Origin of the sequence: Microbacterium sp. Root553 (assembly GCF_001426995.1) — a bacterium.
Classification (GTDB): Bacteria; Actinomycetota; Actinomycetes; order Actinomycetales; family Microbacteriaceae; genus Microbacterium.
Map to the genome: position 1 here is coordinate 911,513 of NZ_LMFY01000001.1, position 56,339 is coordinate 967,851.

Here is a 56,339-nt window from a genome sequence, read left to right on the forward strand (position 1 = left end):
CCCGTCACCCACGCGCGGCCGGTGATCGTCGGGATGACGGCGGGGATGCCGGCGACCTCGGTTGTCTCGACGAGGCGGCCGGTGAAGCTCGTGCCGATGAACGACTCGTTGACGAAGTCCTGATCGAGCGGCAGCTCGCCCCGCGCGTGCAGCTGAGCCATGCGCGCGCTCGTGCCGGTGCCGCAGGGCGAACGGTCGAACCACCCGGGGTGGATGGCCATCGCGTGCCGCGAGTGCACCGCGGTCGACCCCGGCGCCTTCAGGTAGACGTGGTGGCAGCCGCGGATGGTGGGGTCGACCGGGTGCACGGGTTCGCCCGTCGCCTCGATCGCGTCCATGATGGCGAGTCCCGCCGCGAGCAGCTCGTCCTTGTGCGCGCGGTCGAACGGCAGCCCGATCTGCTCGAGCGAGACGATCGCATAGAAGTTGCCGCCGAAGGCGAGGTCGTACTCGACGGCGCCGAGCCCCGGCACGTCGACGACCTGGTCGAGCGCGACGACGAACGACGGCACGTTGCGCAGGGTGACGCTGTCGGCGTGCCCGTCGGACACGTGCACGTCGGCGATCACGAGACCTGCCGGGGTGTCGAGCCGGATCGTGGTGACCGGCTCGATGACCGGCACCATGCCCGTCTCGACGAGCACGGTCGCCACGCCGATCGTGCCGTGCCCGCACATGGGCAGGCAGCCCGACACCTCGATGTAGAGCACGCCGACGTCGGCATCGGGTCGCGTCGGCGGCTGCAGGATCGCGCCGCTCATCGCACTGTGGCCGCGGGGCTCGTTCATCAGCAGCAGGCGCAGGTCATCGCTGTTCGCCATGAACCACTGCCGGCGCTCCTCCATGGTCGACCCCGGCATCGCTCCGACGCCGCCGACGATCACCCGCGTCGGCATCCCCTCGGTGTGGGAGTCGACGGCGTGGAAGAGGCGTTGTGCTCGCATGTGTCGTCTCTCCGGATCAGCGGTAGCCCTTGGCCAGAACGGCCTCGGTGTCGGCGATGATACGCGTGCGCACCTCGTCGGGAAGCGGCAGGCGCGGCGGGCGGGTCGTGATGCCGGCGGGTGCGACTCCGGCGACCTCCTGCGACAGCTTGATCGCCTGCACGAACCAGGTCTTCGAGTCCCAGCGCAGCAGCGGGTGCAGGTCGCGGTACATCTCGTGCGCCTTGGCCCAGCTGGCGGGGTCGCCCGAGGTCGACAGGTTGTAGAGCTCGACGGTGGATGCCGGGATCGCGTTGGGATAGCCGGCGACCCAACCGACGGCGCCGTTGATGCCGAGTTCGAGCACGACGTCGTCGGATCCGATCGAGATGTCGAGGCCCGGCGCGAGCTCGCGGATCGCGTAGGCGTTGCGCACGTCGCCCGAGAACTCCTTGACCGAGACGATGAGTCCCTCGTCGAACAGGCGCGCGAGCAGCTCGGGACGCAGGTCGATCTTCGTGTCGATGGGGTTGTTGTACGCGAGGATCGGCAGTCCGACGGCGGCGACGCGACGGTAGTGGTCGACGACCTCGTCATCGCTCGCGCGGTAGGCGTTCGGGGGCAGCAGCATGACGGCGGGTGCGCCGTGCTCGGCGGCGTGCTCGGTGAAGCGCACGCTCTCCATCGCTCCGTATGCTCCGACGCCGGGGATCACGGCCACGCCCTCGGGCGACGCCTCGACGGCGGTGAGGTAGACGCGCTTGCGCTCCTCCTCCGTGAGGGTCTGGTACTCGCCGAGCGAGCCGTTGGGGATGATCCCCGTCACGCCGTTGTCGGTGGTGAAGCGGATGTGCTCGGCGTAGGCGTCGTAGTTGACGGAGAAGTCCGGATTGATCGGCAGCGTGGTCGCGAGGTTGACACCGTGCCACGGCTTCTTTTCGGTCATGAGTCAGAACTCCTGTGCTGTCGGCGCCCCTCGGCACCAGAGTGATGGATTAGTACAATTGCAATGTTAGTGGGTGGGGACTGCCCTGTCCACGAAACGATCCGATCGGTCACGAGCCGTCGCCCCGTGACGGCAGAATAAGCCTCTGACGGGCCTCTTCGTTGCCCGCGCGGTCGGTCGCCGCGAACTCGACGACCTGCTCCTCGTCGCTGAGCGCGCGAGTGAACGCCTCCTGGAACGTCGCCCAGAAGGTGCCGGGGCCCTCCCACTGGATGCGCTCGACCCCCGACACGTCGTCGGTCGCCGTGAGGGTGATCTCGACGCTGGATCCGAGACGGCGGACCGTGGCGCGGGAGACGGGGGCTCCCGTGTCGACCGCGAAGTCGCGAGCCGCATGTCCCGTCGCACCCGCAGCATCCGTCGCGCGTGCCCTGACCTGATGCACGCCGTCGCCGGGCAGCGGGAAAGGCCCGGTGTAGGGACTCCATGCCCCGTCGGCCAGCGACACCTCGACCTGCAGGCCGCCGGATCCGGCGAGATCGTCGGCCACGACGGTGACCGTCGGCAGCTCGGTGAACCAGCCCGACGGCGCCGGGATGATGTCGGTCGCGATCGCGAGCGACGGCGCGAGAGAAGCCTCGGCGAGCGCGCGCGGAATGCTCCACTCGACCACGGGGATGCCGTCGGCGTCGGCGCTCTCGAGCCACGTCACCCCGGCGGCGTCGGTGTCGCGCACCGCGCCGCGGGGGTGCCCGCCGAGACCGTCGACATCGGCGGCCGCAGCGGCCGCGAGCACCCGGATCAGCTCGGTCTGCGCGAGGAGTCCGTCACGACGCGCGGCGCTCGCGGTCTCGCCGACCCGGTCGAGGAACGCGGCGCGGGTCCGCGGCGCCGGCTCGCGCCAGACGTCGTCGAGCAGCGACGAACCGTCCTGCCGCAGGCGCACCGGCACGTCGGTCCCGGCCCCGACGAACGCGATGTCGGCCCCCGAAGCCCGCACATACATGTGGTACCTGTCGTCGCTGCCGGTCCAGACGGGCTCGAAGCGCACCCCGGCGATGCGCACCGCGCCGTCGGCGCGCAGCGCGGCCTCGACATCGGCGGCGGATTCGGCGTCGTCGGCACGCAGCGACCCGTCGAGGCGCCGTCGCTGCGTGAGCGGAAGATCGAGGGTGGTGGTCGCATCCGACCGCGCGACCAGCACCGACGGGCCGAACTCGATCGACTGCAGCACCGCGTCATCGGGTGTCGGCACGGCCCGCAGCGAGGCGTGCGTCTCGATGCGGAGGACGTCGCCCGACGTCCAGCGGCGGCGCACGACCAGGTGCCCGTCTTCGACAGGAGCCGGGATCTTCTCGTCGCCGACCCTGAGGGTCGGGGCGCCGATCGCCCACTCGGGCACACGGATGCGCAGGGTCAGGGGTGTGCCGTCGACGAACTGGTCGTCGCCGACGATGCGCAGCTCGGTCGTGCCGCCGAAGGGCTGCGTCGTCAGCATCCGCACCGTCACGTGCTGCTCGCGCCAGTCGAGCGCGGCCGACACGAAGAGCGCGACCCAGAGCTCGTCGTCGGCACCCGCATCCGTCTCCGCCGCGGTGAAGAAGACGGTGTCCTGATACTTCACGTGGTTCTCGAGCCCGGTGCCTCCGCAGCAGGTGCCGATGTTGTCGAACTCGGCGACCGCCCCGGGATTCACCGGGAACATGTATGCGACCTCGGGACTCGTGTCGGAGTCGACGTCGCGGCGCGAGGCGAGGATGTGATTCAGCATCCCGCGCTCGTAGTAGGCCAGGAACCGTGCGTCGCGGGTGAGGGCGAACAGCTGTCGCGCGATCTTGAGCAGGTTGTAGGTGGCGCAGGTCTCGGCGTTGCGATGCCCGATGTCGCCCGCGACGGTGTCGGGCGCACCCCACAGCTCGCTCTCGCCCGTGCCGCCGTGCGCGAAGGTGCGACCGGGCACGATCCGATCCCAGAGGCCGAGCACGGCGTCGAGGTAGCGGCGCTCGCCGGTGAGGTCGTATTCGTGGAGGTAGCCCAGCAGCTGCGGCAGGTGCTGGTTCGCGTGCATGTCGGTGAGCACGTCACGGCGGTCGGCGCCGGCCGCGAGCAGGTCGTCCTGGTCGAAGAGCCGTGCGACCTCGAGGAAGAGGGGCTCGTCGGCGACGACGCTCAACCGGGCCATCGTCTCGTTCATGCCCCCGTACTCTCCGGCGATGTACAGCGACCACATGCGCTGGATCCGCTCGTGGTCGAGTCGGGTCAGGCGGTGCGCCACCCAGTGGCCCATCGAGACGGCGATGTCGCGCGCCTCGGTGCTGCCGGTCAGCTCGTAGGCGTCGAGCAGGCCGGCCATGATCTTGTGCGTCGTGTAGTACGGCGCCCAGATCTCGCCGTACGGCGCGTAGTCCTCGAGTCGCGAGAACTGCCATTCGCCGTAGGCGGCGAGAAAGCCGGGGTGCGAGAACCGGCCGGTGGCGGCGAGCGCACGCTGCACCTCGCCGAGCCCTGCGACGAACTCGTCGACCTTGGCACGCAACGTCTCATCGCGCTCCCCCGCGTAGGCGAGCGAGAGCATCGACAGGAAGTGCCCGGCATAGTGCCCGCGCAGCAGATTCGCGGTCTGCGCGCTCTCCCGCCCGGGGTAGTCGTGCTCGCCCCACGCCTGCTCGCGCGGGTGGCCGAAGTCCTCCCAGTTGCCGGGAGCCGGAGCGCCCCGGGTGTCGAGACCCGCGTTCGCGCGGAAGACGGCGAGCAGACGATCCACCGGATACACGCGCGCCAGGTGCAGCATCTGGTCGCGGGCTCGCGCGAAGACGCTGTCGTCGCCGAGGCGCACGCGATCGAGGGGGAAGGGCCGCAGCCGCGCGGACGAGAGGATGCCGGACGACCCCGTCGCTCCCCCGGCGCGGTCGGCCCGCCCTTCGACGCGGTCGGTCGCCGCGCCCCAGGCCATCGCGTTGCCCCGGATCATCGCGACGCCCACTGGCGCCGCGTCCACTCCTCGATGCCGGCGGCGTCGATGGGGAGGGCGTCGGAGAGCACATCGGATCCGGTGGGGGTGACGAGGATGTCGTCTTCGAGGCGCACGCCGATGCCACGCAGCTCGGGCGGCAGCGTCAGGTCGTGCGCGTGGAAGTACAGACCGGGCTCGACCGTCATCACGACGCCAGGCTCGAGGTCGGCGCCCATGTAGTCCTCGTAGTGCGCCTGGCTGCAGTCGTGCACATCGAGCCCGAGGTGGTGGCCGATGCCGCACGCGAGGTAGCGACGGTGCTGCTGGCCCTGCGGCGACAGCGCCTCGTCGACAGAGACCGGAAGAAGACCCCAGTCGTGCAGTCCCTGGGCCACGACCTGCATCGAGGCGAAGTGGAAGTCGAGGTATGCCGTGCCGGGCCGGATCTGCGCGAGACCCGCGCGGTGCGCCTTCTCGACGAGATCGTGCACCTCGCGCTGAGCCCCACTGAAGGTGCCCTGGGCCGGAACCGTGCGGGTGACGTCGGCGGTGTAGAGCGAACGCGCCTCGACCCCCATGTCGAGCAGCAGCGCCTGATCGGGGAGGATCGGACCGTCGCAGCGCACCCAGTGCAGGATCGGCGCGTGGGGCCCCGAGCCGACGATCGTGGAGTATCCGGGACCGTTGCCGTGGGTTCGCGCGTGGCGGTCGAACGTGCCCTGCAGCCAGCGCTCGCCGAGACCCTCGGAGATGGCACGGGGGATCTCGGCGACCACGGCGCCGAAGCCCGAGACGGTCGCATCGATCGCCAGCCGCAGCTGACCGATCTCCCACTCGTCCTTCACCATGCGCAGTCGCGAGAGGGTGCGCTCGAGATCGGCGGAGACCTCGAGGTCGTGCTCCGCGGCGAGCGCGCCGGCCGAGCGGGCGGCGAGCGCGCCGCGCAAGTCGGCGGAACGGGCCGCCAGGGCGCCGAGCGGCTCGACCGTCACCTGCAGCTCGTCCGCCCATTCCGCGAGGCCCGCCGACGGGCCGACCCAGAGCTCGCCGTGCAGCGCATCGCTGAAGAACCCGTCGTCGCCGGGGCGGAAGGGCGCGGGCATGTAGAGCACGGCGTCGTGACCGCCGGGGCGCGCCCACATCACGAGGGTGGCCTCTTCGGTCTGGCATCCCGTCGCCCAGACGAAGCTGCTGTCGGCACGGAATCCGTACGAGGAGTCGTCGTTGCGCACCGGGGCGATTCCCGAGCTCAGCACGAGGGTCGTGCCCGGCATGGCCGCGCTCAGTCGTTCGCGATGCGCGGCCGCGGCCTGCGCGCTCCCCTGCGGCAGGTCGGGACGCGTCGGGACGTCGTCCCACCCCTGCGCGATGAACTCGCGGAAGGCGGGGATCTGCGCCAGCCTCGGATAGCGGGTTCCCGCATAGGGCGGGCGTGCTCCGGTGGTCGTGTCGCTCATGCGCGCTCTCCTCCACGGTCTCTGACGAGTTCTCTCAGGCGCGTCAGCGTGCGGCCCGAGGAGATCCCGTCGTGTTCGTATTCGTTCGTGACCCAGGACTGCGAGGCGCCGACACCCGTCAGGGTCTCGAGCTGCAGACCGGCGTCGACGTACATGTCATCGAAGTAGACGACCGCGGCCACCGGCACCTCGTTGCGCTGCAGAGCGGCACGGTCGTAGAGGGGCGACCAGTCGGTCTTCGCGGCGAGCTGGTCGACCGCGGTGCGGAAGCCGCGCAGCAGTCGCACCTCGTCGAACATCCAGGGGAACGCCATCTCGCCGGTGAACAGCAGCGGCCGACGCGCCTCGTCGAACTGCGGGCGCCGCTCGCGCTCGGCCTGCGCCGCCCACGCGGTCGCACCGCTCTGCTCGTCGCCGTAGATCGATTCCTGCAGGGTCCAGAACAGGGGGTTGCCGGCGCTCGACGACAGCGTCATCACGTCCTGCAGGAACGCCGTCGACAGCTGCCCTGGGCGCACGAAGGCCTTCTCGACCAGCCAGTGCAGCCGCTCGAACCCCGGCTTCATGCCGAAGTCGATGCCCAGTGACTGAAAACGGCGCACCGTCAGCAGGTCGCCGTCGGGCAGGCGCACGTCGCCCTCCGCCAGCCGGTCGGCGATCCGCGCGACGGCGGCCTCGTCGTCGGGGAAACGGCGGTAGAACTCGGCCGTCTTGGTCTCGACCCGCTCGAACGTGCGGCGGTAGACCTCGCTCGCCCGCGGCGGCATGCCGGGCACCCCTCCGCACACGTAGCTCGCCGTCAGCCCCTCGGGGGCGAACGACAGGTAGGTCATGGTGATCCAGCCGCCGAAGCTCTGCGCGAGAGTCGCCCAGCGTCGGCCGTCGTACAGGTCGGTGCGCACGTGCTCGAGATCGCGCACGATCGAATCCGCACGGAAGCAGGCCAGGTACTCGCCCCCCTCATCGCCGCGCTCGGCGACGATCGCGGCATCCAGCGGCGTGCTGAGTCCCGTGCCCCGCTGATCGACGAGCACCACGCGGTAGTCGCGCAGCGCCTCGTCGATCCAGCCGTCACGACCGAGCGGTCGGGGGTTCGCGCCGCCGGGTCCGCCCTGCAGATAGGTGAGCAGCGGACGATCGGCGGTGTCGGCCTCGGGGTCGACGAGCTCGCGCACGAACAGCTCGATGGTCTCGCCGTCGGCGGCGTTCCAGTCGAGGGGCACCGTCGTGCGGTACTCACGGACGCGGATGCCGGGCAGCATGTACTGCGTCGTCGGCGTGCGGGTCATCGGGGGTCCTCCGTGTCGGGCGCGGCGGGTGCGGCGGGCGTGCCATTCGGCGCGGCCTCCGGCACCGCATCCGGCGTCCGGCCCGCACGCGCGGCCTCGGCGGCTCGTCGCCGCGCATCCCACTCCGGGTTGATGCGCGGCACGGCCTTGAGCAGCGTCTTCGTGTACTCGTGCTCCGGACGCTCGAAGATCGCATCGCGCAGGCCCGTCTCGACGATCGCGCCCTGCGACATCACCGCCACCCGGGTGGCGATCTGGCGCACCACCGCCAGGTCGTGCGCGATGAAGAGGTAGCCGAAGCCCTCGTCCGACTGCAGGTCGCGCAGCAGGTTGATGACCTGCGCCTGCACCGACACGTCGAGCGCCGACACCGCCTCGTCGCAGATGACGAGTTTCGGCCGCACGGCCAGGGCCCTGGCGATGCCGATGCGCTGCGCCTGGCCACCCGAGAACTGCGCGGCGTAGCGCTCGGAGTGCATCGGATCGAGACCGACGCGCTCCATCAGCTCGCGGGTGAAGGCGCGCGCGCCGCCGGGGATCTTGCGCCCCTGATAGACGAGCGGCGCCGTCACCAGGCGTTCGACCGTGTGCTTGGGGTTCAGCGACGAGTACGGATCCTGGAAGATCACCTGCACGGCTCCGCGGAACTCCCGCAGCTCGCCGCCCTTGGCGCGGGTCACGTCGGCACCCTCGAACTCGAGCTTTCCGCTGGTGGCGTCCATCAGGCGGGCGACGAGTCGGGCGGTCGTGGACTTGCCCGATCCCGACTCGCCGACCACGGCGAGCGTCTCGCCGCGGTGCACCTCGAGCGAGACCTCGTCGACCGCGCGGAACGTCTTCGCCCTGCCCAGGGGGCCGGCGGATCCCGTCGCGAACTCCTTCACCAGATCGGTGCCGCGGAACAGCGGCGTCTCGGTGGTCATCGTGTGCTCCTCCCGGTGCCCGGCACCGCACTGTCATGGGGCAGCGTGATCTCGGTGGTGCGCAGCACCCCGATCTCGTCGTCGATGCGCGGCACCGCATCGAGCAGCCGCCGGGTGTAGTCGGCCTGCGGGTCGCTGAAGACCTGCTCGACCGACCCTCGTTCGACGGTCTCGCCCGCACGCATCACGACGATCTGGTCGGTGACCTCGCTCACGACGGCGAGGTCGTGGGTGATGAGGATGAGCCCTGCCCCGGTCTCGCCGCGGATCTCGTCGAGCAGATCCAGGATCTGCGCCTGCACCGTCACATCCAGCGCGGTGGTCGGCTCGTCGGCGATGATCAGGTCGGGTTCCATGCTGAGCGCCATGGCGATCATGATGCGCTGGCGCATGCCGCCCGAGAACTGGTGCGGGTAGTGGTCGACGCGGCGGGCGGCGTCGCGGATGTGCACCCGCTCCATGGCCTCGATCGCGACCGCCCGTGCCTGCCGCCGCGAGACGCCGCTGCGGTGCGAGAGGTAGGCCTCGGCGATCTGCGTGCCGACCCGGTAATACGGGTTCAGCGACGACAGCGGATCCTGGAAGATCATCGCAATGCGGTCTCCACGGACCCGACGCTTCTCGCGCTCGGGCATGCCGAGCAGCTCGGCGCCGTCGAAGCGCACCGACCCGGTGGCCGTGCCGCCCTTGGGCAGCAGGCCCATGATCGCAAGGCTCGTCATCGACTTGCCCGATCCCGACTCGCCGACGATGCCGAGCGCGCCGCCCCGCGGCACGTCGAACTCGAGGTTCTTCACGACGCTGACAGGACCCTGCGCGGTGCGGAACGAGACGGTGAGGTCGCGCACCGACAGCAGCGGGCCGCTGCCGGTACCGCTCTCGGGCGCGGTGCCGCTCGACACCGCCGTAGCGTCCGGAGATCCGGTGTTCTCGGTGCCGCTCATGCGGATGCCCCCGTTCTGACGCGCGGATCGATGGCGGTGTACAGCAGGTCGACGACCATGTTGCCGATGATCACGAAGAACGCCGACAGCAGGGTGACGGCCATGATGACCGGCTGGTCGTTGGCCGTGATCGAATCGGCGGTGAGCTTGCCGACGCCGTTGAGGCCGAACACCGTCTCGGTGATCACGGCGCCGCCGAGCAGGCCCGCGACATCCATCCCGAAGATCGTGACGATCGGGGTCAATGCCGGGCGCAGCGCGTGGCGACGCCAGACGAGCCCCGGCTGCAGACCCTTCGCCCGCGCGGTGCGCACGAAGTTCTCCTGCAGGGTGTCGATCACGTTGGCTCGGGTGAGGCGCGTGTAGACCGCCGCGTAGCCGACCGCGAGCACGATCCACGGGAGGATGAAGTTGAGGAACCATTGGCCGGGATCATCCGCGAATGCCACCGCCTGCGGGAACGGCAGCCAGCCGAGCGCCACCACGAAGATGAACTGCAGGGCGAGGGCGAGCACGTAGTTCGGGATCGACATCGAGCCGAGCGTGAGACCGGCGAAGAAGCGGTCGAGGAACTTGCCCTCCTTCACCGCGCTGAGCACACCGGCGGCCACGCCGCCGAGCAGCCAGAGCACCGCCGCACCGATCGCGATCGTCGCGGTGATGGGCAGTCGCTGCACGATCATGTCGCCGACGAGCTGGCTGGTCTGGAACGAGTAGCCCAGGCACGGAGCAGCGCACTCGACGGCCGCGCCGGCGACCTCGAACGTGCGGCCGGTGAAGAGACCGCCGAGGTAGCCCCAGAACTGGGTCCAGAACGGCTGGTCGAGTCCGAGGTTCACCCGGATCTGATCGATGCGCTCGGGGGTGCAGTTCTTGCCGCAGATCTGCACGGCGGGGTCGGCCGAGAGCAGGAAGAAGATCGCGTAGGTGAACAGGGTCACCAGGAACAGCACGATGATCATGCCGAGCAGGCGGGAGCCGACGATGCGGATCATGAGCGGGCCTCCCCACTGGTGGCGATGGTGCGGATGCGGTCGCCCAGCGTCGTGAACGAGAGCACCAGGAGGAAGAGGAACGCCCCGGGGATCACGAAGTACATCGGGTCGACGGCGTACCACGGGGTCGCGGCGGCGATCATCTGGCCCCAACTCGGGGTCGGCGGGACGACGCCGACGCCGAGGAACGACAGCCCGGCCTCGGTGCCGATGTAGCCGGGAACCGCGAGGGTCGCCATCACGATGATGGTGGACTGCAGGTTGGGCAGGATCTCGCGGAAGATGATCCGCACGCTGGTCGCACCCGACGCCTTGGCGGCCTCGACGAACTCGCGCTCCTTGAGAGAGAGGGTCTGCGAGCGCACGATGCGGGCGAGATACGGCCAGCCGAACAGCGAGATGACGACGACGAGAAGGAAGACGCGGTTGTCGGCGGGGAGCGCCGACAGGATCGCGATCATGAAGATGAGGGCGGGGAACGCCATCAGGAACTCCATGACGCGCGAGATGACGAGGTCGATGAGCCCGCCGAAGTAGCCGGCGAGCAGGCCCATCACGACGCCGATCACCGTGGTGAGCAGCGTCGCCGACAGGGCGACGGTCATCGAGACGCGGGCGCCGTAGGCGATACGGGCGAAGATGTCGCGGCCGCTGCCGGGCTCGACGCCGAACCAGTGCTCGGCGCTGATGCCGCCGAAGGGTCCGATCGGGATCGCCCCGAGGTTGGGGTCGATGGCCGACTGGTCGAACTTGTACGGCCCCCATCCGCTCAGCATCGTCAGCAGCGGCGCGAAGATCGCCATCAGGATGATGAGCAGGATGTAGGTGCTGGAGAGCATGGCTCCCCAGTCGGTCAGGAACGCGCGGAGCAGCCGCCGGCCAGAGGCCGGGGGTGACTCCAGTGTCGTGTCGAGACTGGAGTCACCCGCCGGCGTGGCTTCGGACTCGAGCGATGTCGAGCTGAAGGTCATGCTCAGCCCTTCGAGGGGTCCTTGAGACCGATGATCGTCAGGTCCGTCAGGTTGGTGCTCGGGTAGTAGCCGGCGATGTTCTCACCGGGCAGGAAGATGCCCTTGCTGAACACGAGCGGCGCCACGGGCGAGAGCCCCATGATCTGCTCGTCGAGGTCGCCCCAGGCGGTCTTCGCCTCGTCGACGTCGGTCATCGCGGTGATCTCGTCGATGCGGTCGTTGATGGCCGGGTCGTTGATCTGGGCGAGGTTGGAGTTGCCCTTCTCGAAGATGTTCCGTCCGTCGAACAGCGGCGGGATGATCGTGCTGGCGCTCGAGGCCCAGTCCGGGCACCATCCGGTGATCGCGGCGTCGTTCTGCTGCGAGGGGGTGCCGATCGTCTCGTAGTAGATCGAGGTGTCGATGACGTTGAGGTTCACCGTGATGCCGAGCGGCTCGAGAGCCTGCTGGATCGCCTCGGCCTGGCCCTGCATGAGCGGCTGCGAGCGGATGTCGAGGGTGAACTCGAATCCGTCCGAGAGACCCGCCTCGTCGAGCAGCTCCTGCGCCTTCTCGGTGTCGCCCTTGTCGCCCTCGCTCTCCCAGAGGTTGAAGTCCTTGAAGCTCGAGACCACCGGCGGGATGATCGTGTACGCCGGGTCGGCGAGCTGCGTGCCGCCCGAGGCGTTGACGAGTGCCGAGCGGTCGATCGCCCAGTTGATCGCGTTGCGGACGTTGACATCGTCGAACGGCGCCTTGGTGGTGTTCATCGACATGTAGGTGGTGCAGAAGGCGTCGGCGGTGATCGCGCGGTCCTTCAGCTGGGGCGTCTGCAGACGCGGCAGGCTCGCCGCGCTGACCGTGCCGGCGATGGCGTTCTGATCGTCGCTCTGACCGGCGATCATGCGCTCATCGATCGTGGCGGGGTCGATGCCGATCTCGAACTCCCAGGAGTCGGGGTAGGCCTTGCGCACGTCATCCGTCTTGTCGTCCCAGTACTCGTTGCGCTCGAGCACGATCGAGCTGCCGGGGGTGTACTCGGCGAGCGTGTAGGGGCCCGAGGCGATGACGTCCTTGATGAACTCGTCGCCGGCGCCGGTGCCCTCGGGGAAGGGGACGGCGTTGGGCTGCGCGAGCACGTTGTCGAACTCGGGGAACGGCTTCTTCAGGTGGAAGACGATGGTCTTGTCGTCGGGCGTCTCGATCGTGGGCAGGTCGCCCGTGACGTACGGACCCTGGTAGCCCTCGGGGGCGTCGATGACCTGACGCAGGTAGGGCGAGCCGATGCCGACCTGGGGGTCCCACGAGCGCGAGATGCCGAACTTCATCGCCTCGGACGTGATGGGGGTGCCGTCGTCGAAGAAGATGTCGTCCTTGAGCGTGTACGTCCAGGTCAGGCCGTCGTCCGACGCCTCGCCGAGCGATTCGGCCAGGTCGGGGACGATCTTGTTCGGGTCGTCGGCGTCACCGGCGGCCTGCATGGTGAGGCCGCGGTAGATGAGGCGGTAGAACGCGTTGACGCCGCCGTCGAACCCACGGGACGGGTCGAGGTACGAGAAGTCGGCGTTCTGCAGCATGTGCACGGTGCCGCCCTTCTCGGGGGTGCCACCCGTGCCGGGCTGGGAGGCGTCGGAGCCGCCTCCGCCGGCAGAGCAGCCGGTGATGAGCAGAGCGGATGCGGCGGCCACGGCGATGAACCCGGGGAGCCTCTGAGATGCGGTCACGAGACCAGACCTTTCTGTCGTTAGCGCCATTGCGAATGGTTTCCATAGAACCCCATGACAGTGCAATGTACAACTGTACTGGTGAGACTTTCTTAGCCGAGGTTCGAGAGGAGTGGCGATCTTGTAACAGGATCGTCACGCGGGGAGATGCGGATCTGTGTCTGAGTTTCGCCTGCTGACCTGGGGTAGATCAAGCCTCACCGAGGCGCATCGGGCGTGGGCCTGTCACGTTCAGCGAAAGCGCCCACGGCCCGGCTCCTCGTTTGATGATCTCCCGGACGATCCGCTCTTCATGCCGCAGGAACAGAGCAGCCTGCTCGTCCGGTCGCATGTCTCGCTTGGCGCCTATCCACACGGAACGGATTCCATGCTCGCGGTAGGCCGCCAACTCGGCGGGCCGAGTGCGGATGCGTCTGTCACGTGTCACGACGATGAATCCCAGGGCACCGACGATCGGCATCCACTCGAGATCCAGAGAACCGAGCGGCACTTCAGGTAGATCCGGATGCCCGGGAGACAGAAAGTCCTTGCGCCCGGAACGCCGAAGCACCTTCGCCAGGCCCAGCGTGTTCTCGTCCGCGAAGTAGACCGGCGAGAACGGCGTCATCAGGCTGCTCGGTCGCTGCCGACGATCAGTTCGAAGCGCAGTGCTTCGTCGACCTGGTCGAGAGTCAGTTCGTAGAGGTCAGCGAGCTCGTCTCGCGAACTCCCGGCCTTGAAGTCTCCGGCGAGGATCTCTGTGCGCACATTGCGCACAGCGGGCTGCCCGAAAGTGCGCGCAGGATCCATCACCACGAACGGAGTCCGGGGGTCGGGTCGGATGCTGCCTGCGGCGCCGTCGACGTAGTGAACCGCGTCGCTGAATCGTTCGGTCGCCGCGGTGAGCATGCTCTGGCCGTTACGCACCACCACGAGTTGGAGGGACCGGTCCAGTCCGACCTGTTCCTGAACGATCTGCACGAGCTCTCGCCCTTCGACTTCGAGGAACGGCTGCGCGAGCGCGAGTGGGTAACGTCCGAACCGCTCTCGAAGCTGCTCGATCGCCGGACGCAGTTTCTGAACGGTGACGTCGCGGCTTCGGAACTCGGCAAGGAGTCGGGCTTCGACCATCTCGCCCCAGGTGACGACCTCGGTTCCCGTCGAGGCTTCGCGAAGGATCGGCTCGTAGAACTTCCCCGCCCTGGTGTACCCGTCGAGCCAGCGTCGAGCAGTCCCCCCGTGCAGACCGACGAGGCGATCGACATCCGAGTAGGAGTAGATCGCCCTGTCGAGCATCGAAGTGGTCATGGCGTCAATCATGACAGCCCCGGTGGCGAGCGCGCGGATTGCGCGGGTCGGAGAACTGCCGACACCCACCATCAGCTCGGCGCCACCACGAGCATGCCTGTTTCGTCGCGGGCCCAGGTGAGGTTCGAGCTGTCGCGGAAGCGCATGCCGGCGATGGTGCGCTTCTTCGACTTCGTCACAGGCCGAATCTCTTCGTCGAACGAGCGGAGTCTCGACGCGAACTCCCAGGCATACGCCTCGGAACTCTCTTCGAGGTAGTACGCACCCGGCGGCAGGATCGTCAGCTCGATCGGACGCCGCTCGGTCCCGCTCGCACCGGTCACTCTCACCGTGACGTCGTAGATCGCCTGCTCCGAGGAGTTCACGACGACGGCGCCGTATGCCTTCGCCTCGTCGTCGACGATGCGCGACGCAACCCACGCGAAGACCTGGCTGGCCTGGGTCTGCCTCTCTCGAGCGGCAGAGCTCTCGTCGCGCTTTGCTTCGACGGCGAACAGTCGCCCCGCGTGCTTGGCGCCGAGGATCGCTGCGATGAGCGCGCCGATTGCAGTGAGGGCGGTGATGACGTCTGCGAGAGATCCGAGTTGCACGGGACGACGGTATCCACCCTCGAACCCGTCGTGGCAGCGGACGCGCTGTCGCGAGACGCAGTACTCCGGCATACCTCCACCCACGCACGCGGCAGGTGCGGCCCGGAACTGTTCACCTTCACGCGCGCGTCCGTTCACTTTGACGACCTATCTTGAGTGCGGTCGCGCGAACGCGGCCAAGAATCCGACAGATCGTTGTATATGAACCACAAAGTCGGGGTACAGTCATTGCAGGCATACCTCGATGACGAGAAAGGGCGACCATGGTCGACATCCGAAAGAAGCGCTGGTCTCTGCTGGGAATCGCTGCGGTGGCGGCCGTGACCCTGACCGGATGCGCGGGCGGCAGCACCGACGCCGAGGGCGGCTCGGGCGAGGGCGGATCGGATGCGACGCTCATCGTCTACACGAACTCCAACAGCGACGGCCGCGGCGAGTGGATCACCGAGAAGGCCGCGGATGCCGGCATCGACATCGAGATCGTGGGCCTCGGCGGCGCCGACCTCACCAACCGCATCATCGCCGAGAAGAACAACCCCGTCGGCGATGTCGTGTTCGGTCTGAACAACATGTTCTTCGAGCAGCTCAAGTCCGAAGAGGCGATCACCGCCTACGAGCCGAAGTGGAGCGGTGAGGTCCCCGCCGACGCGGGCGACCCGGCCGACGGCGTCTTCTGGCCCCTCGTCGAGCAGGCCATCGTCACCGTCTACGACGAGAACAAGATCACCGACGCCCCCTCCGACGAGGAGGACCTCTGGACCGACGAGAAGTACGCGGGCCGCTACGAGGTCAACCCGGCACTCGGCCAGGCGACCCCGCAGCTCGTGCTCGCCAGCATCCTCTCGCGTCACCTCGACGAAGACGGCGACCTCGGCGTCAGCGACGAGGGCTGGGATCTGGTGAAGTCCTACTACGAGAACGGCTCGCCCGCGGTCGAGGGCACCGACCTCTACGCCCGCATCACGCGTGACGAGATCGACTACGGCGTGATCCCGTCGAGCGGCATCGCGGCCCGCGACGAGGAGTACGGCACGAAGACCGGCATGATCGTTCCCGACTACGGCGTGCCGTACGTCACCGAGCAGATCGCGCAGATCAACGGATCCGGCAACGAGGAGAAGGCTCAGGAGTTCATCGACTGGTTCGGCAGCGCCGAGGTGCAGGGCGAGTTCGCGACCGAGTTCAACTCGATGCCCGTCAACGAGGGCGCGGTCGACAAGGCCAGCCCCGAGGTCGTCGAGCTCATGGGCACCCTCGACCGTCAGGACATCGACTTCGGCTTCGTGAGCGAGAACCTCGGCGCGTGGGTCGAGAAGGTCACGCTCGAGTACATCGGCTGAGCGACAGCCTCCGAGAATCACGAACACGACCGGAAAAGACACATGATCCGTTTCGAAGATGTCGAGGTCGCATTCGGCGATCACCGTGCGGTCTCGCACCTCGATCTGGAGATCCGGGAGGGTGAGTTCTTCACCCTCCTGGGTCCGTCCGGATGCGGCAAGACCACGGCCTTGCGCTCCCTCGCCGGGTTCGTCGAGCCGACCGGCGGACGCATCCTGATCGGCGGGCGCGACGTCACGCGCGTGCCGAGCGAGAAGCGCGGCGTGGGGATGGTGTTCCAGAACTACGCGCTGTTCCCCAGCATGAACGTGCGCGAGAACATCGCGTTCGGCCTCTCGATCCAGAAGACGTCGAAGGCCGAGCAGCGCCGCCGCGTCGACGAGATCGCCGACCGCACCGGCCTTGCGCTCTCGCAGCTCGAGAAGAACGTGTCGGAGCTCTCGGGCGGGCAGCAGCAGCGCGTGGCGATCGCCCGCGCGCTGGCGCTGACCCCCAGCATCCTGCTGCTCGACGAGCCGCTGTCGAACCTCGACGCCAAGCTGCGCGTGCAGCTGCGCGAGCAGCTGAAGGACCTGCAGCACGAGGTCGGCGTGACCACGGTGTACGTCACGCACGACCAGGAGGAGGCGCTCACCCTCAGCGACCGCATCGCCGTGCTGGATGCCGGCACGCTGCAGCAGGTGGGTACGCCCGAGGAGATCTACGACCGCAGCGCGACGCCGTTCGTCTGCCGCTTCATCGGCGAGAACAACCGCCTCAGCCCCGCGCAGATCACGAGCCTCGGCGGCGGACTCGACGCCACGGCCGAGAGCTACGTGCGGCCCGAGAAGCTGCACCTCGCCGAGGCGACCGATGCGTCCGCGGCATCCGCGTCGCTCGATGGGACCATCGTCGACCGCACGTACCACGGCAGCCACAGCGTCTACACGGTCACCGCCGAAGATGCTCCGCTGCGCGTGAGCGTGCCCGCCGCGGCGAGCGCCCGCCAGTGGAACCCGGGCGACGCCGTGCGCGTCGACATCGACCCGCGCTGGATCCTGCAGTACCCGGCGGCGTGACATGTCGGATGCGCAGAAGCCCCAGAACCCCTCGAGCTCTCACCACCACACAGACCCCGCGGTCCCGCCCTCCGCAGCCGTGACCGGAGATGCCGGCTCCCTGACGACCCACGCGGTCGTCGAGGGTCAGACGGCGGGACCGCGGCCCCGCAAGCGCGGACGTCCCGGCAGCGTGACGGCGATGCTGCGCTCCCCGCTCGCGTGGATCACGGGCATCATCGTGATCTGGTTCGCCGCCGCGTTCCTCGTACTGCCGAACGCCGCCCTGCTCGGGGTCACGTTCTTCCCCGACGGGCAGTTCAGCATCCGCGCCGTCGAGAAGCTGTTCGGCAGCGAGCGTGCGCTGAAGACGCTCGGCAACAGCTTCCTGCTCGCGATCACCCTGTCGATCACCGTGAACGTGGTCGGCGTGTTCATCGTGCTGGTGACGAAGTACTTCCAGGTGCGCGGCGCGAAGATCCTCTGGCTTGGCTACGCGACGACTCTCATCTACGGCGGCATCGTGCTGGCCGCCGGCTACAACTTCATCTACGGCCGGTTCGGGTTCTTCACGAACATGATGGTCAACGTCTGGCCCGACCTGGACCGCGACTGGTTCTCGGGGTACTTCGCCGTGGTCTTCGTGATGACGTTCGCGACCACGACGAACCACATGCTGTTCCTCTCCTCGTCGCTCGGCAAGGTCGACTACGCGTCGATCGAGGCCGCCAAGCTCATGGGCGCGTCGACCTGGACGATCCTGCGCCGCATCGTGCTGCCGGTGATGAAGCCGATGCTGTTCGCGGTCACGGTACTCACGTTCCTCATCGGGCTCGGGGCGCTGACCGCGCCGCTCGTGCTCGGCGGGCCCGACTTCCAGACCGTCGCACCGCTGATCATCGACCTCTCGCGCAGCCCCATCACGCGGGACATCGCGGCGCTGCTGGCGATCGTGCTCGGCATCGCGACCATCATCCTGCTCGCGATCATGAACCGCTTCGAGAAGTCGGGAGTGTACTTCTCGGTCGCGAAGGTGGCGACGCCGATCCAGAAGCAGAAGATCCGCAACCCGTTCGCGAACGTCGTCGTGCACGTCGTCGCATACCTGCTGTGGGTGATCTACCTGATCCCGGTCGTCCTGATCGTGATCTTCTCGTTCGTCGACGCGCGCAGCATCCTCGCAGGTTCCATCACCCTCGACAGCTTCACGCTCGACAACTACATCACCGTGTTCTCGAGCGCCGAGGCGATCCGTCCGTTCATCGTCAGCGTCGTCTACAGCGCGCTCGCCTCGCTCATCGTGGTCGGCGGCCTGCTGTTCGTCGCGCGGATGCTGCAGAAGCACCGCAACCTGCTGACCACCGCCATCGAGTACGTGCTGCACATCCCGTGGATCCTGCCGATCGTGCTGATCGCGCTCGCCCTGGTGACCGCCTTCGACGAGCCGCGGGCGATCGTGGGCGGCATCGTGCTCACCGGCACGCCGATCCTGCTGCTCGTCGCGTACATCTGCGTGAAGATCCCGTTCACCCTGCGCCTGCTGAAGGCCGGTTTCGCGTCGGTGCCCGACTCGCTTGAAGACGCCTCGCGCATTCTCGGGGCGAAGTCGCTGACGACGTTCCGCCGAGTGCTGATCCCGCTGGTGCTGCCGACGGCGGCCGCGATCACGGCGCTGAACTTCAACAGCCTGCTCGACGACTACGACGCGGCGATCTTCCTCTACCACCCGCTGTTCAAGCCGCTCGGTGTCGCGATTCAAGAGAGCACGCGCGGCGAGAACAACCTCGACGCGATGCCGATCACGTTCGTCTACACAGTGCTGCTGATGATCATCATGGGTGTCACCATGTATCTCGTGTATGGACGAGGTTCGCGCGCAGGAGCGCCCCGCAAGGTCAAGAAGGCGCGCGCGTGAGTTCGTCGTCTCTGTCTTCGTCTTCGGATGCCGGTGCGCCCGGGCTGCGGGTGACCGTGAGCGATGTGGCCGCGGCCGCCGGGGTCTCCCGGGCCACCGCGACCAGGGCACTGAAGGGTGAGGGCAGGTTCGCTCCCGAGACCCAGGAACGCATCCTCGCCGAGGCCGAGCGCCTCGGATACGTGCGCAACACGATGGCCGCCGAGCTCGCCGCCGGCCGCACCGGCACCGTCGGGCTGATGCTGCGCGATGCGAGCAACCCCGCGTATGGACTGCTGTTCTCGCGGCTGCAGGATGAGGCGCACCGGCGCGGACTCGATCTCGTGACCGTGACGATCGGTGCCGACGAGCAGGGCGCCGAGCAGGTCAATGCGCTGCACCGGCTGCTCGGCATGCGCGTGGCTGGGCTCATCGTCGCGACCGGTGGCATCACGGCCGCGCAGCTCGAGCCGTTCGCCGACCAGGTGCCGATCGTGCGCGCGGGTCGGGTCGAGACGGCGTCGGGAATCCACACCGCGCACTATGACGATCCGGAGCATGGACGGATGCTGGCCTCGCATGTCTTGTCGCTCGGGCACCGGAACGTGGTCGTGCTCTCGGGCGCATCTGATGTGTCGTTTGCGGAGCATCTGCGGGCGTCGGCCATGCGCGAGACGCTGGTCGCCGGCGGGGCGTCGGTCACGTTGCTGTCTGCGGGCGCTGCCCCGACCGAGGGGGTCTACGAGGCGCTGGCCGCCGTGCGCGATGGCGCCACGGCCGTGATGTGCGCGTCGGACTATCGACAGCTCGCGGTCATGCGGGCGTCGCGTGCTGCGGGGCTGTCGGGGCCCGACGATGTGAGCGTGACGGGGTGCGACGGCATCCTTCCCGGCGCCGACCTGCTGGGTCTGACGACGCTGCGGATTCCTGTCGAGGCCGTCGCCGCTGCGGCTGTCGAGACGATGCAACGGCTGCTGAGTCTCGACGCTGACTCCGATTCCGACTCTGATTCCGATTCTGAATCCACCGTCAGGCAGGCGTTCGTCGGAACGCTGGTGCCCGGCACCACGGCCGCGGCCGTCTGACTTTCTGTATCTGTACGCCGTCTCACTGGAAGAGAAATGATCCTCACCGAACACTCTCGCCCATCGCACACCTTTGTGCACATCTCCGATACGCACCTTCCCGGTGAGCGCTCGCCGCTGTACGGCAGCGGGGCGGATGCCGATGCGAACCTCGCTTCCGTGCTGTCGCGTTTGGTGTCTTCGGGGTTGCGGCCGGATGCGTTGCTGTTCACCGGAGATCTCGCGGATCGGGGGGACGCGTCGTCGTATCGGCGGTTGCGGGCGATGGTCGAGCCGGCCGTTGCTGCTCTGGGGTGCGAGGTCGTGTGGGCCATGGGCAACCACGACGAGCGTGGGGCGATGCGGGCGGAATTGGGGCTCGCGGATGAAACGCCGGTTTCCGGTACCGTAGGTCGCTCTTCGGATACTGATGCCTCAGGTGATGGTTCGGCTCCGGATGCCGCGGGTGCCGGTTCGGACCCTGTGGTCGAGGTGCGCTGGTTCGGCGAGATGCGGGTGATCGTGCTGGATTCGACGGTTCCCGGGGAGCACTGGGGCCGGGTCGATGAGCAGCAGCTCTCGTGGTTGAGTGCCGAGCTTTCTGAGCCGGCGCCGGAGGGTTCGCTGTTGATGATCCACCACCCGCCGCTGCCGACGGTGCTCGACCTCGCGGTCACGGTCGAGCTGCGCGAGCAGGCCGCGCTGGCTGCGGTACTGGAGGGCTCGGATGTGCGCGGAATCCTCTCCGGACACGTGCACCACCCGTCATTCGGTACGTTCGCCGGGATCCCGGTGGCGGCCGCATCGTCGAGTGCGTACGGGCAGGATCTTGCTCAGCCGGTCGGTGCCACGCGCGGCCAGGATGCTGCGCAGGGCTACAACCTCGTGCACGTCTACGACGGCACGATCGTCCACTCTGTCGTCGGCCTCGAGGTCGGTGCGGATGTCGGCGAGCCGGTCGCCGCCGACGAGGCCGGGCGACGCATCGCCCGCCGCGGCATCTCCTGGCGCTCCCCCGCCCCCGCCCGTTGAGCACCGCCCTCGCCCTGCCCGTTGACCACCCCCGCCCGTTGAGCGAGCGAAGCGAGACGAAACGCCCCAGCGCCCCGCCCGTTGAGCGCCCCCGCCCGTTGAGCGCCGCCCTCGCCCTGCCCGTTGAGCGAGCGAAGCGAGACGAAACGCGCCCCCACCTACCTGCGCGACAACACCCTCAAAGTTCAAACACCGCGCGCACTTCGGCGATCGACCGCCCATAAACGAGCTCGGCGACGCGCGCCGCCAGGTCGGAGGTGACCTGCACGACGGTCGCCCCCTGAGACGTCCATCTCCCGCCGCGCTGCGTGAGGTCCAACCCCGGAAGCACTTCCGCATCCGGCAGCTCGATGCGGCCGGCAGCGACGCGAGCGGCAGTCCCCAGCATCCCGACGAGCCATGCTTCGCCGAGCGCGTGCGGACGGATCGACGCGCGCGGACCGCCTGGGCCGACGAAGACCTGGAGCATTGTGTCTGCACGGCGCACCGTCCAGGTATCGCCGCGGTACGTGAAAGTGCAGGCGATGTCGGCGTGCAAGGTGACCTGGGCGCCGTAGCTCTCGATGGCCTCGATGCACTCGGAGCTCAGCAGCTTCGCCGCGATCTCACGCTCGCGGCGCCGCAGCTCGGTCGCGTACTTCTCGCGCGCGATCGGTGCGTACTCCGCTTCGAGGTCGTACCGGTGCGCGGGGGCGCCCTGCGCGAGCCGGTCGAACAGCCATGCGGGATCGATCTGCACGAAGTACCGGAAGTAGATGTCGGCGGGCCCGTGATCGAGCTCCCGGTCAGCTACGAGCATCCGCACGCCGTGATCGACAGACCACACGGCGGCCACCTCACCATCGACCACGACCACCCACGACCAGCCTTGCGCTCTGATCTCGGGCGAGCTCGTCTCGATGGCCGCGCTGAGCCTCGTACCGTCGGGAACGGACAACGTCGCGGCGTGCGAGACGGCGTCGTCGCCCATGGCGACGCTGTCGCGGTCGACTCGGAGTTCGATCATGCACCGCTCCCGTCCGCGCCCGCTGGCCACGTCCAGTCGATCTCGACCTCCTGCACCTGCTTCGCCATACGACGCCGTCGTGACGCGGCGCGCTTCGTGTTCGCGTTGGTCTGGTCGGGCCATCGCCAGTCGGCGGGGAACATATGCAGGGAGAGCGTCGTCGCGCCCGCGGCGTGCGGATCGGCGGCACGCACGAGTGTGAAGGCGTAGTCGCTGACCCGCCACACAGCGCGCGGAAGGGAGATCAGCGGGTCGCGGCTCAGCCTCGCGCCATACCCGTCGTCGGGGTCGAGAGGTGATTCGGCGTGGAATCCTCCGCCGCCGAAGTAGTGCACGAAGTCCATCTCGAGTGATCGGTGGAGCGCGGTCATCTTCTCCTGCGCGTCGGCGGAGCCGTCGGAGCGCGCGAGCGGAAAGATGGTCAGCAGGCCGTTCTCCACTGCCCACGGACTGATCTCGCGCCACTCGACGTCGATACGGATCCGTCCGTCTTCTCCGCGCCGTTCTCCACGCCGGAAGCGGCCCACCTCCTCGACGATCGCGAGGCCGTCCCCGAGTTGCACAAAGCTCTCCATGTCTCCAGCATGCCGTGGCCGGCGACGGACCGCCCGTTGGGCGATCCACTCCCCGCCCGTTGAGCGATCCGCTCCCCGCCCGTTGAGCGCGGAGCGCTAACCCCGCCCGTTGAGGGAGCGAAGCGAGACGAAACGCGCCATCCCCGCACTCCGCCCGATGAGCGAGGAGCACTAACCCCGCCCGTTGAGCGCGGAGCGCTAACCCCGCCTGTTGAGCGAGCGGAGCGAGACGAAACGCCTCAGCGGCTGACGGTGATGTCGACGACGTACGCGGCACACGAGCCGGAGTCCTCGTCGCACTCGTCGTATGGGCTCCCGCTGACCACGACGGAGGCTGCTCCGTCAGGAAAAGACTCGGGCACGGTGATCTCGGTCGCGAAACTCCCGTCTCGCTGGACCGGAACGTCGACGTCGTCAGACTGCTCGCCCGATGACGAGACCACGGCGATCGAGTACGAAGCTCCATTCTCGTAACCGAGATCGCACTCGGCCGCCGCGCTCCGGACCGTCAGAGACTCGCCTGGAGCGACATCTGCGGACGAGACATCCAAAAGTGCAGGCAGACACCGGTCGGGTTCGGGCGCGCAGGCGGTCAGTGTGGTCGCGGTCAGCATGGCGATCGACGCCGCCAGGCCGAGCAGGAGCACCCTCGGCCCCGGAGTCCTTGGAGCCTTCACCCGGAGACCTCCTCGTCAACAAAAACGTTCGCCGCCCGCAACGCCGAGCGAAGGCCAGCTACACCGTCGAAAAGGTGAGTCGGCATCCCGAGCCGCTCAGCCCCGGCGAGCTTGCTGGCCGAGTCATCGGTGAAGAGCACCTCGTTCGGGGCGAGCCGCATCGCATCGAGGACGTGCTGGAACGCCCGAGCGTCGGGTTTCGTCCAGCCGATCTCTGCAGAGTTGAAGACAGCTTCGAAGTGGGCGTCGAGGTTCATCGCGGCGGCTTCTGCCTGGATCGTGTCCGTGCCGTTCGTGAGGATGGCGGTGCGGATGCCGTTCGCTCGCAGTTCGTCGGCGAGGTCGAGGGCCTGCTTGTCGACATGAAACGACTGGCTGCCCCACTCCTCGGCGGCTGCGGCGTTGCCGAGCTCCACGCCGATCCGCTCGACCCAGTCACGGCGAGAGATCCTTCCCGTCGTCACCTCTTCGAGATGGTGTGGAGCGAAGGCGATGGCCTCGATCGAACCTGGTTCGAGTTCGTGCGTCCGCTCGATGCTCGCGACGTTCTCGGGGTCGAAGTGACGGACGACTCCGTCGAGGTCGAAGAGAACGGCGCGGATGGGAGGCATCGGTTCACCCTATCGATCAGGACGAACTGGGGTACACACTCCGGCCACGGCGGCCCCTCGATTCGGGCGCCTGTCCCCGGCGATAGAGACGGCCGGCGGACCGCTTCAATCGATTGAAGCGATCCGCCAGCCGGGATCAACGGTCAGCGCAGTGTTTGCACAGCCGGTAGCCGTTGGTGCCCGAACGCTTGTTCTCGGGCGGGATCTGCTTGCCGCTCACACAGTCGTCGTAGACGTGGTGAACATCCGGGTCGTCGGGGTTGATCGAGTAGTAGGCGGGAACCTTCATGGTGCTCCTTTGCATCAGGGCACCAGACTCTCTGGTGCCTCTTGTTCCAGGAGCCGGGTCCCTCGCACTTGATACATCTTGGCCGGGGAAGCCCGTTCGCCGCTCATGCCAGGATGAAGCGATGACGCCCGTCGGTCTAGGATCGCGCCGCATGCGGGTCGCTCGACGCACTTCATATGACAGGCCTCGGAGGGCACATTGGACAAAGAGCTGAAGACTGCCGAGCGCATCCGGGCAGCGCTGGAACATCTCGAACAGGTGGGAGCCGACGGGACTTACGTACCCATCAGCGAAATCTGGGCGCAGTCCGTCGCTCGAGCCCCGCTCACCCCTTTTGAATCCGAACTGAACACCAAGAACCTGCCGCGCGGTCAAACCAACTGGCGGTTCGCGAGTTCTGAACTGGTGGGCGCGGGTTGGCTCGTGAAGAACCCCTCCGGCGTCGGCGAATGGGCCATCACCACGAGAGGAGTAGACGCAGTCAACGAGTATCCGGGCAACGAGCTGTTCGCAGAAGCACAGCGGGCGAGCCGGGAAGCGCGAGCCAACATGCGCGCCTCTGACGCTCGCGCCTTGTCGGAGCGCTGGGTTTCCGGTGACTCTGCGAAACGAAAGATCTTGGCCGCTGCAGACGTCATCATCGAAGAGGGGTTCCGAAAGGGCTTGTCTGGCTTCGCACCCGGAAGGGAAGTCTGGACGCCGGATAACATTCGCGCGCTGAACCAGCTGTGGAACTCGGCCGAGAAGACGGAGGGTAAGAGTTTCTCCGGCAACCTCGCGCTGCAGTTCAAGGACGCGACCGACGACCAGCGTCTGCTGATGGCAGAAGTGATCGCCCTTCAAGTACTGCCGATCGGCTGGATCATCGGTCACGCGAAGAAGCGCGAAAGAGTGCAGTCGCTCCTCAGCGCAATGGCCCATCCCGTCGAGATCCCGCGCGTCTTCGATGAAGCATTCGGGGGTGGGGCTTTCAATCCCGGTCAGGGGATGCAGACGCACGTGAACAAGGCCATCACCATCATCCTCGATCTCCTTCGCGATTGGAGCGAGCTTTCTGAAGCAGAGCAGCAGGCTGCTCTTGAGGACCCGCTGAAGTGGCGCGAGCTGGTTCTCGCAAAGGAATCTGGATTCCACACCCAGCGCTACGCGCTGCTCTACCTCGTGCATCCGGGCTTCTTCGGGCCGATCGTGTCGGCTGAGCATCGCGAGCGCATTCGCCAGGCGTTCATCGGCGAGATCGGAGGCGAGTTCTCCGATGATCCCGATGTCGATCTGCAACGCATCCAGATCGCCCTGCAGGTCAAAGAGCAGGAACCGGTGAATGTGTACGACGAACCGTTCTACAGCCGGTGGCAACGAGGCGACGAAGCAGTTGCGGTCCCCTCGTCGAACAAGGATGACGAGCGTCACGATGATCCCATCGCGGACCCACGCGGGTTTACAGCGGACGATATCGACGTCGATGAACTCGCCGGTGCAACGCACCTCGACACCACCTGGTTGACCAAAGTGGCGCGTGCTCTTCACCGCCGCGGACAGGTGATCCTCTACGGCCCTCCAGGAACAGGAAAGACCTACGTCGCGCGCGCCCTGGCGGAGCAGCTCGGCAAGCCGGGCAGCGTCGTGAAGCGCATCCAGTTCCACCCGTCCTATACGTACGAGGACTTCTTCGCCGGGTATCGACCGGTGACGGATGCCGCGGGCCAGCTGTCGTTCTCTCTCACGCGGGGTCCGCTCCGCGAGATCGCCGACGAGGCACGCAAGAACCCGGATGTGCCGCATGTGTTGATGATCGACGAGATCAATCGCGCGAACATCAGCAAGGTCTTCGGCGAGCTGTACTACTTGCTCGAGTACCGTGACGACGCCATCGACGTGCTGTACGCGGGCTCGGGTGACGACGGCGGCAAGTCCTTCACCCTCCCGGCGAACGTACTCATCATCGGCACGATGAACACGGCGGACCGTTCGATCGCGCTACTCGACTCAGCCATGCGCCGCCGCTTCTCATTCTTCGAGCTGCACCCGGACGTCGCGCCGGTGAAGGACATCCTCGTGCGCTGGGCCGCACACCATCCGCAGTCTCTGCCTGTCGCTGAGTTGTTCGAGCGCCTCAACTCGAGCATCCGAGACCGTGAAGACCGTGTGGGCCCGAGCCATCTGCTGCGAACCGACGACCTCAGCGAGGACGACCTACACGCAGTATGGGAGGAGAGCATCCTGCCGTTGCTCGACGAGCGCCACATCGGAACGGGCGTCGACGTGCACGTGAAATATGGGCTGAAGACGCTGCTCGACGGTCTCGGGTCTTCTGATGCCGAGGCGGCTGCGTCGGGGTCGTGAGTGTGACCACGTTCGGCGTACGCGTCGAGGAGATCGCCGAGAAGGGCGAGTCTTTCGTCGCGCTGACCACGTCACAGGCAGTGCGTCTGCAGGAGCTGAAGTTCTGTCGGGTGTCCCCGACGGGGGATGCAGGAATCTGGCGTATCACCGACGTCACTCGTGTGGGTGTGGTGGGGCTAGACGGAGTTCGACTGATCGTGCGGCCGAAGACGCCGCTGCGGAGCCTGATCTTCATGGCATCGTATTCGGGCATCCAGACCGATGTGAGCCACGCCACGTTCGCATTCGAGGCTGATCGAGATCTGCCCTCGACCCTGGCCTCCGCGCTGATTCGAGCAGTCTCGTCGGCGACAGGGCGAGGGCTCCTCAAGGGCTACGTATCCGTCGAGGAGACGGGCACGGTGATTCGCGGCCGATGGGACGTGGCGCGCCAGCTGAAGGCTCGACCCGGCATTCCAGTCCCCGTCGAGCTGACCTACGACGACTACACCGAGGACGTCGCGGAGAACCGGATCGTCAAGGTGGCGCTGCGCGCGCTGGTGCGGCTCGAACAGCTCCCCCGTCACATCGTCGACGAACTCGGCCCCCTGCTCGGGATGTTCTCCGAGGTCTCGGATCTGCGGCCTGGCGGTCGGGTGACGCTGCCTGCGGAGACCAGATTGAACGCGCACTATGGGCCGGCGCTCCGCCTCGCACAGTGGATCATCGAAGCGACATCGTGGGCGCATGCAAAGGGCGTGAGCTCCGGCTCCGCGTTCCTCCTGAACGTCGCGAAAGTCTACGAGGACTTCGTCGGGTCGGTGCTCCGGGCGACGCTGAAGCCCGAGGGCTTCGAGGTCGATCTGCAAGTGTCGGACTGGCGCTTGGACACTGGTGGTGAAGTTCGGATGCGACCGGACATCGTCATCTCGCGAGGTGGCCGAGTCGTGACTGTGGCTGACACGAAGTACAAGGTGTGGGGCGAGAGCACGGGTTCTCCTCCGAACGCCGATGTGTATCAGGGGCTGGCGTACGCGGTGACGGCACGCGTGCCGGAGGTGCATCTGCTGTATGTGTCAGGAGACGTCGAGCCGCGGAGATATGAGATCGCGGCCACCGGGACCGTGGTCGTGGCGCATGCGGTGGATGTCAGCGGCGGACCGGAGGAACTGATCGAACGGGTCGCAGTGTTGGGGCGCGCCCTCGTCGCTTCGACTCGCTGAAGCCTCGCCGTCCGCCATGATCAATACATGAGCATGGGCCCTCCCCCTCCCTCCGCGAACCCGGACGGAACAAAATACGACGTCAATACGGTTCGCACGATCCGCGGAACAGAATCGCGAACCCGCGCGAAGTGGGAGAACGATGGATGGGAGTTCGTCTCGCAGGAGCAGGGAACGCTCCGCACCCAGATGACCTTTCGCAAGCCGAAGACGCCCGTCTCGTGGAAGCCGTTCGCCGTGATTGGCGGAGCACTCGCAGTGGTGGCCATCATCATTGGTGTCAATGTCGCGCTGTCATCTGACGACAACGACGCGAAGCCTGTGGCGTCGACCTCGCCAATGTCAACGCCGAGCACTGAGAAGGAGCCGCGTCCTGAGCCGACGGCGGCACCAGAGTCGACGGCCGTGCCGCAGTCGGTCATTCTGACTACCGAGAACAACGCGGACCTCGCGGCGCTCCTCGCTGGACCTCAGGATGGCCCGACGGTCGAAGCGTTCGCAATGAAGTACGACGGCCAGACCATCGAGTTCGATGGCGCTATCGGAGCAATGAATCCCCATGACGGCTATACGACGCGGTACGACATTCTCATTAGCGTCGGGGATTACAGCGAGACGCAGTCGTTCGGCGGACCAAGCTTCCAGTTCCGCGACGTGAATGTGACGAACGATCTGAATCTGAGCGGCAATATTCCTGACTCCGTCGGAGTCGGGAATAACCTGCATGTGGTCGCTCGCGTGGGTGCCTACGAACCAGACACGGCCCTCTTCCTGCTCGACCCGGTGGCGACACAGGTCCGTTGAGTTCGTAGTCCTGGTTGACCTGGAGCGAGTGCGTGGGATCTACCGCACTCGCTCCAGGTGGTCTTACCCTGGCCGCGGGCATCACGGAACCACAATCACCTTGCCCACAACCAGACCTTCAGCAGCCTCCGCATGCAGCGCCGGAAGCTCGGTCAGCGGAATGCGCCGCGTGACCTCGAGCGCAAGCACGCCCTCATCGACCAAAGACACCAGCTCGGCCAGCTTCTCGGCGTCACTCCGCACGAACACGACCACAGACCGCACTCCCCGGATGACATCATCCGGTGCTGGTATCCAGGCGGTGGTGCTCACCACGATTCCCCCGTCGCGCACGAGTCGGACCAGCGCGGTGATGGACATCGCCGCGTAATGGGGGAGGTCTGAGTCAGGGACGTTGACCCCTCCACCGGCGCGTCAGGTCGACCCACTCCGCTTGGGCGTCTCTGAGTCTCTGGGCCGGCACCGGAATGCCGCTTCGTTGGATCACGCGCAGACCATGGACAGAAATGCTGGCTGGTGGCCACTGCATCGGGCGGAAATCCTTGTTCGCCCTCGACACGACTGAGACAACTCCCGTCGCTAGGGAAATTGCGTTCGTGATCGACGCCAGGTTGGACCAGTAACTAGCGGCCACCTCAGTCCAGCCCCAGATGTCACGCGGGGTGACAGAACGGTCGTTCTCACGGTAGAAGTGCAGTTGCCCGCCGCCACCACTCGGAGTGCGGTGCGCAACCTCATTCCGGAAATCGCGCAGGGACTTCGTCGTAAGGAACATGCGATCCAACGCGACCGCGTTCTCGGCGAAATCGGGTCCTGTGCGACCCGCTGTTTGTGAGAGAGCGTGAATAATCTTCTGCGAGAGCCGATCGACAAGGCCCCACGAGACGTACTTCTCCTCGATACCGTCGGCTCTGAGTTGGTTTCTATTATGCTCGCTGGTGAAAGTCTCCAGGAGTTTGAGGTCTTGGCCGGCAAGAACTCGCTTGCCATCGTCGTACAGTATCTCTAGGTACCGTCGGGACTCGTCTTCTGCGCTTGATGTCTCGTAGACGAAGTCCCCCAGTAGGGCGGCCAGCCGCCTGTTGCTAAGTCCCATAGGACGGCTTCGTCGGAATCGGGCGTACTGAGCATATGCGTCCATAGGTGTCAGCATCGCAGCTCGCCTTCGAGCCGCTGAATCAGCACGCCGATCGTTCCCGCGCGCTCCGGGACTCGGCACCGACCTTTGCTCGGCCCGGCTCAAGCGTCGCCCGTATTGCCCGTACGTGACCTCAACGGAACGGTATCCCATGGGCCCGGAAATCCCTTGGCTTCCTTAGTCGCGCGATACCGGTCGGCCGCTGAGCTCCACTCCTTGCGCAGCGCGAGGTACTCCTCGGACCGGTCGCCCGGGCAGCTCAGGCACTCTCGAATCGTCAATGCGCGAAAAGAAGTGAATGGCTGCACCTCGTCCACCTCGACCATGGTGTTCGAGTCCGTATGGAAGAGGTCGTTGGGAGCGTGCGGAGATGCTTCGAACATTGCTCGCGTTCATCGCCGCCGAGTTCCTCGAAAGACCGCTGCAACACCCCGGCTACGGAGGCGGTCTGAGGCGGAAGAGCGAAAAGGCCGCGCGTGTTCAGCCAGGCGACCCTCGCCATTCTGATCAGCGGCACTCCGTCTGCGCTTGCGGATGCAGCAACAAGGCACGGCTTCTCTCATCGCGTCTGTATGCGCGTAGATCTCGTCGAGTTCCTCGAGCGGATGCCGCGTCTCGACCTTCGCCTTGTCGAGCAGACCGAGGTACTTCTGATTGCCTTGAAGTGGAGGCGCGCGACCGGCTTGCGATTGTCGTCGTCGAGGAGCACGGCGAAGTAGCTCTTCGCATCACGGTGGGTCACGCGCTGCGGCTTGACCTCGCCGCACGCGATTGCTTTCACGATCTGGTAGCCCTCGAGCTCTTCCAAACTCGTCTCAATTTCTGTATCCCGATCAAGGTCGGCTTCGACTACCTCGGCGCTCGTCGCCGCCGCAGGAGCTTGGGTGTGGGTGATCCCACTGACCCCCAGCGCGGTCTTCAGCCGATCGTTGACCCGCTCGTTGAGGAATTGCCGCGCCGCCTTGCTCACTAGCGTTGTGACCTGCTGACGAACCTTCTGGGTGCAGGAGGCTTCGTAGACCCGCGTCGCGAAGAACTTGATCCCCTCGTCGGTCGGCTCGCGGAACTGCCCCGCGATCTCACCCTTGAGCGCGCCGATGTACCCTCAGCTCGTCCGCGGCGCTGATGAACGAGTCCAGGTCGAAGCTCTCCTTACTGAGCTTCTGGATCTCGTTGATGAGTGTCTCGTCGATGTCCAGCAGATCGAGAACGAGGAAGGGCTTGGCGCCCACGCAGTTGGGGGTGTCGAGGTCGGTTGGGAAATCCCGGGTCTCCGCACCAGCGCCTGACGCTCGATCAAGCGACGTGAAGAGTGGAGCCCAGAGTTATCGAACCGCTGTCGACCCGACATGGCCTTGCGGTCTCCCCCACGAATCCGACCGGAGCTGTCGCAGATCACGAACCATCCGATACCCGTTCAGGCGGGGACGAGCCTCATGTCTGAACTGAAGCATAAGATTCGAGTATGCCCGAAACGTTCGTCGATCTGTTCAGTGGAGCCGGCGGCCTCTCCTGGGGTCTCAAGGAGGCTGGGATGCGACCTCTGCTTGCGTCCGACCACTGGTCTGACGCGGTGGCGACGCATCGCCACAACATGCCGAGTCATCCAGTGCTACTTAGGGACATTCGGGAGCTGAAAGTTAACGAGCTACTCGAGGCAGCCGGCGGCACGCCTGACTGGATCGTTGGCGGACCTCCTTGTCAGGGATATAGCACCGTTGGCAAGCGCAATAGGGATGACCCGCGAAACGTTCTTTTTCTTGAGTTTAGACGCCTCGTCGAAGGAGTGCAGCCTTCAGGTTTCGTGATTGAGAATGTCCTGGGCCTAAAGGACATGAGTTTCGAGAAGGAAGTTGCTGCGAGCTTCAGCGACCTCGGCTACGAAGTCACCTTCAAGGTCGTAACTGCGGCCGAGCACGGTGTGCCGCAGCTCCGCAGACGCGTAATCTTTGTCGGTCACAAGAACCGGGGCCGCTTCCTGGGCCCCACCCCGACCCGAACCTCCGAGACTTTCGTAACAGTAGATGATGCCATCGGCGATCTACCGCATCTGCGCGCGGGAGAGCAGAGCGATCGATATGACCTCGCACCGTACACGGATTACCAGCGGAGCATGCGCCAGGAGAGCCCGTCGATTCAGGGGCATAGCGTCAGCAGACACCCCGATCATCTCGTAGAAGCCATCTCCCACATCCCCGACGGGGGAAACAGGCGATCCATCCCAGAACAGCTACAACCAAGATCCGGATTTCACAATTCGTATAGTCGACTTGCGTCATGGCTACCTGCGGTCGCTGTTACCCAAAACTTGGGTAAGCCCTCAGGGTCGCGGTGCATTCACCCCAAGCAGAATCGCGGCCTGACCACTCGCGAGGGCGCCAGACTCCAATCATTCCCAGATAGCTTCCATTTCATCGGAGGTGTTACGAGCCAAAGACTTCAGGTGGCGAATGCTGTCCCCCCGGCATTGGCCGCTGCGCTCGGCTCTGCACTCCTCGACCCGGGAACGTGGATGTAGCAGCAAATCGCAAGGTGACGTTGCCCCCTGCCGCCACAAAGCCGAGCCATGTGACCGATTGAGAGATTTTGTGCCAGATAGCATTCGACTTAGAAGAGGCGAGAGCCGTGCACTGAAAAGTGTGGCCCGAGACCTCGGCTTCTCTGACGAATTTTCTAGTCGTATTCCTTTATCCGGGCCAAGCAAAAGCGTTGAAATGGCACTTTCATGGCTGAGCGATTCGAGACCCAGCGCGCAAAACCATTGGCCCGCTTTGACCCTCGCGTTCGTCGCGCAAGTCGAGTCACTTTCCGCGGCCGAAGGTCTTGATAGTTTCGCTAACATTTTCACTTCAAATCCTCCGGAGACCGCGGACCCTTCAGCGCGCAGAGCTGTCAACACCCTAAACTTCAAACGAAAAGTGAGTCAGGGTGCCTCAATCAAGCTACGCCCGCTTTACAATGACGCCCTCCACGTAATCCAGCACGTGATGCTCCGCTCGCACCCCAGCAACGCTCCTCACGCCACTCAATCGTGGCGTGAGTACCGGGATCTAGTCACCATGATTGGGCAGATGACACCTGCAGAGCGACGAACATTCGCGGAACGCGTCTGGGAGCTTGGTGTCTTGAGTGAGCCCGTGCGGCAGATTTCGTCCGTGACCAGCCGGACAGTTCGCCCGTTCGAGCTAGTGCTGAATGAGATGCCGACTAGCACGGCCGGCGTCCGAGGCGGTGCGATTCTCCAAGGGATCGCGTATGGGTATCTCCGCGCCGACTCCCCGAATCTGATACTCGAGTCGCATAATGTCAACACCGGGAGTTCACGCGCTGGAATGCTTGGGGATGTCGACGGCTTCAGGGGCCAGGAGCCGGAGCTCGCTGCCGAGGTCAAGGACATCCACCTCACTGCCGAGAATGTGTTCCAACAACTGCAAAGCTTTTTCGAGGATGTCGAGAACGCCCCAAATGTGACGGCGGTCGTTTTCTGCCGAGATATCACCGACGAGGCACGCTCAATGATCTCCGCCTATTTTGAAGAGTCAGATTCCACAGATTCCACAGAGGCGCCCGTGGCCACGAGCGCAGCAACGGTCCTAGACATACGCGAACTTTCCCGACGCGTCTCTGTCTGGGATGTCCCTAAACAGCAGGAGGCGCTGCGCGGCGTCGAATACTACCTGGGGAGGGTTCAAAAAGACAATGGGGCCGTCGCCTACCTACGCGGATGGCTGCTTTCACACGGCGTTCAGATCTCGTAGTGGCATTGCGACGCACCGCGGTCCACCTACTTCGTGCTCAGATGCCGACAATTTGCTCGCTACCTCTTCGCTCGCGTTAAAAACCGGCCCTTCTCCACGCTAGGTGTACTGACCTTGACCGTTGTTGATTCGGTCGATCTAGGCCCGTTACTACACCAACGCCCTAAATAGGTAGAGGCGCGCTTGCCCCTCCCCCGAGGCATGCACTTGATATGAGTCGAGGCACCGTTGCGGGACTCAATCTCAAGAAACTCCAGCATGGCCCTCACTGCACACTCCACTATCGGCAACTGACTGAACGACCCGTCCTGCGGGCCGCCCATCCCCGCTATCTTCGGGCCGCTGCAGCAGCTCGTCGCAGAATGAATCAGGGCGCGCTGCCTCAGTCTGTCGTCTATGACCTGGCGCGCATAGCCAATGGCGGCGAGATCCCCGAAGCCGACGAGTCCGAGGGTTAGACGAGAAGCCCACCACCGGCCGCTTCTCCGGCAAGACCGCGATCGCCACGGGGCCCGGAATCGTCAAGGCCATTGCATCCCGCGTCTGCCATCGCGCGATCGAGCACGCGTGATCGCCGCACACAAACTCGACTTGTGCACCTCGCCGCGTTGCACTTCTTCGATGGTGCCCTGATCACGAACCATCGGCGACGCCTGGGAGCCCATCGCCCCGATCGCTGCCTTGACGGCTGCGAGGCACATCACATCACCGGAGACCCTCGCGCTCTCCTTCGGCCCACAGCTTTCACCTGGGTCCGTCGCAGGATCAGACGGACACAAGACTCACCCAGCACGCGCACCCAAATATATTGCTTTCGTCCTCATATGTGGTGTTAGTTGAGTCAAAGCACCGCCGCGCATGAGTTATCCAACGGACCCATGAGCGCGACTCCAGAGAAGAGGACTCCCATGCCGTCTCGCATCAACGATCCCAGGGCAAGCGCGCTCTCACGCATCGGCCAGCGCACGATCGCCGTCGTCGCTACGGCGGGCACGATCATTGCGGGAAGCCTGCTGTGGTCGGGGCAGCCCGCGCACGCGACCGAAGACAGCGCCGGAGTCACCGTGCAAGAGGTCGCGGTCGCCCTCGACGGCGTCAGCAGCGAGCTCATGCAAACTGCCGTGGAACCAACCGAGTCGAGCGCGAGTGCCCCACTCCAGGTGCAGGTGCCGGCGACAGCTTCCGAGGGAGTCTCGCTTTCGGTGGAAGACTTCGACCTCAACATCTCCTTGCCGAACGCGGCGGCATCCGCCGGCGGGCAGCTTCTTGGTGACGGAACGACCGTGTACCCGGCTGACGGCGCGAGCAGCAATGCCGTCATTCCGACAGCGGGTGGCGTCCAGCTGCTCTCGATCCTCGAAAGCCGCGAGGCGTCGGAGAGCTACTCCTATGATCTGACCATCCCGGCCGCCCACCGGCTCGAGGCAACCGCCGACGGCGGTGCCCGCATCGTCGACGAGCAGGGCACTGTCAAGGTTGAGTTCGAAGCGGCATGGGCCGAGGACGCGTCTGGGGCTGCCGTGCCGACGCACTACGTCGTCGAAGGCAACACTCTCACCCAGGTGGTCGAGCACAAAGGCCTGGCCGACGTCGCCTATCCGATCGTGGCGGATCCGCTCCCCGTGGTCGTATTCGTCGTCACCGGGCTCGCCCTAGTCGCGGTTGCCGCCCTCGCCCTGGGGGTCGCGTCATGGCTCGTCATCAGCTGGTGGAACACGTGCCAGGCGAAGGGAAAGTATCCGGAGCTGTCCACCAAGAACGGCTTCACAGCCAGGTGCGTGCGATGAACGAACCCCGCGCGCTCGTCGTCGACGCCTCGGGACGCGCCGACGACCTCGCCGGACGCCTCTTCGTGATCGCATGTTCTCTGGGAATCACCATCGGGCTCATCGCGACCGCAGGGATGCTGCTCGCAGCCGCTGCGTTCACAACCGCCAGCACCTTCACCATCCCCTTCATCGCCACATTCGAAGGCTTCCATGACGTGGGTGGCATGAACGCGGTCACCATCACCGGGTCTTGGGCGACGTCGGCCGGATTTGCGATCCTGCTCGGCTTCCTCCTGTCAGTTGTCATACTCCGCGTCGGTCAGCACCGTTCGTCCTCGAATCGGTGAGGGGAAGGGCAGCAATCGGCAGAGAAGGCAATCAGCCAGCGACCCTCTCCGCCGTGCGCAGCACTTCCTCCGGGCCTCCCGAGCGACGAACGTTGCTCGGGAGGTCCGTTTCTTTGTGCCCACACAGCGAAGGAAGGCGTACGCTGTTCAGTTAGTAGACGCACCGTTGCGAAACCCTCAAGCCTCAAGGAGCACCCATGGCCCTCACCGCACACTCCACCATCGGCGACTGGCTGAACGACCCCACCGGCGGGCCACTCATCCGCGCACTCTTCGAGCAGACGGGCGCCGACCCCGAGCTCCTCACCCCCGTGCTCGGGCTGCCACTGCAGCAGCTCGTCGCCATGAGCCAGGGCGCACTGCCGCAACCAGTCGTCGACGACCTCATGCGCGCGGCCAATGACGGCGAGATCCCCGAGGCCGACGAGTCCGAGGGCTGGACCGAGACGCCCACCACCGGACGCTTCTCCGGCAAGACCGTGATCGTCACGGGCGCAGCATCCGGAATCGGCAAGGCCACCGCATCCCGCATCGCCCGCGAAGGCGGACGCGTCATCGCCTCCGACATCGCCACCGACAAGCTCGACGCCCTGAAGGCCGAGTTGCCGGATACCGACATCACCACCGTCGCCGGAGACCTCACCAAGCAGGACGCGATCGACGCCGTGATCGCCGCCGCGGGCGACCGCATTGACGCCCTCGCGAATGTCGCCGGCATCAACGACGACTTCTCCCCCGCGGGCGAGACGACGGATGCCGTCTGGGACCGCGTCATCGCCATCAACCTCACCGCCCCGTTCAAGCTCATGCGCGCGGTGCTGCCGATCATGGAGAAAGCCGGCCGCGGGTCGATCCTCAACGTCTCCAGCGAAGCGGGCCTGCGCGGCAACGCGTCGGGCAACGCCTACACGGCCAGCAAGCACGGCATCATCGGCGTCACGAAGTCCGCGGCGTTCATGTACGGACCGAAGGGCATCCGCGTGAACTCCGTCGCACCGGGCGGCGTCGCCACCGGCATCCCGATGCCCCCGAACATGTCGGAGTACGGCTCCGGTCGCCTCGCCCCGTTCCAGCAGGCGATCCCGACGGTCGCGACCGCCGAGCAGTTGGCTGCGTCGATCACGTTCCTGCTGTCGGACGACGGCGTGAACATCAACGGTGCCGTGCTGGCGTCGGATGGTGGATGGTCGGTGCAGTAAGCACCCCTATGACTCGCGTGCCGTGTCATCCTTGCGAGATGTGGAACACCTTCGGCGCTGACGTCCTCGTGGCGGTCATTGGAGCAGCTTTGACTGTATCCATCGCTTTTCTAACGTACTTGGGGAGGATCCGACTCGAAGAGCATCGAGCACTGCAGATTCTGATCAACGACCTACACGGTCGACGGGCACTGGCAGTCGGGCGAGGATCCAAGGTGCGGTTTGCTTCTTGGAGCGCATCATTCAAGCGCGCCAACGCGAGCATCATTTCTGCGCGCGATGAGATAAAGGCAACTCGCGCGAAGGTCAGGAAGCACGAGAAAGTGCAGGGGCCTCTTGTCGAGATGATCCGAGCTTGCAACAACTATCTAGAGATGATCGAGGGAGACCCCAGCTCCTATCTCATCTATCTGGCCCAGCTAAAGCTGGAACTGTACGCTCAAGCCCTTCGCCTCGCCAGCGTGCGCAGGGGCCTCAAGGTGGCTCGCCCCGGCGACGGGGCGTTCCAAGAACAATTGAACCCGCATGCAAGACCGTACGCATCTTGAGGCACGGAAGGCACCGTTCCTTCTCAGCGTTCGAGCCCTCGCAGGCGCACCTCCGTCTGATCTTTGACCCGCTCGGCATTGACGGGGTGATCGGTGACAGACTGACTCCATGCCCGAACGTCCAGAGATCGTCTGCCTCTGCGGTTCCATGCAGTTCGCCGAGGACATGCGGTTGGTAAGCCAGTCGCTCACTCTCGCGGGCATCATCGTGCTCATGCCTACCGAGATCGACATCCCGATCACCGACGAGCAGAAGGCCGTGCTCGGCGAGCTGCACCTGCGGAGGATCGACCTGGCCGATCGGGTGGAAGTGGTGAACCGGGGCGAACACTACGGCGAATCGACGCTCCGTGAGATCGCCCATGCAGAAGCCGCGGGCAAGCCCGTGACCTTCGTCGGCCCCGCCTGGGGCCGGCAATAGTCCTCACATCTCCCCCGCCTACAGTGACACGCATGAAGAAGCTCCCCGCGCTCGCGACACTGGCCGTCGGCATCCTTCTGCTGTCCGGATGCTCTCAGGCGTCGACCATCGCGGCGTGCGGTCAGGTCGCGGCCCAGGCCGTGCAGGTGAGCGGTGTGATCGAGAGCTTCAGTTCGCCGACGCCCGAGGCCGCGCAGGCGGCTCTCGCCGAGGTGAAGACGGTCGCCGAGAAGATCCGCGGCATCGATGGTCCCGCGGAGTTCGTCACCCTCCGCGACTCGTGGGCGACGAGCATCGACGCGTTCGCCGCCGAGGGCGAGAAGGCGATCGCCGGTGACGTCAGCGGTGTAGATGCCGCATCCACCCAGCTGCGCACGGCGACCGACGCGATCGTCGCCTACTGCACGCCGTAGCGACCGCAGTTACGCCGCGATCCCCCGCAGCAGCCGCGTGACCGTCTCGTCGACGCGCTCGGCGCTCAACGGCTGACCGATCAGCGCGGCATACGACGCCATGGCGATGAGCTGGTCGGCGATGGCGTCGGCATCCACATCGGCGCGGATCTCGCCCGCCGACTGCCCGCGTGCGATCCGCTCCGCGACCCACGAGCGGATCGGCGCCGCAAGCCGCTCGTTCAACGCGAGTCCGAGCTCGTGATCGGTCGCGGTGACCGCGATCAGCGCCCGGGCGAGCGCCACACCCTCGGGCCGCTCCATACCGGCGGACATCGCCGAGAACCACGCGTGCAGGTCGGCCCGGATGTCATCGCTCATCGCGACAGCGGGGTCGGCGCCGGGCAGGTCTCCCTCGAGAAGCGCCTCGCCGAGGATCGCCGCCTTCGACGGCCACCAGCGGTAGATCGTCTGCTTCGCGACTCCGGCGGTCTCGGCCAGCCCCTCGATCGTCACGACCTCGTAGGTGCCGGCCACGACGGCAGCGCGCATCGCCTCGAGCACGGACCGGCGTGCGGCTTCACTACGAGGACGGGGCATGAGAACAGGCTATCGAGGGGGCGGGCCGCTGACCGCCTCGGCGGCGCCTGCGCTTCGGTGTATCGAGTCGCCGGATGGGGGAATCGCCAGCGAGTCCGTCGCTGACGCGGAAGGCGCACTCGCGGCCGACTGGCGCCCGGTGTCACTGGGGGACGGGGCATGGGTCACGGGCGCCGAGCGCGATGATTCGCCATGCGGCTGCGTGTGAGACCGCATCCGTTTCGCTCGCGCAGGAAGAAGCGATCCGAATGTCGCTCCTTCGCTGTACGGCCGCGCGACCAGCGGGACTGCCAACAGGATGAGTGCCCCGAACATCGTGATCTGGAAGCTCCAGAGTCCGATGAAGACGATGATTCCCAGATGCAGGGCCGCACCCAGCAGCGCGACGGCGACCCGGAGTCGTCCTCGAAGCAGCGGAAGGGCCGCGAGCGCGATCTCCAGCGCCATCGTTCCCCACGTCAGCACGAAAAGGGCGAGTGGGATGGAGGTGACGAAGACGATGAGTTGCAGGAACAGTCCGCTCGACCCGAAGAACCCCTGGCCGATGTAATAGAGCGCTGTTCCTTCCGCCCATTCGGTCTGGAACAGCTTGCCCGCTCCGGAGTAGAAGTACAGGACGGCGACCTGCACCTTCGCCGCGACCAGGAAGACGACAGCAGCTCCGGTACGTACTCCGATCAGTCGCGTTCCGCGGCGACCGGGCATCCAGTGGTTCACCCGGGGATCGCCGAGGCAGATCGGTACCAGCAGGAGTGCGAGGATAGCGGCGATCTGGTCGCCACCCTCAGGAATCGAGATGCTGGAGGCGATACTGAACGCCACCCACGCGTGCAGCACGCTTGTCACCTGCGGCAGGAAGCCGCTGATGACGAGGATCAGCACGGCGATGCAGATGATGCGTCCGAACGCGAGGTCGTCGCGCACGAGGCAGAACAGTCCCGCTTGGTCGACGTGCGTGCAGAGCGGGTAGGTGCCGACGCCGCTCACCGGGCGGAAGAGGAAGTCCTCGCGAGTGAAGGCGACGGTGATCAGACCACCGAGTGCGACGAGCGAGCGCACGAGTCCGAGCAGCGGCGTCCATATGACCGGTTGCGGAAGGCGGATGCGGTCGATCGCGCTCAACAGGAGACCTCCGCATGCAATCCGCTCTGCGCGATCGATGTCTGCTCCGTGTGGTTGCGATACGCCCACGACACGGGGATGGACTGGACGATGACGACCTCGCCGCAGATCGTCGGGGAGGGGACGGCGTTGTCGAGCTTCACCGGTTCCGCCGCGATCAGCTCGTCCGAGCAGACGGCGAGATCCGGCGAGGAGCATTCGACCCAGGCGTCGGCGTTCTCGTCGCCGATGAGGAGGGCCGTCTCCACTCCTTGTGAGCGCCCCTCACGGCTCAGCCCGAAGGCGTTCTCCACTCTCGTGTTCGGGAAACCGGCGATGGATGTCAGCCCCGCGTCCGACACCTGATGCGGCTCGACCTGCGGGTCGCGCGGGGACTTGGTGAAGAAAGACCAGCCCTGCGGGGCGACCGCCATGATGTTGGCCCGGTTCGCCTCCAGGCCGGGAAGGGAGAGGACAGTCTCGCCGATGGAGGCCAGACCGGAATATGCGGCTGCGACCGCGACGACAGCGGTGGGAACGACCAGGTGTCGCACCTTCATGTGATTCATCGGAACTCTTTCGCGCCGGCTTGTGGGGCAGCCTGACGACTGCCCCACAAGCGATCTGCTGTGTATCAGTACGCGTCGAGCGTCTCGGTGAGTCCGACGATGCCCTTCTCGGTCTCGAGTCCGGTCGAGCCGGCCGCCGACCACGCGACGTTCTCCGTCCAGGCCAGGTTCATCTGCACCGCGAGGGTGAGAGCGTGCACGGCTCCGGCCGCTTCCGCGACGGCGACCCAGACGACGAAGACCGGAACGACCGCCATGGGCGTGACGTCACCGGGCGCGACGCGGGCGCCCTCTGACTCGTCCGCAAAGTTCAGCTCGTCCGAAACGGTGCTCAGTGCCTCGGCCGCGTCGACGAACTCCGCCTCGACTCGGAGGACATCACCTGACGTCATCTCGGTGTGGAAGTCCGCGAAGACGTCTGCATCCTTCGCCTCGAGGGCATCGAGCACCCCCTCGACCTTTGCGAGATCCGGCCCGAGCTCGCCGACGCTCTCGCGGAAAGCCGAGTACGCCGGGTCGCCGAGATCTGCGTCGAACTGCGCAGCCATGTCGCCGACACCGAAGTACATGGCACTGAACAGGTCGCGTCCGCTGTCGGTCGCAGTGACGCCCTCCGACGCCGGTGCGATCTCAGCGGCGATGGCGGGCGGGGTCACAGCTGCCGCGCCCAGGGCGACGGCCGCAGCCACTCCGATCGCGGCGGTCGTGCGCTTCTTCAATGTGATTGCCAAGAGCATCCTCCGATTTGTGTTTTTTGGCGCACTCGACTGTCCCGTGCGGGGTCGAGTGGTCGAGAGCCGCACGAGCGGCGTAAGTCATCCCGCGCGGCGGGAGGAGGCTGCTGAGACTTCGGTCATCGAAGCCTCAGCGCTATAGAGACTCGTTGAGTATCGCGGCGGCGCGGTCGGCGTCGGGCATCGCGATCTCGAAGGAACGACCGACGTCGTCCGAGACGTGCAGAGAGCTGGCGGCACCGAGAGCGAGCGCGACTCGGCCGGGCGCGTCGAGACGCACTCCCCACCCGAGCGGTCCAAGAGGGCTACGCGCGGTCTCGGCGTGGGCTCGCGTGACGCGATCGATGCGGATCCGGCCCGGTCCCATCACCGGTGTGGACACGACGGCATCTCCGACGATCGTCACCCGCCATCGCGTCGCGCAGAGTCCCACGAGACCGATCACTCCGCCGGCGATCCCTGCGCCCCACCACAGCAGGCCGGTCGCGGCGAGCACGACGAGCACGATGCCGGATGCGAGCAGCGCCAAAGCCGCAGGAGAGACGAATCTCCGTTCCCAGCGCGTGGGCGCATCCTCCTCCTGTCGCGTCGGCCGGGAGGCGGCCTCAGAAGGGGTCACGTCACCGCGGACGGCGATCCCCGAGCTGATGCCCACCGCCAGGCCGACACCCGCAGCGACGAGGAAGGGCAGGATGCCGGGGTCTGCCGCCAGCCACGGATCGACCACGGTCAACGACGGTGCCACGATGATCGGCAGCGCGAGCGACACGGTGACGGTGATGGCGCTGATCGCGCCGGTCGTGGTTCGACGCGTCCACGCGGACCTCGTCTCGCCGAAGACCAGGTAGCCAGCGAGGACCGTCCACCCCACTGCCGCGGGACCCGCGACGATCGCGATCGTCGCAATCAGGCTGCGCACAGTGGTCACCTGTCCGGCGGCCCACTGGTTCGCGATCTCGGCCGGCAGGCGCGGAGCCCAGAGCGCGGTGATCGCGACGGCACCGATCAGCGCACCGGCGATCGGCAGAAGAACCATCCACCAGACGCGCATGTCGACGCCCGAGCGTGTGCGTGCGTCGATGCGATCCTGCGTGTTCGTCGTCATGTATGGCCCCCCGTGCGTGATGCGTCGTCGCGAACCTCTGACAGGTCCTGGCGCTCTTCGAGCCTGTCATGCGGGTTTTGCGCTGTCAAGTTTTCCTTTCGCAGTCGCTTTGTCAGAACGAGGACTCCGATGACGGCGATCATGATCAGACAGGTCACCCATCCCAGCGGAGAGATGGCCAGAAGGTCGACCTGCTGACCGGCCGCTGCGACGAGAGTCGCGAATGACGCAGTCGCGTTGAACGCGGAGTGGGCGATGACCGCGGGCCAGATCGATGTCGATCGGAGACGGAGCCACCCGAGGATGATCCCGAAGAGCACACACGCCAGCACCATCATGCCGAGGCCGAGAAGATCGGGGCGGCCGAAGTTGTACCCGAGGAGTATGAGCGGAGCGTGCCAGAGACCCCAGATCGCGCCGCTGAGCACGAGCGCGGGCCACACCCCCAGGGGGAGGAGGCGGGGGAGGAGCCACCCTCGCCATCCGACCTCTTCGGCGAACGCGAACGGTGCGCTGACCACCGCGTTGACCGGGATTGCGGCGAGCTGCATGAGCACCACCACGGCACCGGGGATCGCGAGGTCGGAGACGCCCAGCGCACGGACCGACTCCACGTATCCGCTGAACTCGACGAGGTCGAGTTCGATCAGTCCGAGGGCAGCTGCCAGGAAGACTCCCGCGATGACGATCGCCGACCCGAGGAACAGTCCGAGCACACTGAACCAGATCGGACGCGACACCGGACGCGGCGATGTCACGCCCAGCGCACGCCACCGCTCCCCCGGGCGAGGTTTCTGCGCACCCCATGCCGCGAGCACTCCGAGAGCGGGAGCGAACATCACTCCCACGATCAGGAATGGCGCCAGCGGACTCGCGAGACCGCCGGTGAAGTACAACGGCAGCGCGATGACCCACGCGCCGACGAACGACACCAGGAGGAAGAGGATCAGACTCCTCCCGCCGACCTGCGAGCGCATCAGGCGCTCCCTCCTGCCGACGATTCCGGCGCGTTCAGGATGAAGAGACCCGCGATCCGGCCGTCATCGCGGATGCTGACCTTGCCGATCATCTCCCCGGCCTCGAAGGTCAGCGGGACGTCGATCACGACCAGTCCGCTCACCCGGTGCGAGGCGGGCTCGCCGGTCTTCTCGAGAGACCCGACCGCCGCCAGGACGCTCGCCCATGTGTCGCCGAGCGCCTCCGAGGTCATCGCCGACGTCATCTGGTCGTCGAAGTCGGCGACCACCGCCGCCGGATCGCCGGCCGACAACTGCGCGAAGACCGCGATGGCGCGATCGATCGCTGCAGCTGGCACGTCCTTCGCCACAGCCTTGCCGGTGCGCGGATCGAGCGCCTGCCCGAATCGCTGGTACGCGGCCTGTCGAGAAATATTCAATGTGTCTCCCACTTCCTGCCATGTCGCGCCCGCACGACGCGCGTCCTCGACACTCGTCGCCAGGAGCCGATCCGCTTCTGCCTTCAACCCGGCAGCCGCACCGACCAGGCGCATCGCCGTCGCTCTGCTCTCCCGCGAGTGCAGGAGCCCAGCCACCGCCTGCGCACGAGCGAGCGCGGCAGCGGCGATGGAGAACGAAGCCCGTGAATCAGTCATACGTCAAGGATGCCTTCACGTGGCATTACCTGTCAATATCTGGTTTACAGCACGGAAGAATGCATACTACGACGGCCTGTGGAACTCCCCGCGCGACGAGTCGGGCCGCCTCGCGGACCTCTCCCGACGACCGGGGACTCACGCGGGACGATAGATCTGCGCGACCGCACCCGACGCGAACTCCCGCCGATCGACCAGGCGCAGGGCCAGCCGCTCGTTCAGCCCATCGAGCAGCCGCGGCCCGTGCCCGGCGACGAGCGGATGCACGACGAAGGTGTATTCGTCGATCAGGCCGAGCTCGGCGAGAGCCAACGGCAGCGTCACGCCACCGACGGACAGTCCCTGCCCCGGCTGCTCCTTCAACCGCCGGACGGCCTCGCCCAGATCACCGGTGACGAGTTCGGCGTTCCAGTCGACGGAGGGCAGCGTGCTCGAGACGACGTGCTTCGGCATCCGATCGAGGGCGTCGGCGAACGGCACCTCCCACTCGTCCATCCAGTCGGGCCACACCCCGGATGCCGGGCGGCGCCAGGCCGACTGCATCATCTCGTACGTGGTTCGGCCGTAGACGACGGCATCCGCTCGCTGCATGTCAGCGACCCAGAAGCCCATGAGCTCCTCATCGGGGGCGACCCCCGCCTCGTGATGGACGCACCCGTCGAGCGTGACGTTGATCGAATAGCGCAGTGGTCTCATCTCGCCGATCTCCTTCGATGCGGGCGTGCGCGGGTGGTGCGGGATGAGGATCAGAGTACTGCTGTGGCTGAGCGGGCGCGCCACCAGCCCCGGGGCCTAGGTCGAAGGGCTGCGCTTCCAATCCGGGCGGACCTTCCAGGCCACGAAGGCGCTTGCCGCGAAGACCGCGCCCAGCACCGACGGGATCCACGGTTGCAGCACCGAATCCGGATCCGTGAGGCTCGGCACCAACAGGATCAGCGCGGCCCCAGACACGACCATGGGGATGAAGGATCCGAGGAACCAACCGACAGAACGCTTCACTTCCGACCTCCGATGCGGCGATGCAGGAGGCACCGATGGTAGCAGCGGGGGCTGATTCACGATTCATCACGTTTCAGATTCGGCTGTTGTCGGGTGCGCCGTCGTACCGATATACAGGCAGTGGCGCTCTGGGGAACGCCGGCGACTCGTCGCCTCATCGTCGAGGGGAACACTCATGTCACAGCCTCCTGCCGCCTGGCATCCGGATCCGGAGAATCCGCATCAGCTGCGCTGGTGGGACGGCCAGAAGTGGACCGGCGCGACGGCGCCGTCACCGGCCGCCGCCGCGACGACACAGTTCAGCACGGCCGCAGCTCCCGTAGCTCCCGAGGCATCCGCGCCGAGCACGCGTCGCACCGGATGGCGCATGGCAGGGATCATCGTGGGCGCACTCGTCGTCGGCGGGCTCCTCGCCAGGCTGTCGCCGATCGCGATCCTCCTCGTCGCGACCGCCGTGATCGCGGTGGGTCTGGTCGTCCTGTTCTCACGCCCTCTGCCCGCCCTCGGACTTCGATCGCGGCCTTCCGGCCTGCTGGCCCTCGGCCTGGCCGCACTTCTCTTCACCGGCGGCGGCCTCGCGAACGCGAGCCCGAACAGCGGCGGCACCGTGACTGCGGGCGGCCGCTCCCCGTCATCCGAGCCGCAGAGCTTTGCGGCGGTGCCGAGCTCGACGCCCACGCCCACCCCGATTCCGACCACGTTCGAGACGGTGACCGAAGAGGTTGCCGTGCCGTTCGAGGCCACGACCGTCGACGACCCGCAGCGCGACCAGGGCACGACTGCTCTGGTCACCGCCGGCGCGAACGGCGTGAAGGTCATCACGTATCGGGTGACTCTGGTCGACGGCGTCGAGGTCTCGCGCGAGGCCATCGGCGAAGCGATCTCCGTGGCGCCCGTCGCAGAGGTCACGGCGATCGGGAGCAAGGCGCCCGCGCCCGTTGCACCCGCGGCTCCGGTGCCGCTCGTGCAGGCAGGCGGTGGATGCGATCCGAACTATGCCGGAGCCTGCGTGCCGATCGACAGCGACGTCGACTGCGCAGGCGGCAGCGGGAACGGACCGTCATACGTGCAGGGTCCGGTGCAGGTCGTCGGCAACGACATCTACGACCTCGACCGCGACGGCGACGGGATCGCCTGCGACTAGCGGCGCGTCAGATGCTGCGGGCGCGTTTCGTCTCGCTTCGCTCGCTCAACGGGCGGGGACCGTGGTCACCAACGCAGTGGCGATGGCGGCGGCTGTGAGCCCCAGCACTCCCGAAGCGAGGAACGCGGCACCCGCGGGCCAGACCGCGAGCAGCGTGACCTCGTAGCTGCCCTCGCCCATCGGCTCCAGCTGCTCGATCGACCCGGTGACCGTCAGCGCGATGCCGACGATCAACGCGATCAGAGGGATGCTCCAGGCGAGCGTCCACGACAGCCGGCGAACCGTCCTGCGGCTCAGCGGGGGCGGGGCGGGTTCGTCGCGCGTCTCGGTCCGAGCCTGCGCGGTGCGCTCGCGCGCAGCATCCGGTGTGCCATCCATGCCTGCACCATAGCGCTCGCGGGTCGGGCACGGACATGCGCCAGGAGTGCGGATGCGGGCGCGTTTCGTCTCTCTCCGCTCGCTCAACGGGCGGGGCCTCGCACGACGAGCGAGGCCCACTCGACTCAGTCGGACTCCGCCTTGCGCGCACCGGCCTCGAGCACGTCGCCGGCGGGCAGCTCCTGGTGGCCGCCGAACTGCAGACGCATCGCCGACAGCACCTGGTTCGCGAAGTGGTCTTCGCCGCGCGACGCGAAGCGCTCGAACAGCGAAGCGGCGAGCACCGGCACGGGAACTCCGACGTCGACGGCGGCCTTGACGGTCCAGCGCCCCTCGCCCGAGTCCGACACCCGGCCGGCGAGTCCGTCGAGCTGCGGGTTCTCGGCGAGCGCGGCCGCGGTCAGGTCGAGCAGCCACGACGAGATCACGGATCCTCGGCGCCACAGCTCGGCGACCTTCGACGTGTCGATGGGGAACTGGTAGAACTCGGGCTCCTCGAGCGGGGCGATCTCGGCGGAGTGCTCGGCCTCGCGCACCCCGGCATCCGCGTTGTGCAGCAGGTTGAGCCCCTCGGCGATCGACGCCATGATGCCGTACTCGATGCCGTTGTGCACCATCTTCACGAAGTGCCCCGCACCCGACGGGCCGCAGTGCAGATAGCCCTGCTCCTCGGGAGTGAGGTCGCCGGTGCGACCGGGCGTGCGCTCGATCTCGCCGACACCCGGGGCGATCGTGCGCAGCACCGGCTCGATGCGCTGCACGGCCTCGTCGGGCCCGCCGACCATGAGGCAGTATCCGCGGTCGAGGCCGAACACTCCGCCGCTGGTGCCGACGTCGACGTAGTGGATGCCGCGCTCCCGCAGTGCCGCAGCGCGCCGCACGTCGTCGCGGTAGTTCGAGTTGCCGCCGTCGATGAGGATGTCGCCCTCATCGAGCACCGCCGCGACCTCGTCGGCGACCTGTCCGGTGAGAGAGGCGGGCACCATCATCCAGATGGCCCTGGGGGCTTCGAGCTTCGACGCCAGGTCGGCCATACTCTCGGCGCCCGTCGCTCCCTCCGCGACGAGGGCCTGCACGGCATCCGCATTCACGTCGTAGACCACGCAGTCGTGGCCGTCGCGCATGAGACGGCGCACGATGTTGGCGCCCATCCGGCCGAGTCCGATCATCGCGAGCTGCATGAGGTTCCCTTCGTCGCCGCCGACTCGCGGTACCGCGAGCCGGGTCGGGGCAATCCTGGCACGCGAGGCTATGACGCTCAACGGCGACCCGCGGGCAGATGCCGCGCCTGTCGCCGACCCGGGCCCGGTGTCGCCTGCGGGTGGAAGGATTGGACCATGACCTCCCCCGCGTTCGACCAGATCACTCGCGACGACCTGCACAGCGCGGGCAGCCTGAAGTGGACGACCTTTCCCGACATGATCGGCGCGTTCGTCGCGGAGATGGACTTCGGTCTCGCCCCCGCCATCACCGACGCGGTCAAGGATGCTCTCGACGTCGGCGTGACCGGCTATCTGCCCGAGCGTCTCGCGAAAGACCTCTCCGCCGCGACCGCCCGCTGGTACGCGGAGTCGTACGGGTGGGAGATCCCGGCCGACCGGGTGCACCATGTGCCCGACGTGATCGCCGCGTTCGAGCTGGCGATCGAGAACTTCACCTCCCCGGGGTCGGCCGTCATCGTGCCGACGCCCGCGTACATGCCGTTCCTCTTCGTGCCGCCGATGCATGATCGCCGGGTGATCGAGGTGCCGAGCATCGAGGTCGACGGACGCTGGGTCATGGACCTGGATGCCGTCGCCCAGGCGTTCCGCGACGGCGGCGAGATGCTCGTGCTCTGCAACCCGCACAACCCCCTCGGCACCGTCGCGACCCGCGACGAGCTGCTCGCCATCGCCGAGACGGTGACGGCCGCGGGCGGACGCGTGTTCGCCGACGAGATCCACGCCCCCATCGTCTACGCCCCGGCGCAGCACATCCCCTACGCCTCGGTGTCGGATGCCGCGGCCGCCCACACCTTCACCGCGACGTCCGCCTCGAAGGCCTGGAATCTCGCCGGGCTCAAGTGCGCCCAGGTGATCATCTCGAACGACGCCGACGCCGAGCTCTGGGAGCGCCTCGGGTTCTGGCCCGGGCACGGCACCTCGACGCTGGGCGTCGTGGCGAACATCGCGGCCTACACGGCGGGCGCCCCGTGGCTCGACGAGGTCGTGGAGTACCTCGACGGCAACCGGCGGATGCTGGCGCAGCTCGTCGACGAGAAGCTCCCCGGCGTGCGGATGATCGTGCCCGAGGGCAGCTACATCGCCCTGCTGGACTTCCGCGAGACGGGGCTGACCGGCGATCTCGCCGAGTGGTTCCGCGAGCACGCGGGCGTCGCGATGACCGACGGAGCCGCCTGCGGCGAGGCGGCCATCGGCTACACGCGGTTCGTGTTCGCGCTGCCCCGACCCCTGCTGGTCGAGGCCGTCGAGCGCATCGCCGCGGCGCTGGCCGGGCGGGCCTCGGTCTCCGTCTAGCCGCCGCGGGCGCCTGGCCGCCTTTCCGCCCGCCCGCCGCGCCCGCCCGCCCACCGATTCGAGCGGGGTCAGTTCCGCACCCGAAACAGGCCTCCCGGATGCGAAATCGACCCCGCACCGGGCCGCGCACCGATTCGAGCGGGGCCAGTTCCACACCGGAAACAGCCCTCCCGGATGCGAAATCGACCCTGCACCGCGCCCCGCCCACCCCACCGCCGCACCGCGCGCGCCCACCGATTCGGACGGGGTCAGTTCCGCACCCGAAACAGCGCTCCCGGATGCGAAATCGACCCCGCACCGCGCCCGCCCGCCCGACCACCGCGCCGCGCCCGCCCGCGGCGCCCGCCCGCCCCGCCGCACCAGCCGGTTCAGCGGTCGCGCACCGCATCCCCCATCGCGGCGATGGCCTCGCGAAGGATCGGCCGAGGGGTGGCGAACACCACGCGGACGTGGTCCTCGTATCCCCGACCGAGCAGGCGGCCGTCGGTCAGCACGACGCCCGCCTGGTCGCGGAAGAACGCGGCGGGCGAGCCGTCGATCTCGAGCGCGCGTGTGTCGATCCAGCCGATGTAGGTCGCCTCCGGTTCGCGGTACACCGCCCCGGGCAGCTGCTCGGCGACGAGCGACCCGAGCTCGCGACGCGACTGCGAGAGGTACTCGAGCACCCCGTCGAGCCACGGCTTGCCCTCGCGGTATGCCGCGGTGGAGGCCACCACTCCGAGCGTCGCGGCACCGTGCTGCACCGAGAACCCGAACCTCTTGTACAGCTGCTGGTCGGCGTCGTTCGAGGTGATCAGCTGCGCGGTCTTGAGCCCGGGGAGGTTCCAGGCCTTCGATGCGCTCGTTCCGGTGATCGTGTGCGCCGCCGTCGAGTCCGACAGCGAGGCGTACGGGGTGAACGGCCGGCCGTCGAAGCGCAGCGGCGCGTGGATCTCGTCAGCGAACACGCGTGCGCCGTGCCGCTCCACGATCTGGGCGAGAGCTTCGAGCTCCGCACGCTCGACCACGGTCCCGGTGGGATTGTGCGGATTGCAGAGCACGAGCGTGCGGGCACCGGCCGCGAAGGCCTCGTCGATGCGCTGCAGATCATGGTGCCAGCGCACCCGTCCCTGCGCGTCGACCGTCTCGATCCCGGGCACCTCGATCACCGGATGCCCGATCGACGGCAGATATGTCAGAAACGGCATATATGCCGGAGTCGGCACGATCACCGCGGATCCGGCAGGCGCATACTCCTCGACGGCGACGCGCAGGGCCGCCATGACGTCGGAGACCGGATGCACGCGGTCGGGGTCGATGTTCCAGCCGTACTCGTCGCGCATCCATGCCGCCGTCGCCTCGCCGAGCCTGGCGGCCAGCGGCGGCGAGAGATACCCGAGGTTCTCCTCGTCGATCGCCCGGTGCAGCGACTCCGCGATCACCGGCGCGACGCCGAAATCCATCTCCGCGACCCACGCGCCGATGTGGCCGGGATGCAGACTCCACTTACGGCTCTCAGGTCGATCGAGATCGAACCTCGTGCGGGAGTCGAACGGATGCGGGTCGGTGTTCACGGAATCGCTCATGGTGCTCGACGCTCAGCCCTCGACTCGACATCGCGGCGCACACGCGCGCTGCGGTCGACGAGTCTTCATGACGGTGCGGCGACTCTCGGACACGGAACTCCTTCACGGTGGAGTCTCCAGGCTACGGATGCCTGCGGGCTCGCGGCCAGTCCGATGTCGGCCCATGACACGGTTCCGCGCGTTCCGGGCGCCTTCCGCTGAGGTGACATCTCTCCGAAGATCGCGCTCAGTTCATGAGGTCGCGCGGATGCCAATCGTGCAGGTTGCGGGTGTCCGACGGCCCCTCCTCCGAACGCACGGCGTGCTGAACCTGGCGTGCGGCGGCCGCGCCCCGACCGACCCGGACCGCCTCCTCCTCGGTCTCGAAGCTGGAACCCAGCGTGCGGGCTTCGCCCTCGATCCGGTTGAACCAGATCCCGTCACGCTGGAAGGTCTCGATGTCGCCTGCGGCCATGCCCCTACCTTTCGATCTCCCTCTTTTCTACGTCAGAGTGCGACCGGGGCCGAGACCCTTGACACGTTCGGGCACGCTCTCCGTCCGCCGCTCAGGCGACCGCATCCATCGATCGACGTCCGCGTCAACCCCTGTGACGAGCACCCGCCGCCGTCGATACCGTGTGACGTTGCATGACCCGGATGCAGCTGCAAGGAGCACGTGATGACGCTGGAAGTGATGTCGCCCACGGCGGCACTGCTCGATGGACGCTACATTCTGCACGATCGTGTGGGACAGGGCGGCATGGCGACGGTGTACCGCGCCGAAGACACCCACCTCGGCCGCACCGTGGCGATCAAGATGATCCACGAAGGTCAGGGGCCCGTCGCCTCGATCGAGCGCGCGCACACCGAGAAGACGCTGCTCGCCTCGCTGAGCCATCCCTCTCTCGTCACGCTGTACGACGCGCAGCTCACCCCGAATCGCCCGCAGTACCTGGTCATGGAGTTCGTGAAGGGGCCGACGCTGGCCGACCGCATGACCGACGGCCCGATGCCGCCCGCGGACGTCGCGCGGATCACCCGCGACCTCGCCGCGGGGCTGACCGCCGTGCACGCGGCGGGGATCGTCCACCGCGACGTCAAGCCGTCGAACGTGCTGCTCGCCTCCGATCGCACGGGTCGACCGGTGGTCGCGAAGCTCGCCGACTTCGGCATCGCGTGCGCCATCGACGACACCCGGCTCACCACTCCCGGCATCGTGCTCGGCACCCTCACCTACATGGCCCCGGAGCAGCTCCGCGATCAGGAGCCCGGCACGCCGGTCGACGTGTTCTCTCTCGGTCTGGTCGCACTCGAAGCCCTCACCGGCGAGGCCGGATACCCCTCGCTCGCGTCGGGGCGCGCCGCGGCCATCGCCCGGCTCGCGCACCCGCCGATCATCCCGGCGACGGTGCCGGACGGCTGGCGCGACCTGATCACGCGGATGACGCGCCTCGACCCGCAGGAGCGCCCGACCGCCACCGAGGTCGCCCGCGTCGCGCGCGGCCTGGTGCGGGGATACGCTGCCGACACGAGCGAGACCGCGATCGCCGCGGGTTCCGCATCGATCGTCGCGGCCGCCGGTCCGACCCCCGCGCGGGGTGTGGTCGGCGGGGCAGACGCAGTCGGCGGGGCAGACGCAGTCGGCGGGGTCGACAGGGTCGGAGTGCCCGGTGCAGCCGGTGAAACCCGCGCAGTCGGTGTAGTCGGCGCGGCAGGCGGAGTAGGCGCAGCCGGCGCAGCAGACGATCGAGTTGCGGCAGATACGGCGCATGAGCCGGATGCGGTGGGCCCGGCGCGGGATCCGGGAGCGGCCGGGGCGACTCGGACCGGTGCCACGGCCGTGTTCCCCGCGACGGACGGCGCGGACGCTCCCCTTCGCGCCCGCACGCCGCGCGGCGCCCGCACCGGCACCCGCACCCGCGTGATCGCCGGCGCTGCCGGTGTTGCCGCGGCCGGGGCGCTCGTCGTCGGTCTCGTGGCTTTCACCGCGCCGGCATCCGACATCGGGCGCGTGGCGTCGACGGCGGTCGTCCGTACGGCGTCGACATCCGCTGAGGCCGAGCCGCAGAGCACGCCCGTCGAGACGGTCACCGACGCGGAGACGCCGGCGAACTCCGGAACCCCCGGCAACTCGGGCAACCCCGGGAACTCGGGCAACCCCGGGAACTCGGGCAACCCCGGGAACTCGGGCAACCCGGGAAACTCCGGAACCCCCGGAAACTCGGGCAAGGCCGACAAAGCCGACAAGCTCGACAACCCCGACAAGGCCGACAGACCGGACAAAACAGACAAGCCGGACAAGTCGAACGGCGACTCCGGCAAGAACTGACCCGGGTCGCGCGTTCACGATTCAGCATGGACGGGCTCGCTCCCCCTCGACACCCAGTCTCGAGCCGCTCCGCCGCATCTCATGCTGAATCGTGAACGGCATCCGGCTCAGCTCGCGTACGCCGCGCGCACGTCGAGCACCCATGTCACGCCGAAGCGATCCGTCAGCATGCCGAAGCCGGGCGACCATGCCGATGCCGCGAGCGGCTCGACGATCGAGGCCCCGTCTGCCAGCGCATCCCAGTATCCGGCCAGCTCGTCCAGCGAATCGGCCCGCACCGACTGGAAGAACGTGCGATCGGTGAGGGTCGCGCCGTTCTCCCGTGTGGTCGTGCCGGCGGTCGCGGCCGTGTCCTCCGCCGCTCCGGGGATGTCGTACGCCATGAGCCGGAACCCGTCGGCGTTCTCGACCTGTCCGAACACGACCTTGTCAGCACCGGGCACGTCGGCCGGCATCCCGAAGTCTCCGTAGGTCGCGAGTGTCACCTCCCCGCCGAAGACAGACCGGTAGAACTCGAGCGCAGCCCGCGCCGTGCCGCGGAAGTTGAGGTGGGTGGTGGTTGCGATGGACATGGGATCTCCTCGATCGTCGCGGCAGCGTATCCGCCGTCGAGAGCCACACTCTCGCCAGAAGAGGACGGTTTCGGTCCTCTTCTTGACGCAGAATGAGAACATGACCGGCAGCTCCTCCCGCATGCTCGCGCTGCTCTCGCTGCTGCAGACCCCGCGCGACTGGCCAGGGCACGTGCTCGCGGACCGACTCGAGGTCACGTCCCGAACGGTGCGTCGTGATGTCGACCGCTTGCGCGAGCTCGGATATCGGATCCGCGCGAGCAAAGGTCCCGACGGCGGATACCGATTGGACGCCGGCTCCGAGCTGCCGCCCCTCCTGTTCGACGACGACCAGGCCGTCGCGATCGCCGTCGCGCTGCAGAGCGTGCCGACCACGGGCATCGACATCGACGAGGGGGCCGCCCGTGCACTCGCGACGGTGCGGCAGGTGATGCCCGCCCGGCTGCGGCATCGTGTCGACGGCATCCGCTTCACGGGCGTCGGGAACGAGACGCGGGTCGACCCCGCCGTGCTCGAGGCAGTCAGCGCCGCCGTGCGCGATCGCCACGTGCTGCGCTTCGACTACGGCGATGCCGACCGCCCGGCCCGACGCACGGAGCCGCACGCGGTGGTCGCCAGGGAAGGTCGCTGGTACCTGCTCGCCTGGGATCTCGACGCCGAGGACTGGCGCACCTTCCGGCTGGACCGGATGTCGCCGCGCCTGCCCACGCGTCTGCCCTTCACCCCGCGCGAACTGCCCGCCGCGGACGCGCAGACGTATCTCGCGGCACGGGCCAAAGGAGCGGATGCCGTCGACCGCTGGCCCTGCATCGGCGAGGTGATCATCGGACTCCCGGCGACCGAGGTCGCCCACTGGATCGGTCGGGATGGAACGGTCGATCCGATCGATGCCACCTCGTGCCGTGTCACCATCGGATCGTGGTCGTGGGTCGGCATCCTCGCCTCGCTGACCCGCTTCGATGCGCCGTTCACGATCGTCGGACCGCCTGCCCTGGCCGACGCCGCGCACACGCTCATCGCCCGGTTCGCCGCCGCATCCCCGCCGACCGTCGGTGTCGGCATCCCCCGGTAGACTGGCCATGCCCCGCCGGCCCCTCATCTAGGAGTGCGCGTGACCACCGCCCCTGCACCTGCCCCCAAGCACGTCCCCGACTCCGTCGAGAACGCGACCGCTACTCCCGAGAAGGAGCAGCCCTACGCAGCGCTGGGCCTCAAGCACGACGAGTACGCGAGGATCCGTGAGATCCTCGGCCGTCGCCCCACCTCCGGCGAGCTGGCCATGTACTCGGTCATGTGGTCGGAGCACTGCTCGTACAAGTCGTCGAAGAACTACCTGCGCCGCTTCGGCCAGAAGGTCTCCGACGAGATGAAGGAACGCCTCATGGTGGGCATGGGCCAGAACGCGGGCGTCATCGACGTCGGCGAGGGCTGGGCCGTCACCTTCAAGGCCGAGTCGCACAACCACCCCTCGTTCATCGAGCCGTTCCAGGGTGCGGCCACCGGCGTCGGCGGCATCGTCCGCGACATCATCTCGATGGGCGCCCGCCCGGTCGCGGTCATGGACGCCCTGCGCTTCGGCGCGATCGACCACCCCGACACCGCCCGCGTCGTGCACGGCGTCACCAGCGGCATCAGCTTCTACGGCAACTGCCTCGGCCTGCCGAACATCGGCGGCGAAACGGTCTTCGACTCCGTCTACCAGGCCAACCCGCTCGTCAACGCGCTCGCGGTCGGCGTGCTGCGCCACGAAGACCTCAAGCTCGCCAACGCCACCGGCGTGGGCAACAAGGTCGTGCTGTTCGGCGCTCGCACGGGCGGAGACGGCATCGGCGGCGCCAGCATCCTGGCGTCCGACACCTTCGCCGACGGCGGCCCCACCAAGCGCCCCGCCGTGCAGGTGGGCGACCCGTTCGCCGAGAAGGTGCTCATCGAGTGCTGCCTCGAGCTGTACCGCGACGAGCTCGTCGAGGCGATCCAGGATCTCGGCGCCGCCGGCATCTCCTGCGCCACCAGCGAGCTCGCGGCCAACGGCAACAGCGGCATGAAGGTCTCGCTCGACAACGTGCTGCTGCGCGATCCGTCGCTGACGGCCGAAGAGATCCTGATGTCGGAGTCGCAGGAGCGCATGATGGCGATCGTCGCGCCCGAGAAGCTCGACGCGTTCCTCGCCGTCGTGAACAAGTGGGAGGTCGAGACCTCCGTGCTCGGCGAGGTCACCGGCGACGGCCGCCTCATCATCGACTGGCAGGGCGAGCGGATCGTCGATGTCGACCCGTCGACCGTCGCGGTCGACGGCCCCGTCTACGACCGCCCGGTCGCGTACCCGACGTGGATCGACGCCCTGCAGGCGGATGCCGCCGAGAACCTCCCCCGTTCGAACGACCCCGAGGTGCTGCGCGAGCAGTTCCTGAACCTCGTCGCCTCGCCGAACCTCGCCGACACCCGCTGGATCACCAACCAGTACGACTACTACGTGCTCGGCAACACGGCCCTCGCGTTCCCCGACGACGCCGGCATGATCCGCGTCGACGAGGAGTCGGGCCTGGGCTTCGCGATCTCGACCGATGCGAACGGCCGCTACTCGCAGCTCGACCCGTACGCGGGCGCGCAGCTGGCCCTCGCCGAGGCATACCGCAACGTCGCCGTGACCGGCGCCGTGCCCACCGCGATCACCGACTGCCTGAACTTCGGATCCCCCGAGAACCCCG

Annotated in this window: 57 protein-coding genes (2 of these 57 running past the window's edge); 21 read left to right on the forward strand and 36 right to left on the reverse strand. The window is 67.2% G+C overall.

Translation table 11 applies throughout. The features are described 5' to 3' along the window. The 13 genes from ASD43_RS04080 to ASD43_RS04140 all read right to left on the reverse strand — a co-directional run. Positions 1–944 carry the 5' portion of a proline racemase family protein gene (locus ASD43_RS04080; protein ID WP_056413944.1) on the reverse strand. 58 nt of this gene lie to the left of the window's left edge, so only the first 944 of its 1,002 coding nucleotides appear in the window; the start codon lies at positions 942–944; its stop codon lies off the left edge, out of view. A gap of 16 nt (positions 945–960) precedes the next feature. Further along, complete coding sequence (locus ASD43_RS04085) at positions 961–1,869, reverse strand: dihydrodipicolinate synthase family protein (RefSeq protein ID WP_056413947.1); 909 nt, start codon at positions 1,867–1,869, stop codon at positions 961–963. Positions 1,870–1,978: 109 nt separating this feature from the next. After that, complete coding sequence (locus ASD43_RS04090) at positions 1,979–4,840, reverse strand: beta-L-arabinofuranosidase domain-containing protein (protein WP_235564011.1); 2,862 nt, start codon at positions 4,838–4,840, stop codon at positions 1,979–1,981. Next, complete coding sequence (locus tag ASD43_RS04095; RefSeq protein ID WP_056413950.1) at positions 4,837–6,279, reverse strand: aminopeptidase P family protein; 1,443 nt, start codon at positions 6,277–6,279, stop codon at positions 4,837–4,839. Before ASD43_RS04095 ends, ASD43_RS04090 begins: the two co-directional genes overlap by 4 nt. Beyond that, on the reverse strand, positions 6,276–7,568 hold the full coding sequence (locus ASD43_RS04100; RefSeq protein ID WP_056413953.1) for an alpha/beta fold hydrolase: 1,293 nt from the start codon (positions 7,566–7,568) through the stop codon (positions 6,276–6,278). Before ASD43_RS04100 ends, ASD43_RS04095 begins: the two co-directional genes overlap by 4 nt. Beyond that, positions 7,565–8,491: an ATP-binding cassette domain-containing protein gene (locus ASD43_RS04105; RefSeq protein WP_056413956.1), complete on the reverse strand. Its 927-nt coding sequence runs from the start codon at positions 8,489–8,491 to the stop codon at positions 7,565–7,567. The genes ASD43_RS04100 and ASD43_RS04105 overlap by 4 nt, the downstream gene beginning before the upstream one ends. Next, positions 8,488–9,435: an ABC transporter ATP-binding protein gene (locus ASD43_RS04110; RefSeq protein WP_056413959.1), complete on the reverse strand. Its 948-nt coding sequence runs from the start codon at positions 9,433–9,435 to the stop codon at positions 8,488–8,490. Before ASD43_RS04110 ends, ASD43_RS04105 begins: the two co-directional genes overlap by 4 nt. Beyond that, positions 9,432–10,430, reverse strand: a complete 999-nt coding sequence (locus ASD43_RS04115; RefSeq protein ID WP_056413962.1) for an ABC transporter permease — start codon at positions 10,428–10,430, stop codon at positions 9,432–9,434. Before ASD43_RS04115 ends, ASD43_RS04110 begins: the two co-directional genes overlap by 4 nt. Then, on the reverse strand, positions 10,427–11,401 hold the full coding sequence (locus ASD43_RS04120; protein WP_056413964.1) for an ABC transporter permease: 975 nt from the start codon (positions 11,399–11,401) through the stop codon (positions 10,427–10,429). Before ASD43_RS04120 ends, ASD43_RS04115 begins: the two co-directional genes overlap by 4 nt. 2 nt (positions 11,402–11,403) lie before the next feature. After that, positions 11,404–13,104, reverse strand: a complete 1,701-nt coding sequence (locus tag ASD43_RS04125) for an ABC transporter substrate-binding protein (protein ID WP_235564013.1) — start codon at positions 13,102–13,104, stop codon at positions 11,404–11,406. A gap of 190 nt (positions 13,105–13,294) precedes the next feature. Beyond that, positions 13,295–13,711 (reverse strand): hypothetical protein, encoded by a 417-nt coding sequence (locus ASD43_RS04130; RefSeq protein WP_056413971.1) that lies wholly within the window; start codon positions 13,709–13,711, stop codon positions 13,295–13,297. Then, entirely contained in the window at positions 13,711–14,391 is a 681-nt protein-coding gene (locus ASD43_RS04135; RefSeq protein ID WP_056413974.1) for a DUF433 domain-containing protein, read from the reverse strand. Before ASD43_RS04135 ends, ASD43_RS04130 begins: the two co-directional genes overlap by 1 nt. Before the next feature lie 71 nt (positions 14,392–14,462). Then, positions 14,463–14,981 (reverse strand): hypothetical protein, encoded by a 519-nt coding sequence (locus ASD43_RS04140; protein ID WP_149421780.1) that lies wholly within the window; start codon positions 14,979–14,981, stop codon positions 14,463–14,465. 263 nt (positions 14,982–15,244) lie between these two features. On the opposite strand from ASD43_RS04140, the gene ASD43_RS04145 reads away from it, so the two are divergent. The 5 genes from ASD43_RS04145 to ASD43_RS04165 all read left to right on the forward strand — a co-directional run bounded on the left by ASD43_RS04145 (position 15,245) and on the right by ASD43_RS04165 (position 21,349). Further along, entirely contained in the window at positions 15,245–16,321 is a 1,077-nt protein-coding gene (locus ASD43_RS04145) for an extracellular solute-binding protein (RefSeq protein ID WP_056413981.1), read from the forward strand. A gap of 42 nt (positions 16,322–16,363) precedes the next feature. Next, positions 16,364–17,380, forward strand: a complete 1,017-nt coding sequence (locus ASD43_RS04150; protein ID WP_056413983.1) for an ABC transporter ATP-binding protein — start codon at positions 16,364–16,366, stop codon at positions 17,378–17,380. A 1-nt stretch (position 17,381) separates the two neighbouring features. Beyond that, positions 17,382–19,274 (forward strand): ABC transporter permease, encoded by a 1,893-nt coding sequence (locus tag ASD43_RS04155; protein ID WP_327043706.1) that lies wholly within the window; start codon positions 17,382–17,384, stop codon positions 19,272–19,274. Further along, positions 19,271–20,338, forward strand: a complete 1,068-nt coding sequence (locus ASD43_RS04160) for a LacI family DNA-binding transcriptional regulator (RefSeq protein ID WP_082539244.1) — start codon at positions 19,271–19,273, stop codon at positions 20,336–20,338. Before ASD43_RS04155 ends, ASD43_RS04160 begins: the two co-directional genes overlap by 4 nt. A 75-nt stretch (positions 20,339–20,413) precedes the next feature. Beyond that, positions 20,414–21,349, forward strand: coding sequence for a metallophosphoesterase (locus ASD43_RS04165; RefSeq protein ID WP_235564015.1), 936 nt, complete (start codon positions 20,414–20,416; stop codon positions 21,347–21,349). Between the two features lie 178 nt (positions 21,350–21,527). Here ASD43_RS04165 and ASD43_RS04170 read toward each other — a convergent pair whose 3' ends face one another. The 5 genes from ASD43_RS04170 to ASD43_RS17155 all read right to left on the reverse strand — a co-directional run bounded on the left by ASD43_RS04170 (position 21,528) and on the right by ASD43_RS17155 (position 24,507). Next, complete coding sequence (locus ASD43_RS04170) at positions 21,528–22,355, reverse strand: hypothetical protein (RefSeq protein ID WP_056413994.1); 828 nt, start codon at positions 22,353–22,355, stop codon at positions 21,528–21,530. Further along, positions 22,352–22,930, reverse strand: a complete 579-nt coding sequence (locus ASD43_RS04175) for a hypothetical protein (RefSeq protein ID WP_157550775.1) — start codon at positions 22,928–22,930, stop codon at positions 22,352–22,354. Before ASD43_RS04175 ends, ASD43_RS04170 begins: the two co-directional genes overlap by 4 nt. Positions 22,931–23,169: 239 nt before the next feature. Then, the gene (locus ASD43_RS04180; RefSeq protein ID WP_157550778.1) at positions 23,170–23,607 is read right to left on the reverse strand and encodes a hypothetical protein; all 438 of its coding nucleotides are present in this window, start codon (positions 23,605–23,607) and stop codon (positions 23,170–23,172) included. Beyond that, a complete protein-coding gene (locus tag ASD43_RS04185) occupies positions 23,604–24,218 on the reverse strand; it encodes an HAD family hydrolase (protein ID WP_056414003.1) in 615 nt (204 codons plus the stop codon). The genes ASD43_RS04180 and ASD43_RS04185 overlap by 4 nt, the downstream gene beginning before the upstream one ends. A 136-nt stretch (positions 24,219–24,354) precedes the next feature. Further along, on the reverse strand, positions 24,355–24,507 hold the full coding sequence (locus ASD43_RS17155; protein WP_157550781.1) for a hypothetical protein: 153 nt from the start codon (positions 24,505–24,507) through the stop codon (positions 24,355–24,357). Positions 24,508–24,705: 198 nt separating this feature from the next. Between ASD43_RS17155 and ASD43_RS04190 the strand changes: the two genes are divergently transcribed. The 3 genes from ASD43_RS04190 to ASD43_RS04200 are packed head-to-tail and all read left to right on the forward strand — an operon-like array spanning position 24,706 to position 28,856. Continuing rightward, positions 24,706–26,850 (forward strand): McrB family protein, encoded by a 2,145-nt coding sequence (locus tag ASD43_RS04190; protein ID WP_157550784.1) that lies wholly within the window; start codon positions 24,706–24,708, stop codon positions 26,848–26,850. Next, complete coding sequence (locus ASD43_RS04195; protein ID WP_082539246.1) at positions 26,847–28,052, forward strand: McrC family protein; 1,206 nt, start codon at positions 26,847–26,849, stop codon at positions 28,050–28,052. Before ASD43_RS04190 ends, ASD43_RS04195 begins: the two co-directional genes overlap by 4 nt. 27 nt (positions 28,053–28,079) lie before the next feature. After that, positions 28,080–28,856, forward strand: a complete 777-nt coding sequence (locus ASD43_RS04200; RefSeq protein ID WP_082539247.1) for a DUF4839 domain-containing protein — start codon at positions 28,080–28,082, stop codon at positions 28,854–28,856. A gap of 81 nt (positions 28,857–28,937) precedes the next feature. Here the strand turns inward: ASD43_RS04200 and ASD43_RS04205 are convergent, their stop codons facing one another. The 4 genes from ASD43_RS04205 to ASD43_RS17680 form a co-directional block, all read right to left on the reverse strand. Beyond that, positions 28,938–29,216: a zinc-binding dehydrogenase gene (locus ASD43_RS04205; RefSeq protein WP_056414015.1), complete on the reverse strand. Its 279-nt coding sequence runs from the start codon at positions 29,214–29,216 to the stop codon at positions 28,938–28,940. Between the two features lie 25 nt (positions 29,217–29,241). Then, the gene (locus tag ASD43_RS04210; RefSeq protein WP_056414018.1) at positions 29,242–29,952 is read right to left on the reverse strand and encodes a hypothetical protein; all 711 of its coding nucleotides are present in this window, start codon (positions 29,950–29,952) and stop codon (positions 29,242–29,244) included. A gap of 601 nt (positions 29,953–30,553) precedes the next feature. After that, positions 30,554–30,964 (reverse strand): hypothetical protein, encoded by a 411-nt coding sequence (locus ASD43_RS17675; protein ID WP_442922198.1) that lies wholly within the window; start codon positions 30,962–30,964, stop codon positions 30,554–30,556. 109 nt (positions 30,965–31,073) lie between these two features. Next, on the reverse strand, positions 31,074–31,226 hold the full coding sequence (locus tag ASD43_RS17680) for a hypothetical protein (protein WP_442922199.1): 153 nt from the start codon (positions 31,224–31,226) through the stop codon (positions 31,074–31,076). A gap of 233 nt (positions 31,227–31,459) precedes the next feature. Between ASD43_RS17680 and ASD43_RS16920 the strand changes: the two genes are divergently transcribed. The 8 genes from ASD43_RS16920 (at position 31,460) to ASD43_RS04255 (ending at position 38,449) form a co-directional block, all read left to right on the forward strand. Then, positions 31,460–32,512, forward strand: coding sequence for a DNA cytosine methyltransferase (locus tag ASD43_RS16920; RefSeq protein WP_082539248.1), 1,053 nt, complete (start codon positions 31,460–31,462; stop codon positions 32,510–32,512). A 637-nt stretch (positions 32,513–33,149) separates the two neighbouring features. Further along, positions 33,150–33,752, forward strand: coding sequence for a hypothetical protein (locus ASD43_RS04225; RefSeq protein ID WP_157550787.1), 603 nt, complete (start codon positions 33,150–33,152; stop codon positions 33,750–33,752). A 908-nt stretch (positions 33,753–34,660) separates the two neighbouring features. Continuing rightward, the gene (locus ASD43_RS04230; RefSeq protein ID WP_056414027.1) at positions 34,661–35,539 is read left to right on the forward strand and encodes a hypothetical protein; all 879 of its coding nucleotides are present in this window, start codon (positions 34,661–34,663) and stop codon (positions 35,537–35,539) included. Continuing rightward, positions 35,536–35,868, forward strand: coding sequence for a hypothetical protein (locus ASD43_RS04235; RefSeq protein WP_157550790.1), 333 nt, complete (start codon positions 35,536–35,538; stop codon positions 35,866–35,868). Before ASD43_RS04230 ends, ASD43_RS04235 begins: the two co-directional genes overlap by 4 nt. A gap of 197 nt (positions 35,869–36,065) precedes the next feature. Further along, positions 36,066–37,067 (forward strand): SDR family NAD(P)-dependent oxidoreductase, encoded by a 1,002-nt coding sequence (locus tag ASD43_RS04240; protein ID WP_056414033.1) that lies wholly within the window; start codon positions 36,066–36,068, stop codon positions 37,065–37,067. Between the two features lie 38 nt (positions 37,068–37,105). After that, on the forward strand, positions 37,106–37,615 hold the full coding sequence (locus ASD43_RS04245; protein ID WP_157550793.1) for a hypothetical protein: 510 nt from the start codon (positions 37,106–37,108) through the stop codon (positions 37,613–37,615). 109 nt (positions 37,616–37,724) lie between these two features. Continuing rightward, positions 37,725–38,036, forward strand: a complete 312-nt coding sequence (locus tag ASD43_RS04250) for a hypothetical protein (protein ID WP_056414040.1) — start codon at positions 37,725–37,727, stop codon at positions 38,034–38,036. Positions 38,037–38,068: 32 nt separating this feature from the next. Further along, positions 38,069–38,449 (forward strand): hypothetical protein, encoded by a 381-nt coding sequence (locus tag ASD43_RS04255; protein WP_056414043.1) that lies wholly within the window; start codon positions 38,069–38,071, stop codon positions 38,447–38,449. 9 nt (positions 38,450–38,458) lie between these two features. Here the strand turns inward: ASD43_RS04255 and ASD43_RS04260 are convergent, their stop codons facing one another. The 9 genes from ASD43_RS04260 to ASD43_RS17160 form a co-directional block, all read right to left on the reverse strand. Beyond that, positions 38,459–39,028 carry a TetR/AcrR family transcriptional regulator gene (locus tag ASD43_RS04260; protein ID WP_235564017.1) on the reverse strand — a complete coding sequence of 190 codons (570 nt, stop codon included), beginning with the start codon at positions 39,026–39,028 and terminating at the stop codon, positions 38,459–38,461. Between the two features lie 9 nt (positions 39,029–39,037). Beyond that, positions 39,038–40,150 carry a sporulation-delaying protein SdpB family protein gene (locus ASD43_RS04265; RefSeq protein ID WP_056414046.1) on the reverse strand — a complete coding sequence of 371 codons (1,113 nt, stop codon included), beginning with the start codon at positions 40,148–40,150 and terminating at the stop codon, positions 39,038–39,040. Further along, positions 40,147–40,689: an SdpA family antimicrobial peptide system protein gene (locus ASD43_RS04270; RefSeq protein WP_056414049.1), complete on the reverse strand. Its 543-nt coding sequence runs from the start codon at positions 40,687–40,689 to the stop codon at positions 40,147–40,149. The genes ASD43_RS04265 and ASD43_RS04270 overlap by 4 nt, the downstream gene beginning before the upstream one ends. A 74-nt stretch (positions 40,690–40,763) precedes the next feature. Continuing rightward, positions 40,764–41,429 carry a hypothetical protein gene (locus ASD43_RS04275; protein WP_157550796.1) on the reverse strand — a complete coding sequence of 222 codons (666 nt, stop codon included), beginning with the start codon at positions 41,427–41,429 and terminating at the stop codon, positions 40,764–40,766. 139 nt (positions 41,430–41,568) lie between these two features. Continuing rightward, complete coding sequence (locus tag ASD43_RS04280) at positions 41,569–42,537, reverse strand: hypothetical protein (protein WP_045252789.1); 969 nt, start codon at positions 42,535–42,537, stop codon at positions 41,569–41,571. Next, on the reverse strand, positions 42,534–43,514 hold the full coding sequence (locus ASD43_RS04285; RefSeq protein WP_052677591.1) for a CPBP family intramembrane glutamic endopeptidase: 981 nt from the start codon (positions 43,512–43,514) through the stop codon (positions 42,534–42,536). The genes ASD43_RS04280 and ASD43_RS04285 overlap by 4 nt, the downstream gene beginning before the upstream one ends. Continuing rightward, positions 43,514–44,149, reverse strand: a complete 636-nt coding sequence (locus ASD43_RS04290; RefSeq protein ID WP_056414053.1) for a DUF3887 domain-containing protein — start codon at positions 44,147–44,149, stop codon at positions 43,514–43,516. The genes ASD43_RS04285 and ASD43_RS04290 overlap by 1 nt, the downstream gene beginning before the upstream one ends. Before the next feature lie 138 nt (positions 44,150–44,287). Next, on the reverse strand, positions 44,288–44,845 hold the full coding sequence (locus ASD43_RS04295) for a dihydrofolate reductase family protein (RefSeq protein WP_056419069.1): 558 nt from the start codon (positions 44,843–44,845) through the stop codon (positions 44,288–44,290). A 96-nt stretch (positions 44,846–44,941) separates the two neighbouring features. Further along, positions 44,942–45,148 (reverse strand): hypothetical protein, encoded by a 207-nt coding sequence (locus ASD43_RS17160; RefSeq protein ID WP_157550799.1) that lies wholly within the window; start codon positions 45,146–45,148, stop codon positions 44,942–44,944. A gap of 175 nt (positions 45,149–45,323) precedes the next feature. Between ASD43_RS17160 and ASD43_RS16925 the strand changes: the two genes are divergently transcribed. Then, positions 45,324–46,292 (forward strand): G5 domain-containing protein, encoded by a 969-nt coding sequence (locus ASD43_RS16925; RefSeq protein WP_082539251.1) that lies wholly within the window; start codon positions 45,324–45,326, stop codon positions 46,290–46,292. A 45-nt stretch (positions 46,293–46,337) separates the two neighbouring features. On the opposite strand, the gene ASD43_RS04305 is transcribed toward ASD43_RS16925, so the two are convergent. Both ASD43_RS04305 and gnd read right to left on the reverse strand, forming a co-directional pair. Continuing rightward, positions 46,338–46,670 (reverse strand): hypothetical protein, encoded by a 333-nt coding sequence (locus ASD43_RS04305; protein WP_056414056.1) that lies wholly within the window; start codon positions 46,668–46,670, stop codon positions 46,338–46,340. 125 nt (positions 46,671–46,795) lie between these two features. Beyond that, complete coding sequence (gene gnd / locus ASD43_RS04310; protein WP_056414059.1) at positions 46,796–47,851, reverse strand: phosphogluconate dehydrogenase (NAD(+)-dependent, decarboxylating); 1,056 nt, start codon at positions 47,849–47,851, stop codon at positions 46,796–46,798. Between the two features lie 156 nt (positions 47,852–48,007). On the opposite strand from gnd, the gene ASD43_RS04315 reads away from it, so the two are divergent. Continuing rightward, positions 48,008–49,186, forward strand: a complete 1,179-nt coding sequence (locus ASD43_RS04315; protein WP_056414061.1) for a MalY/PatB family protein — start codon at positions 48,008–48,010, stop codon at positions 49,184–49,186. Between the two features lie 368 nt (positions 49,187–49,554). On the opposite strand, the gene ASD43_RS04320 is transcribed toward ASD43_RS04315, so the two are convergent. Both ASD43_RS04320 and ASD43_RS04325 read right to left on the reverse strand, forming a co-directional pair. Further along, the gene (locus tag ASD43_RS04320; protein ID WP_056414063.1) at positions 49,555–50,751 is read right to left on the reverse strand and encodes a MalY/PatB family protein; all 1,197 of its coding nucleotides are present in this window, start codon (positions 50,749–50,751) and stop codon (positions 49,555–49,557) included. 226 nt (positions 50,752–50,977) lie between these two features. Further along, positions 50,978–51,205, reverse strand: a complete 228-nt coding sequence (locus tag ASD43_RS04325) for a DUF2188 domain-containing protein (protein ID WP_056414066.1) — start codon at positions 51,203–51,205, stop codon at positions 50,978–50,980. A gap of 204 nt (positions 51,206–51,409) precedes the next feature. Between ASD43_RS04325 and ASD43_RS17585 the strand changes: the two genes are divergently transcribed. Then, on the forward strand, positions 51,410–53,059 hold the full coding sequence (locus tag ASD43_RS17585) for a serine/threonine-protein kinase (RefSeq protein WP_056414069.1): 1,650 nt from the start codon (positions 51,410–51,412) through the stop codon (positions 53,057–53,059). Between the two features lie 107 nt (positions 53,060–53,166). Here the strand turns inward: ASD43_RS17585 and ASD43_RS04335 are convergent, their stop codons facing one another. Continuing rightward, the gene (locus ASD43_RS04335; RefSeq protein WP_056414073.1) at positions 53,167–53,631 is read right to left on the reverse strand and encodes a VOC family protein; all 465 of its coding nucleotides are present in this window, start codon (positions 53,629–53,631) and stop codon (positions 53,167–53,169) included. 100 nt (positions 53,632–53,731) lie between these two features. Between ASD43_RS04335 and ASD43_RS04340 the strand changes: the two genes are divergently transcribed. Next, the gene (locus ASD43_RS04340; RefSeq protein WP_056414075.1) at positions 53,732–54,703 is read left to right on the forward strand and encodes a helix-turn-helix transcriptional regulator; all 972 of its coding nucleotides are present in this window, start codon (positions 53,732–53,734) and stop codon (positions 54,701–54,703) included. Between the two features lie 39 nt (positions 54,704–54,742). Then, positions 54,743–56,339 carry the 5' portion of a phosphoribosylformylglycinamidine synthase subunit PurL gene (gene purL, locus ASD43_RS04345; protein WP_056414078.1) on the forward strand. It continues 737 nt past the right edge of the window, so 1,597 of the gene's 2,334 nt are visible here — the first part of the coding sequence; it begins with the start codon at positions 54,743–54,745; the stop codon falls past the right edge of the window.

Excerpts from the sequence above, each read along its gene's own strand:
- ASD43_RS04085 (WP_056413947.1), bottom strand. The coding sequence starts at position 1,869 with ATGACCGAAAAGAAGCCGTGGCACGGTGTCAACCTCGCGACCACGCTG.
- ASD43_RS04090 (WP_235564011.1), bottom strand. The coding sequence starts at position 4,840 with ATGATCCGGGGCAACGCGATGGCCTGGGGCGCGGCGACCGACCGCGTC.
- ASD43_RS04095 (WP_056413950.1), bottom strand. The coding sequence starts at position 6,279 with ATGAGCGACACGACCACCGGAGCACGCCCGCCCTATGCGGGAACCCGC.
- ASD43_RS04100 (WP_056413953.1), bottom strand. The coding sequence starts at position 7,568 with ATGACCCGCACGCCGACGACGCAGTACATGCTGCCCGGCATCCGCGTC.
- ASD43_RS04105 (WP_056413956.1), bottom strand. The coding sequence starts at position 8,491 with ATGACCACCGAGACGCCGCTGTTCCGCGGCACCGATCTGGTGAAGGAG.
- ASD43_RS04110 (WP_056413959.1), bottom strand. The coding sequence starts at position 9,435 with ATGAGCGGCACCGAGAACACCGGATCTCCGGACGCTACGGCGGTGTCG.
- ASD43_RS04115 (WP_056413962.1), bottom strand. The coding sequence starts at position 10,430 with ATGATCCGCATCGTCGGCTCCCGCCTGCTCGGCATGATCATCGTGCTG.
- ASD43_RS04120 (WP_056413964.1), bottom strand. The coding sequence starts at position 11,401 with ATGACCTTCAGCTCGACATCGCTCGAGTCCGAAGCCACGCCGGCGGGT.
- ASD43_RS04130 (WP_056413971.1), bottom strand. The coding sequence starts at position 13,711 with ATGACGCCGTTCTCGCCGGTCTACTTCGCGGACGAGAACACGCTGGGC.
- ASD43_RS04135 (WP_056413974.1), bottom strand. The coding sequence starts at position 14,391 with ATGACCACTTCGATGCTCGACAGGGCGATCTACTCCTACTCGGATGTC.
- ASD43_RS04145 (WP_056413981.1), top strand. The coding sequence starts at position 15,245 with ATGGTCGACATCCGAAAGAAGCGCTGGTCTCTGCTGGGAATCGCTGCG.
- ASD43_RS04150 (WP_056413983.1), top strand. The coding sequence starts at position 16,364 with ATGATCCGTTTCGAAGATGTCGAGGTCGCATTCGGCGATCACCGTGCG.
- ASD43_RS04155 (WP_327043706.1), top strand. The coding sequence starts at position 17,382 with ATGTCGGATGCGCAGAAGCCCCAGAACCCCTCGAGCTCTCACCACCAC.
- ASD43_RS04170 (WP_056413994.1), bottom strand. The coding sequence starts at position 22,355 with ATGATCGAACTCCGAGTCGACCGCGACAGCGTCGCCATGGGCGACGAC.
- ASD43_RS04175 (WP_157550775.1), bottom strand. The coding sequence starts at position 22,930 with ATGGAGAGCTTTGTGCAACTCGGGGACGGCCTCGCGATCGTCGAGGAG.
- ASD43_RS04185 (WP_056414003.1), bottom strand. The coding sequence starts at position 24,218 with ATGCCTCCCATCCGCGCCGTTCTCTTCGACCTCGACGGAGTCGTCCGT.
- ASD43_RS17155 (WP_157550781.1), bottom strand. The coding sequence starts at position 24,507 with ATGAAGGTTCCCGCCTACTACTCGATCAACCCCGACGACCCGGATGTT.
- ASD43_RS04200 (WP_082539247.1), top strand. The coding sequence starts at position 28,080 with ATGAGCATGGGCCCTCCCCCTCCCTCCGCGAACCCGGACGGAACAAAA.
- ASD43_RS04205 (WP_056414015.1), bottom strand. The coding sequence starts at position 29,216 with ATGTCCATCACCGCGCTGGTCCGACTCGTGCGCGACGGGGGAATCGTG.
- ASD43_RS04210 (WP_056414018.1), bottom strand. The coding sequence starts at position 29,952 with ATGGGACTTAGCAACAGGCGGCTGGCCGCCCTACTGGGGGACTTCGTC.
- ASD43_RS16920 (WP_082539248.1), top strand. The coding sequence starts at position 31,460 with ATGCCCGAAACGTTCGTCGATCTGTTCAGTGGAGCCGGCGGCCTCTCC.
- ASD43_RS04230 (WP_056414027.1), top strand. The coding sequence starts at position 34,661 with ATGCCGTCTCGCATCAACGATCCCAGGGCAAGCGCGCTCTCACGCATC.
- ASD43_RS04235 (WP_157550790.1), top strand. The coding sequence starts at position 35,536 with ATGAACGAACCCCGCGCGCTCGTCGTCGACGCCTCGGGACGCGCCGAC.
- ASD43_RS04240 (WP_056414033.1), top strand. The coding sequence starts at position 36,066 with ATGGCCCTCACCGCACACTCCACCATCGGCGACTGGCTGAACGACCCC.
- ASD43_RS04245 (WP_157550793.1), top strand. The coding sequence starts at position 37,106 with ATGTGGAACACCTTCGGCGCTGACGTCCTCGTGGCGGTCATTGGAGCA.
- ASD43_RS04250 (WP_056414040.1), top strand. The coding sequence starts at position 37,725 with ATGCCCGAACGTCCAGAGATCGTCTGCCTCTGCGGTTCCATGCAGTTC.
- ASD43_RS04255 (WP_056414043.1), top strand. The coding sequence starts at position 38,069 with ATGAAGAAGCTCCCCGCGCTCGCGACACTGGCCGTCGGCATCCTTCTG.
- ASD43_RS04260 (WP_235564017.1), bottom strand. The coding sequence starts at position 39,028 with ATGCCCCGTCCTCGTAGTGAAGCCGCACGCCGGTCCGTGCTCGAGGCG.
- ASD43_RS04270 (WP_056414049.1), bottom strand. The coding sequence starts at position 40,689 with ATGAAGGTGCGACACCTGGTCGTTCCCACCGCTGTCGTCGCGGTCGCA.
- ASD43_RS04280 (WP_045252789.1), bottom strand. The coding sequence starts at position 42,537 with ATGACGACGAACACGCAGGATCGCATCGACGCACGCACACGCTCGGGC.
- ASD43_RS04285 (WP_052677591.1), bottom strand. The coding sequence starts at position 43,514 with ATGCGCTCGCAGGTCGGCGGGAGGAGTCTGATCCTCTTCCTCCTGGTG.
- ASD43_RS04290 (WP_056414053.1), bottom strand. The coding sequence starts at position 44,149 with ATGACTGATTCACGGGCTTCGTTCTCCATCGCCGCTGCCGCGCTCGCT.
- ASD43_RS04295 (WP_056419069.1), bottom strand. The coding sequence starts at position 44,845 with ATGAGACCACTGCGCTATTCGATCAACGTCACGCTCGACGGGTGCGTC.
- ASD43_RS16925 (WP_082539251.1), top strand. The coding sequence starts at position 45,324 with ATGTCACAGCCTCCTGCCGCCTGGCATCCGGATCCGGAGAATCCGCAT.
- ASD43_RS04305 (WP_056414056.1), bottom strand. The coding sequence starts at position 46,670 with ATGGATGGCACACCGGATGCTGCGCGCGAGCGCACCGCGCAGGCTCGG.
- gnd (WP_056414059.1), bottom strand. The coding sequence starts at position 47,851 with ATGCAGCTCGCGATGATCGGACTCGGCCGGATGGGCGCCAACATCGTG.
- ASD43_RS04315 (WP_056414061.1), top strand. The coding sequence starts at position 48,008 with ATGACCTCCCCCGCGTTCGACCAGATCACTCGCGACGACCTGCACAGC.
- ASD43_RS04320 (WP_056414063.1), bottom strand. The coding sequence starts at position 50,751 with ATGAGCGATTCCGTGAACACCGACCCGCATCCGTTCGACTCCCGCACG.
- ASD43_RS04325 (WP_056414066.1), bottom strand. The coding sequence starts at position 51,205 with ATGGCCGCAGGCGACATCGAGACCTTCCAGCGTGACGGGATCTGGTTC.
- ASD43_RS17585 (WP_056414069.1), top strand. The coding sequence starts at position 51,410 with ATGACGCTGGAAGTGATGTCGCCCACGGCGGCACTGCTCGATGGACGC.
- ASD43_RS04335 (WP_056414073.1), bottom strand. The coding sequence starts at position 53,631 with ATGTCCATCGCAACCACCACCCACCTCAACTTCCGCGGCACGGCGCGG.
- ASD43_RS04340 (WP_056414075.1), top strand. The coding sequence starts at position 53,732 with ATGACCGGCAGCTCCTCCCGCATGCTCGCGCTGCTCTCGCTGCTGCAG.